The 56,064-nt window shown below is 64.6% G+C and carries 51 protein-coding genes and 1 pseudogene (1 of these 52 cut by a window edge); 30 read left to right on the plus strand and 22 right to left on the minus strand.

Annotated elements, in window-relative coordinates:
- The 9 genes from NLM15_RS19010 to NLM15_RS19050 form a co-directional block, all read left to right on the plus strand.
- Positions 1-673: the 3' portion of a sugar kinase gene (locus NLM15_RS19010; protein WP_254118587.1), read on the plus strand. The gene continues 314 nt to the left of window position 1, outside the view; 673 of the gene's 987 nt are visible here — the last part of the coding sequence; the start codon falls outside the window, past its left edge; its stop codon occupies positions 671-673.
- Between the two features lie 13 nt (positions 674-686).
- Positions 687-1,337, plus strand: coding sequence for a bifunctional 4-hydroxy-2-oxoglutarate aldolase/2-dehydro-3-deoxy-phosphogluconate aldolase (gene eda / locus NLM15_RS19015; RefSeq protein WP_254118588.1), 651 nt, complete (start codon positions 687-689; stop codon positions 1,335-1,337).
- 60 nt (positions 1,338-1,397) lie between these two features.
- A complete protein-coding gene (locus tag NLM15_RS19020; RefSeq protein ID WP_254118589.1) occupies positions 1,398-2,567 on the plus strand; it encodes an acetyl-CoA acetyltransferase in 1,170 nt (389 codons plus the stop codon).
- Positions 2,568-2,691: 124 nt separating this feature from the next.
- Positions 2,692-2,898: a hypothetical protein gene (locus NLM15_RS19025; protein WP_254118590.1), complete on the plus strand. Its 207-nt coding sequence runs from the start codon at positions 2,692-2,694 to the stop codon at positions 2,896-2,898.
- Positions 2,899-3,017: 119 nt separating this feature from the next.
- Positions 3,018-4,217 carry a CaiB/BaiF CoA-transferase family protein gene (locus tag NLM15_RS19030; RefSeq protein ID WP_254118591.1) on the plus strand — a complete coding sequence of 400 codons (1,200 nt, stop codon included), beginning with the start codon at positions 3,018-3,020 and terminating at the stop codon, positions 4,215-4,217.
- Between the two features lie 9 nt (positions 4,218-4,226).
- The gene (locus NLM15_RS19035; protein ID WP_254118592.1) at positions 4,227-5,363 is read left to right on the plus strand and encodes a thiolase family protein; all 1,137 of its coding nucleotides are present in this window, start codon (positions 4,227-4,229) and stop codon (positions 5,361-5,363) included.
- The gene (locus tag NLM15_RS19040; RefSeq protein WP_254118593.1) at positions 5,360-5,719 is read left to right on the plus strand and encodes a Zn-ribbon domain-containing OB-fold protein; all 360 of its coding nucleotides are present in this window, start codon (positions 5,360-5,362) and stop codon (positions 5,717-5,719) included. The genes NLM15_RS19035 and NLM15_RS19040 overlap by 4 nt, the downstream gene beginning before the upstream one ends.
- Before the next feature lie 487 nt (positions 5,720-6,206).
- Positions 6,207-6,734, plus strand: coding sequence for a carboxymuconolactone decarboxylase family protein (locus NLM15_RS19045; protein WP_254118594.1), 528 nt, complete (start codon positions 6,207-6,209; stop codon positions 6,732-6,734).
- A gap of 26 nt (positions 6,735-6,760) precedes the next feature.
- Positions 6,761-7,063 (plus strand): nucleoside triphosphate pyrophosphohydrolase family protein, encoded by a 303-nt coding sequence (locus NLM15_RS19050; RefSeq protein ID WP_014495972.1) that lies wholly within the window; start codon positions 6,761-6,763, stop codon positions 7,061-7,063.
- 5 nt (positions 7,064-7,068) lie between these two features.
- Here the strand turns inward: NLM15_RS19050 and glsA are convergent, their stop codons facing one another.
- From glsA to NLM15_RS19070, 4 genes are all read right to left on the minus strand, one after another.
- Entirely contained in the window at positions 7,069-8,916 is a 1,848-nt protein-coding gene (gene glsA, locus NLM15_RS19055; RefSeq protein ID WP_254118595.1) for a glutaminase A, read from the minus strand.
- A gap of 22 nt (positions 8,917-8,938) precedes the next feature.
- On the minus strand, positions 8,939-11,014 hold the full coding sequence (locus NLM15_RS19060) for a TRAP transporter permease (protein ID WP_254118596.1): 2,076 nt from the start codon (positions 11,012-11,014) through the stop codon (positions 8,939-8,941).
- 188 nt (positions 11,015-11,202) lie between these two features.
- Complete coding sequence (locus NLM15_RS19065; protein WP_254118597.1) at positions 11,203-12,369, minus strand: TAXI family TRAP transporter solute-binding subunit; 1,167 nt, start codon at positions 12,367-12,369, stop codon at positions 11,203-11,205.
- Positions 12,370-12,535: 166 nt separating this feature from the next.
- Positions 12,536-12,757 carry an acetyl-CoA carboxylase biotin carboxyl carrier protein subunit gene (locus NLM15_RS19070; RefSeq protein WP_254118598.1) on the minus strand — a complete coding sequence of 74 codons (222 nt, stop codon included), beginning with the start codon at positions 12,755-12,757 and terminating at the stop codon, positions 12,536-12,538.
- 94 nt (positions 12,758-12,851) lie between these two features.
- Here NLM15_RS19070 and NLM15_RS19075 point away from each other — a divergent pair, with 94 nt between their 5' ends.
- Together NLM15_RS19075 and NLM15_RS19080 are read left to right on the plus strand one after the other, a co-directional pair.
- Entirely contained in the window at positions 12,852-13,826 is a 975-nt protein-coding gene (locus NLM15_RS19075; RefSeq protein ID WP_254118599.1) for an IclR family transcriptional regulator, read from the plus strand.
- Positions 13,756-15,315, plus strand: coding sequence for an acyl-CoA carboxylase subunit beta (locus NLM15_RS19080; protein ID WP_254118600.1), 1,560 nt, complete (start codon positions 13,756-13,758; stop codon positions 15,313-15,315). The genes NLM15_RS19075 and NLM15_RS19080 overlap by 71 nt, the downstream gene beginning before the upstream one ends.
- 15 nt (positions 15,316-15,330) lie before the next feature.
- Here the strand turns inward: NLM15_RS19080 and NLM15_RS19085 are convergent, their stop codons facing one another.
- The 6 genes from NLM15_RS19085 to NLM15_RS19110 all read right to left on the minus strand — a co-directional run bounded on the left by NLM15_RS19085 (position 15,331) and on the right by NLM15_RS19110 (position 21,400).
- Positions 15,331-16,806: an FAD-binding oxidoreductase gene (locus NLM15_RS19085; protein ID WP_254118601.1), complete on the minus strand. Its 1,476-nt coding sequence runs from the start codon at positions 16,804-16,806 to the stop codon at positions 15,331-15,333.
- A 147-nt stretch (positions 16,807-16,953) separates the two neighbouring features.
- Positions 16,954-17,721, minus strand: a complete 768-nt coding sequence (locus tag NLM15_RS19090; protein WP_256565463.1) for an amino acid ABC transporter ATP-binding protein — start codon at positions 17,719-17,721, stop codon at positions 16,954-16,956.
- A 52-nt stretch (positions 17,722-17,773) separates the two neighbouring features.
- Positions 17,774-18,466, minus strand: coding sequence for an amino acid ABC transporter permease (locus NLM15_RS19095; RefSeq protein ID WP_254118602.1), 693 nt, complete (start codon positions 18,464-18,466; stop codon positions 17,774-17,776).
- Positions 18,463-19,254 (minus strand): amino acid ABC transporter permease, encoded by a 792-nt coding sequence (locus NLM15_RS19100; RefSeq protein ID WP_254118603.1) that lies wholly within the window; start codon positions 19,252-19,254, stop codon positions 18,463-18,465. Before NLM15_RS19100 ends, NLM15_RS19095 begins: the two co-directional genes overlap by 4 nt.
- 59 nt (positions 19,255-19,313) lie before the next feature.
- Positions 19,314-20,210, minus strand: coding sequence for an amino acid ABC transporter substrate-binding protein (locus NLM15_RS19105; RefSeq protein ID WP_254118604.1), 897 nt, complete (start codon positions 20,208-20,210; stop codon positions 19,314-19,316).
- 29 nt (positions 20,211-20,239) lie between these two features.
- Positions 20,240-21,400: an aminotransferase class V-fold PLP-dependent enzyme gene (locus tag NLM15_RS19110; protein WP_254118605.1), complete on the minus strand. Its 1,161-nt coding sequence runs from the start codon at positions 21,398-21,400 to the stop codon at positions 20,240-20,242.
- Between the two features lie 238 nt (positions 21,401-21,638).
- On the opposite strand from NLM15_RS19110, the gene NLM15_RS19115 reads away from it, so the two are divergent.
- Entirely contained in the window at positions 21,639-22,433 is a 795-nt protein-coding gene (locus NLM15_RS19115) for an IclR family transcriptional regulator (RefSeq protein WP_254118606.1), read from the plus strand.
- 75 nt (positions 22,434-22,508) lie between these two features.
- Here NLM15_RS19115 and NLM15_RS19120 read toward each other — a convergent pair whose 3' ends face one another.
- Together NLM15_RS19120 and NLM15_RS19125 are read right to left on the minus strand one after the other, a co-directional pair.
- Positions 22,509-22,784 carry a DUF3303 domain-containing protein gene (locus NLM15_RS19120; protein ID WP_018319867.1) on the minus strand — a complete coding sequence of 92 codons (276 nt, stop codon included), beginning with the start codon at positions 22,782-22,784 and terminating at the stop codon, positions 22,509-22,511.
- Positions 22,785-22,940: 156 nt separating this feature from the next.
- A complete protein-coding gene (locus tag NLM15_RS19125; protein ID WP_254118607.1) occupies positions 22,941-23,618 on the minus strand; it encodes a DUF4440 domain-containing protein in 678 nt (225 codons plus the stop codon).
- Positions 23,619-23,957: 339 nt separating this feature from the next.
- On the opposite strand from NLM15_RS19125, the gene NLM15_RS19130 reads away from it, so the two are divergent.
- The 3 genes from NLM15_RS19130 to NLM15_RS19140 are packed head-to-tail and all read left to right on the plus strand — an operon-like array spanning position 23,958 to position 26,608.
- Entirely contained in the window at positions 23,958-25,388 is a 1,431-nt protein-coding gene (locus NLM15_RS19130) for a TadE/TadG family type IV pilus assembly protein (RefSeq protein WP_254118608.1), read from the plus strand.
- 9 nt (positions 25,389-25,397) lie between these two features.
- On the plus strand, positions 25,398-25,955 hold the full coding sequence (locus NLM15_RS19135; protein WP_254118609.1) for a TadE/TadG family type IV pilus assembly protein: 558 nt from the start codon (positions 25,398-25,400) through the stop codon (positions 25,953-25,955).
- The gene (locus NLM15_RS19140) at positions 25,955-26,608 is read left to right on the plus strand and encodes a TadE/TadG family type IV pilus assembly protein (protein ID WP_254118610.1); all 654 of its coding nucleotides are present in this window, start codon (positions 25,955-25,957) and stop codon (positions 26,606-26,608) included. Before NLM15_RS19135 ends, NLM15_RS19140 begins: the two co-directional genes overlap by 1 nt.
- Before the next feature lie 96 nt (positions 26,609-26,704).
- Here the strand turns inward: NLM15_RS19140 and NLM15_RS19145 are convergent, their stop codons facing one another.
- Both NLM15_RS19145 and NLM15_RS19150 read right to left on the minus strand, forming a co-directional pair.
- Complete coding sequence (locus tag NLM15_RS19145) at positions 26,705-27,208, minus strand: isoprenylcysteine carboxylmethyltransferase family protein (RefSeq protein WP_254118611.1); 504 nt, start codon at positions 27,206-27,208, stop codon at positions 26,705-26,707.
- 184 nt (positions 27,209-27,392) lie between these two features.
- On the minus strand, positions 27,393-28,568 hold the full coding sequence (locus NLM15_RS19150) for a patatin-like phospholipase family protein (RefSeq protein WP_254118612.1): 1,176 nt from the start codon (positions 28,566-28,568) through the stop codon (positions 27,393-27,395).
- A gap of 221 nt (positions 28,569-28,789) precedes the next feature.
- Between NLM15_RS19150 and NLM15_RS19155 the strand changes: the two genes are divergently transcribed.
- From NLM15_RS19155 to NLM15_RS19165, 3 genes are all read left to right on the plus strand, one after another.
- Positions 28,790-29,572 (plus strand): acetoacetate decarboxylase, encoded by a 783-nt coding sequence (locus tag NLM15_RS19155; RefSeq protein WP_254118613.1) that lies wholly within the window; start codon positions 28,790-28,792, stop codon positions 29,570-29,572.
- 108 nt (positions 29,573-29,680) lie between these two features.
- Positions 29,681-30,697 carry a transporter gene (locus tag NLM15_RS19160; protein WP_254118614.1) on the plus strand — a complete coding sequence of 339 codons (1,017 nt, stop codon included), beginning with the start codon at positions 29,681-29,683 and terminating at the stop codon, positions 30,695-30,697.
- A gap of 12 nt (positions 30,698-30,709) precedes the next feature.
- Entirely contained in the window at positions 30,710-32,104 is a 1,395-nt protein-coding gene (locus tag NLM15_RS19165; RefSeq protein ID WP_254118615.1) for a carbohydrate porin, read from the plus strand.
- Here the strand turns inward: NLM15_RS19165 and NLM15_RS19170 are convergent.
- The 3 genes from NLM15_RS19170 to NLM15_RS19180 form a co-directional block, all read right to left on the minus strand.
- Positions 32,101-33,396, minus strand: coding sequence for an MFS transporter (locus tag NLM15_RS19170; RefSeq protein ID WP_254118616.1), 1,296 nt, complete (start codon positions 33,394-33,396; stop codon positions 32,101-32,103). The two genes, NLM15_RS19165 and NLM15_RS19170, sit on opposite strands and share 4 nt — an antisense overlap.
- 111 nt (positions 33,397-33,507) lie before the next feature.
- A complete protein-coding gene (locus NLM15_RS19175) occupies positions 33,508-34,704 on the minus strand; it encodes an acetyl-CoA C-acyltransferase (protein WP_254118617.1) in 1,197 nt (398 codons plus the stop codon).
- A gap of 291 nt (positions 34,705-34,995) precedes the next feature.
- Entirely contained in the window at positions 34,996-35,766 is a 771-nt protein-coding gene (locus NLM15_RS19180) for an enoyl-CoA hydratase (protein WP_254118618.1), read from the minus strand.
- Between the two features lie 156 nt (positions 35,767-35,922).
- Here NLM15_RS19180 and NLM15_RS19185 point away from each other — a divergent pair, with 156 nt between their 5' ends.
- Positions 35,923-36,456: a PaaI family thioesterase gene (locus tag NLM15_RS19185; RefSeq protein ID WP_254118619.1), complete on the plus strand. Its 534-nt coding sequence runs from the start codon at positions 35,923-35,925 to the stop codon at positions 36,454-36,456.
- A gap of 64 nt (positions 36,457-36,520) precedes the next feature.
- The gene (locus NLM15_RS19190; protein ID WP_254118620.1) at positions 36,521-37,141 is read left to right on the plus strand and encodes a TetR/AcrR family transcriptional regulator; all 621 of its coding nucleotides are present in this window, start codon (positions 36,521-36,523) and stop codon (positions 37,139-37,141) included.
- A gap of 104 nt (positions 37,142-37,245) precedes the next feature.
- Here the strand turns inward: NLM15_RS19190 and NLM15_RS19195 are convergent, their stop codons facing one another.
- A complete protein-coding gene (locus tag NLM15_RS19195; RefSeq protein ID WP_254118621.1) occupies positions 37,246-38,160 on the minus strand; it encodes a LysR family transcriptional regulator in 915 nt (304 codons plus the stop codon).
- Between the two features lie 102 nt (positions 38,161-38,262).
- Here NLM15_RS19195 and NLM15_RS19200 point away from each other — a divergent pair, with 102 nt between their 5' ends.
- From NLM15_RS19200 to NLM15_RS19235, 8 genes and pseudogenes are all read left to right on the plus strand, one after another.
- Positions 38,263-39,759 carry a CoA-acylating methylmalonate-semialdehyde dehydrogenase gene (locus tag NLM15_RS19200; protein WP_254118622.1) on the plus strand — a complete coding sequence of 499 codons (1,497 nt, stop codon included), beginning with the start codon at positions 38,263-38,265 and terminating at the stop codon, positions 39,757-39,759.
- A 122-nt stretch (positions 39,760-39,881) separates the two neighbouring features.
- Complete coding sequence (locus NLM15_RS19205) at positions 39,882-41,027, plus strand: isobutyryl-CoA dehydrogenase (RefSeq protein WP_254118623.1); 1,146 nt, start codon at positions 39,882-39,884, stop codon at positions 41,025-41,027.
- Positions 41,024-42,091 carry an enoyl-CoA hydratase/isomerase family protein gene (locus tag NLM15_RS19210; RefSeq protein ID WP_254118624.1) on the plus strand — a complete coding sequence of 356 codons (1,068 nt, stop codon included), beginning with the start codon at positions 41,024-41,026 and terminating at the stop codon, positions 42,089-42,091. The genes NLM15_RS19205 and NLM15_RS19210 overlap by 4 nt, the downstream gene beginning before the upstream one ends.
- Before the next feature lie 21 nt (positions 42,092-42,112).
- Positions 42,113-43,003 (plus strand): annotated as a pseudogene (gene mmsB / locus NLM15_RS19215) (3-hydroxyisobutyrate dehydrogenase); the annotation flags it as partial.
- 127 nt (positions 43,004-43,130) lie between these two features.
- On the plus strand, positions 43,131-44,846 hold the full coding sequence (locus NLM15_RS19220; protein WP_254118626.1) for an AMP-binding protein: 1,716 nt from the start codon (positions 43,131-43,133) through the stop codon (positions 44,844-44,846).
- Positions 44,847-45,326 carry a MaoC family dehydratase gene (locus NLM15_RS19225; protein ID WP_254118627.1) on the plus strand — a complete coding sequence of 160 codons (480 nt, stop codon included), beginning with the start codon at positions 44,847-44,849 and terminating at the stop codon, positions 45,324-45,326.
- A gap of 234 nt (positions 45,327-45,560) precedes the next feature.
- Positions 45,561-46,478, plus strand: a complete 918-nt coding sequence (locus NLM15_RS19230) for an SDR family NAD(P)-dependent oxidoreductase (RefSeq protein ID WP_254118628.1) — start codon at positions 45,561-45,563, stop codon at positions 46,476-46,478.
- Positions 46,475-47,704 carry a TIGR03862 family flavoprotein gene (locus NLM15_RS19235; protein WP_256565744.1) on the plus strand — a complete coding sequence of 410 codons (1,230 nt, stop codon included), beginning with the start codon at positions 46,475-46,477 and terminating at the stop codon, positions 47,702-47,704. The genes NLM15_RS19230 and NLM15_RS19235 overlap by 4 nt, the downstream gene beginning before the upstream one ends.
- A 101-nt stretch (positions 47,705-47,805) precedes the next feature.
- Here the strand turns inward: NLM15_RS19235 and NLM15_RS19240 are convergent, their stop codons facing one another.
- From NLM15_RS19240 to NLM15_RS19250, 3 genes are read right to left on the minus strand one after another with little or no spacing between them, the layout of a single operon-like run.
- The gene (locus tag NLM15_RS19240) at positions 47,806-48,885 is read right to left on the minus strand and encodes a D-TA family PLP-dependent enzyme (RefSeq protein WP_254118630.1); all 1,080 of its coding nucleotides are present in this window, start codon (positions 48,883-48,885) and stop codon (positions 47,806-47,808) included.
- 3 nt (positions 48,886-48,888) lie between these two features.
- The gene (locus NLM15_RS19245) at positions 48,889-50,703 is read right to left on the minus strand and encodes an ABC-F family ATP-binding cassette domain-containing protein (RefSeq protein WP_254118631.1); all 1,815 of its coding nucleotides are present in this window, start codon (positions 50,701-50,703) and stop codon (positions 48,889-48,891) included.
- 2 nt (positions 50,704-50,705) lie between these two features.
- Positions 50,706-51,197 (minus strand): YaiI/YqxD family protein, encoded by a 492-nt coding sequence (locus tag NLM15_RS19250; protein ID WP_254118632.1) that lies wholly within the window; start codon positions 51,195-51,197, stop codon positions 50,706-50,708.
- A 106-nt stretch (positions 51,198-51,303) separates the two neighbouring features.
- Here NLM15_RS19250 and NLM15_RS19255 point away from each other — a divergent pair, with 106 nt between their 5' ends.
- On the plus strand, positions 51,304-52,104 hold the full coding sequence (locus NLM15_RS19255; RefSeq protein ID WP_254118633.1) for a hypothetical protein: 801 nt from the start codon (positions 51,304-51,306) through the stop codon (positions 52,102-52,104).
- 96 nt (positions 52,105-52,200) lie between these two features.
- Positions 52,201-53,547: a DUF5107 domain-containing protein gene (locus NLM15_RS19260; RefSeq protein WP_254118634.1), complete on the plus strand. Its 1,347-nt coding sequence runs from the start codon at positions 52,201-52,203 to the stop codon at positions 53,545-53,547.
- Positions 53,548-53,567: 20 nt separating this feature from the next.
- On the opposite strand, the gene NLM15_RS19265 is transcribed toward NLM15_RS19260, so the two are convergent.
- Positions 53,568-55,940: a xanthine dehydrogenase family protein molybdopterin-binding subunit gene (locus tag NLM15_RS19265; RefSeq protein WP_254118635.1), complete on the minus strand. Its 2,373-nt coding sequence runs from the start codon at positions 55,938-55,940 to the stop codon at positions 53,568-53,570.
- Positions 55,941-56,064: the final 124 nt, after the last annotated feature.

Raw genomic sequence — 56,064 nt, forward strand, 5'->3', positions numbered from 1 at the left:
AGGCGAGCGCCAGTTCTTCCACTGGCGCGACAGCGCGGCGGCGCGCCAGCTCATGAGCCTGCCGGAGACGGACGAGCTGCTCAACTCGCTGATGAGCTACGATATCGTCTATCTCTCCGCGATCACGCTCTCGATCTACGATGCGCCCGGGCGCGAGCGTCTGTTCGCGGCGATCAAGCGCGCGCGCCTGCTCGGCACGCGCTTCGTGTTCGACACCAATTTTCGCGCGCGGGGATGGCCGGACCGCGATGTCGCACGCGAGGTGTTTGCCGCGGCCTTCGCCGCTGCCGACATCGTGCTGACGTCGACCGAGGATCTGCTCGCGCTCCATCCCGGCGAGAGCCACGACCAGCTGATGGCGCGTATCCCAACGCCCGAGCTGGTGTTCCGGCTGGCAGAGCCCGTCAGCCTGCTGCGCTTCCCCGGCGGGACCAGCGAGGTCCGGGCCGAGCCCATGACCAGGCCGGTCGTCGACACCACGGCGGCCGGCGACAGCTTTGCCGCGGCCTATATCGCGGCCCGGCTCGGCGGCTCAGATCCGATCGAGGCGGCCCAGGCCGGGCATCGCCTCGCCAGCCTCGTGATCTGCTATCCCGGCGCCATCATTCCGGGCTATGCCATGCCACCGAAGAAGCGGCACCGGCCGGCGGCCTCTCGCCAGGCGACCAAGTGAAACGAAAGCCAAGATGACCACGACCGCCCAACAGAACCACCTCGCCGCGCTGTTCAAGGCCGCGACCGTCATTCCCGTGCTCACCATCGAGCGTATCCAGGATGCCGTGCCGCTGGCGCGTGCGCTGGTCGCTGGCGGCGTCCGCACGCTGGAGGTGACCATGCGCACCCCCGTTGCGATCGAGGCGGCGAGGGCGATGATGGCCGAAGTCCCCGAGGCGGTGGTCGGCATTGGCACGATTCTCAATCCGGCCGACTTCACCCGCGTCGAGAAGCTCGGCGTCGCGTTCGGCATCAGCCCGGGCCTGACCCCGGATCTCCTGAAGGCCGCGGCCCACAGCTCCTTGCCGTTCGCGCCGGGCATTGCCACGGCGTCCGAGCTGATGATGGCGCTGTCCTACGGCCTCGACGTCGCAAAATTCTTCCCGGCCGAGCAGGCGGGCGGCATCAAGGGCCTGCGCGCCCTTGGCGGGCCGTTTCCGAGCGTGCGGTTCTGCCCGACCGGCGGCATTGGCGAGGCCAATGCGGGGACCTGGCTCGCCGAGCCCAATGTCGTCGCGGTCGGCGGTTCCTGGCTGTGCCCGACGGCGGAGATCAAGGCCGGGAACTGGGCCGGCATAACTGCCATCTGCCAGCGCACCCTTCAGGCCCTTAAACCTGCGTGAAGTCTTGCCATCCCTGGGCTAAGACTTAGCTCAGTACGAGATACCCAGGGAGAAGAGACCATGACCGCCAGCATCGTCGGATGGGCGCATACGCCGTTCGGCAAGTTCGACACCGAAACCGTCGAAAGCCTCGTCACCCGCGTTGCCAACGAGGCGCTGGCGGATGCCGGCATCTCGGCTGGCGACGTCGACGAGATCGTGCTCGGCCATTTCAACGCCGGCTTCTCGCCGCAGGATTTTACCGCCTCGCTGGTGCTCCAGGCCGACCCGAAGCTGCGCTTCAAGCCGGCCACCCGGGTCGAGAACGCCTGCGCGACCGGCTCGGCGGCCGTACACCAGGGCCTGCGCGCGATCGCCGCAGGCGCGGCCAAGATCGTGCTGGTCGTCGCCGTCGAGCAGATGACGCGCACGCCGGGGCCGGAGATCGGCAAGAACCTGCTCAAGGCGTCCTATCTGCCGGAGGACGGTGACACCGTCGGCGGCTTCGCCGGCGTGTTCGGCAAGATCGCCAGCTCCTACTTCCAGAAATATGGCGACCAGTCCGATGCGCTGGCGCTGATTGCCGCCAAGAACCACAAGAACGGCGTGGCCAACCCCTTCGCCCAGATGCGCAAGGACTTTGGCTTCGACTTCTGCCGCGCCGAGAGCGAGAAGAACCCTTACGTCGCCGGTCCCCTGAAGCGCACCGACTGCTCGCTCGTCTCCGACGGCGCGGCGGCGCTGGTGCTGGCCGATGCCGAGACCGCCAAGGGCATGAGCAAGTCGATCGGCTTCCGCGCCACCGCGCATGCCCAGGACTTCCTGCCGATGTCCAAGCGCGACATCCTCCAGTTCGAGGGCTGCACGATCGCCTGGCAGCGCGCGCTGGAGCAGGCGGGCGTGGCGCTCAGCGATCTCTCCTTCGTCGAGACCCATGACTGCTTCACGGTCGCCGAGCTGATCGAATACGAAGCGATGGGCCTGACGCCGAGGGGGCAGGGCGCCCGCGCCATCAAGGAAGGCTGGACGCTCAAGGACGGCAAGCTGCCGGTCAATCCGTCCGGCGGCCTGAAGGCCAAGGGCCACCCGATCGGCGCCACCGGCGTCTCCATGCACGTGATGACCGCGATGCAGCTCGCCGGGCAGGCGCCCGAGGGCATGCAGCTCAAGAACGCGAAGCTCGGCGGCATCTTCAACATGGGCGGCGCCGCCGTTGCCAACTACGTTTCCGTGCTGGAGCCGCTGAAGTAATCTCTCGTAGGGGTGGGCAAAGGCGCGTTTGCGCCGTGCCCACCTTTTTCCTTGCGCTAGATCAAGGTGTGCACGCCTCGCTTTGCTCACCTTGACGCTCCTGATTGATTTGCGGAAAAGCATCATGAGCAATGACTACGAAGACTCGCTGTCGATGGAAGCCCTCAACGATCGTATCGCGATCCTCGAGGACAATATCCGCCAGCTCATCGAGCAGGCCGCGGCTGCTTCCGGCGAGCAGAACGAGTCGCGGATCGCCGACCGCATCAACCAGCAGAACGACGAGCTCGACCGTCTCATCAAGATCCGCGAATCCCGCCAGAAGAAATAGCGGCCGTATCGCCGCGCATGCGGCCATACGCCGGCCGCCCTTGCGCGCGCGGCATGACTGCCCTTAGCTGGACCGAAATCGCAGGGCGTACTTGAGCCCGCGCAATCGGGAGCGAACGAATGGGGCCGCTGAAGGGCATCAAGGTCGTCGACATGACCACCGTGCTGATGGGGCCCTATGCGACCCAGATGCTCGGCGACTACGGTGCCGACGTCATCAAGGTGGAATCGCTCGACGGCGACGTCACCCGCCTGATCGGCCCGATGCGCCACGCCGGGATGGGCCCGGTGTTCCTCAACACCAACCGCAGCAAGCGCTCGATCTGTCTCGACCTCAAAAAGCCCGCGGGCCGCGAGGCCGTGCTGCGGCTTTTGAAGGACGCCGACGTGCTCGTCTACAACGTCCGCCCGCAGGCGATGGCGCGGCTTCAGCTCGGCTATGACGTCGTCTCCGCAATCAACCCGCGCCTCGTCTATGCCGGCGTGTTCGGCTTCGGCCAGGACGGGCCTTATGCCGCCAAGCCCGCCTATGACGATTTGATCCAGGGCGCCACCGCGCTCCCCGCCTTGATGGCGCAGACCGGTGACGGCGTGCCGCGCTACGTGCCGAACGCGCTGGTTGACCGCATCGTCGGTCTCACCGCCGTCGGCGCGATCTGCGCCAGCCTCGTGCATCGGGATCGCACTGGCCGCGGCCAGCGCGTCGACATCCCGATGTTCGAGACCATGGCGGGCTTCGTCATGGGCGATCACATGGGCGGGCTCACCTATGAGCCGCCGCTCGACAAGGGCGGCTACGCCCGCCACCTCTCGCGCGACCGCAGGCCCTACAAGACCTCGGACGGCTATCTCAGCGTCATCGTCTACAACGACAAGCAGTGGGAGAATTTCTTCAAGGCAACGAGCCGCGACGATCTGCGCGCCGATCCCAAATTCGCGACCTTCGCCGGCCGCGCCGCCAACATCGACGTCGTCTATGCCGAGCTCGCCCGCATTTTCGAAACGCGAACGACTGCCGAGTGGATCGACCTGCTGACCAGGGCCGACGTGCCCGTCATGCCGATGCACGACCTCGCATCGATCCTGCACGACGAGCATCTGGAGGCGACGAATTTCTTCCCGGTCGTGAACCATCCGACGGAAGGGCCGATCCGCAGCATGAAGGTGACGGCGAGCTGGTCCGAGACCGAGGCCGAGACTGTCAGGCTGGCGCCGCGGCTCAACGAGCATGGCGCGGAGATTCTTCACGGGATCGGCTATTCCCAGGACGAGATCGCCGCCATGGTCCGCGACGGCGTCACGCGTTCGCCGCCGGAGTAGGGAGGGCATATGAGCTTCATCACCGGCGTCGGCCTCACGCCTTTCGGCAAGCACGAAGGCTCGTCCTCGCTCGACCTGATGAGCAAGGCCGCACAAGCCGCGCTCGACGATGCCGGGCTGAAGCGCGCCGAGATCGACGGAATCCTCTGCGGCTATTCGACAGTCTCGCCGCACATCATGCTGGCCACCGTCTTCGCCGAGCATTTTGGCATCCGCCCGTCTTACGCCCATGCCGTGCAGGTCGGCGGCGCCACCGGGCTCGCGATGACGATGCTGGCGCATCATCTCGTCGAGGCAAATGTTGCGCGCAACGTGCTCGTCGTCGCCGGTGAAAATCGCCTCACCGGGCAGAGCCGCGATGCCTCGATCCAGGCGCTGGCGCAGGTCGGCCATCCCGACTACGAGGTGCCGCTGGGTCCGACCATTCCTGCCTATTACGGCCTGGTCGCCACCCGCTACATGCACGAATACGGCGTGACCGAAGAGGACCTCGCCGAATTCGCCGTGCTGATGCGCGCCCACGCCTGCACCCACCCCGGCGCGCAATTCCACGACCCCATCACGGTCGCCGACGTCATGGCCTCGAAGCCGGTGGCGATGCCGCTCAAATTGCTCGACTGCTGCCCGGTCTCCGACGGCGGCGCCGCCTTCGTCGTCAGCCGCGAGCGGACCGGCGAGGTCGGCGTGCGCATCCGCGGCTGCGCGCAGGCGCATACCCATCAGCATGTCACCGCCGCGCCTGCGCTCAGCGAACTCGGGGCCGAAATCTCCATCGCTCGCGCCAGGGAGGCCACGGGCCTTGCGATCTCGGACGTAAGCTACGCCGCGATCTACGACAGCTTTACGATCACGCTCGCGATGCTGCTGGAAGACCTCGGCCTCGCCGGCCGCGGCGAGGCCGCAGCCCGCGTGAGATCAGGCCATTTCGGCCGCGACGGCGCGATGCCGCTCAACACCCATGGCGGCCTGCTCAGCTACGGTCATTGCGGCGTCGGCGGCGCCATGGCGCATCTGGTCGAGGCGCATTTGCAGATGACGGAGCGGGCTGCGAATCGGCAGGTGCGCGATGCCTCGATTGCGCTGCTGCACGGCGACGGCGGCGTGCTGTCGTCCCACGTCAGCATGTTTCTGGAGCGGGTGCGATGAGCGATCATCTGGCGGACTGGACCAAAGGCGAACAGGCTATCACCTACCAGAGCTGCGCCGCCTGTAGCCATGTGCAATATTTTCACCGCGCCTTCTGCGCGGCGTGCGGTGCGCCCGATCCGCGTGATGCGCGCGCCAGCGGCAAGGGCAGGGTGTATGCGACGTCGCTGGTGTGCCGCGCCGCCACGCCCGAGACCCGCGCGCACGTGCCCTACAACATCCTGCTGGTCGATTGCGCCGAGGGCTTTCGCATGATGGCGCACGGCGAGACGAATCTAGCTATCGGCGATGAGGTCACCGCGAGCTTCCCGACGTTCGCCGGCAAGCTCGTGCCGTTTTTCAGCAAAAGGAAATAGTAGGATCCGTCATTCGGGGGCGGTCCAAGGGACCGAACCTGGAACGGGATTTCTGGGCTTGGCGTTGTGCGAGGCGCCACCCCGGAATGACGAAAACACTCTACGCAACTCTTCCTAACGCCCGTAGAACAATATGCTGGCGATGACGAGCATCGCCATCACCGCCAGCATATGCGCGAGCGCTTCCGAGGCCGCCCCCTTGGTGGCTTCCTTCATGCCTTTTTCTCCCTAGACTTGGGCGTGACTCATCGTTGCGCGCGCTGCGCACCCGGCGGTCAATTATTTTACTCGGAACACCCCACTTCGAGTACTCACTGCGATTTGTCCCCACGCGGCGAATATCGACTGTGCCAAGGTCGATCAGCAATGCGGCGGCAATTTGACTCGATGATGTTGCTCCTGCGGTCGCGTAAGAATAGAGTTTCGTGGAACTTTCGCCCTAACGACAAAAAGCATCAAAGGCTCAGGGAAATTCTTCAGGTAAATCATGGCCCGCATCACCTACAGCGACCCGTCCAGGGCATCCGACCGCACCCGCGAAATTCTCGACAAGAACCGCAACGCGAACATCTTCCGCATGATGGCGCACTCGCCCAGCTACTTTGAGCAGTACTGCCGGCTCGGCGGAGCCATCCGGCATAAGGGCGAGCTCGATCCCGTCGTGCGGGAGCTGGCGATCACCCGTACCGGCATTTTGTGCGAGGCGCCGTACGAGATCGTCGCGCACAAGCGCATCGGAAAGAATGTCGGGGTCACCGACGAGCAGAACGAAGCGCTCGAGAATTGGCAGGCCGCGACCTGCTTCAATGAGGTGCAGCGCGCCGCGCTCGCGTTCACCGACGAGATCGTGAAGCTGAAGAAGCCGACGGATGCGACGTTCAAGGCGATCGCATCGAAGCTGACGCCGGCCGCGCTGGTCGAGCTGCAACTTTCGGTCGGCTTCTACATCATGACGTCAAAGTTTCTGGAGACCTTCGAGATCGACCTCCAGCCCGTAACCGAAGTGGTGGGCTGATCCGAAAACCACGGCGAGGGATGTCCATGACGATCGATGAATATGCGGTCTGGGCCGCGAGCATTGCGAAAGTCGATGAGCATCCGTCCAACGAGCGGCTGTCCTATCTCGGGCTCGGCCTCGCCGGCGAATCCGGCGAGGTCGCCGACCACATCAAGAAGCTGCTGCGCGATGACTGGCTCGACAAGGCGGGTCTGGTCGATGAGCTCGGCGACGTCATCTACTACTGGGCCTGCCTGTGTGCAGCGACCGGCCAGCAGCCGTCCGAATTGCTCAAGGCGAGCGCTGCCAAGATCAAGCGGCGGCTCAGCGAGGCCGCGAGTCGCTAGGCCACCTACGTCGACGTCAGGATATCCACCTTCGCGTTGGCGACGATCAGGCGGTCGGCGAGCAGCTGCGCCAGATTGCGCATGACACGCTCGCTCGCGCGCGGGTGCTGCCTGCGGAAGCGCTCGAAATCCTTCAGCGGCACTTCATACGCCGTCGCCGCCATGTCCGAGTACACGTCGGCCGAGCGGGTCGGCTCCAGCAGCGCCATCTCGCCGAAGGCCATGCCGGCGGTCAGCGTCGCCAGCCGCACCCCGTCAGGCAGGGTGACATGCACGGCGCCGCTGCGCAGGAAGAACAAGGAATCGGCGGGATCGCCTGCGGTCAGAATTTTCGCGCCGGATTGAAAGGTCCGGATCGTGCAGATCGAGGCGAGGTCGGTCAGCTCTTCCTCGCTCATGCCTGACAGCAGCGGCTGTTCGGCAAGCTCGGTGGTCTCGTGGAAATCGATCGAGCCGCCATAGCGATAGACGATCTGGTCTTCCGCCCATTCGATCGCGGTGTCGAGCAGATAGAAGTCGCGGACGTTCTTCAGCTCCGCCGTCCATTCTCGCAGGCTGTCCCATTCCTTCGAGGCACGCCTGACGCCTGACAGCACGACGGTCACGTTCAGCGCCGCGAGCTCTTCGAACGCTTCGGCCACAAGCCGCGCTCCGGCGCGGGTGGTGGAGGTGACGCGGTGGAGGTCGAAGATCACGATCTGCGGCCGCGGCTGTCCGGCGAGCCGACGCGAGACGTAGTCGACCGCCGACAGCGACAGCGTGCCGACCAGCTCGATGACCCGCACCTCCTGCTCATGCCCGGCCAGGATCTCGCGCTCCTGCGGGCGGCGGACGCGGCGGGACGGGCTCTTGCCGATGTCGTAGTCGGCGATGACGGCGTTGCGCGCATCGTCGCTGCGATTGAGCATGTGCAGGTCGTAATGCGAGGACAGCGCCTCGCAGACCTTGATGCCGCGCACGCTGTTGCCGTGCTTGTCGAGCTTCGGCGAATAGCTGCCGAGCCCGAGGCGGGCAGGCAGGGCGGCGAGGATGCCGCCGCCGACGCCGCTCTTGGCGGGGATTCCGATCCGGTAGATCCATTCGCCGGCATAATCGTACATGCCTGACGACGTCATCACCGACAGCGTGCGCGAGATTGCGTAGGGCGTCACCACCTGCTCGCCCGTCACCGGATTGACGCCTCGGTTGGCCAGCGTTGCCGCCATCACGGCGATGTCGCGCGCGGTGACCAGCACCGCGCATTGCCGGAAATAGACGTCGAGCACGCCGGCGACATTGTCCGAGATCACGGCGTTCGTCTTGAGGAGATAGCCGATGGCACGGTTGCGGTCGCCGGTCTGGCTTTCCGAGGCGTAGACGGCTTCGTCCACGGCGAGGTCACGTCCGGCAAAACGGCTGAGCGCGAGCCGGATCTGCTCGAAGGCCTCCGGGCCCTTGCTGTCGTAGATCAGCCCGGTGCAGGCGATCGCGCCGGCATTGACCATCGGGTTGAACGGATGATTCTCGGAATTGAGCCGGATCGAGTTGAAGGGATCGCCGGAGGGCTCGACGCCGATCGCGCTCTCGACCTTGCTCGCACCCAGCAGGTCCAGCGCCAGCGCGAAGACGAACGGCTTTGACATCGACTGGATGGTGAAGGGCACCCTGGAGTCGCCGACCTCATAGACGTGGCCGTCGAGCGTTGCGAGGCTGATGCCAAAATGGGCAGGGTCGGCCTTGCTCAGCTCGGGAATGTAGTCGGCGACGGCGCCGGAGGTCGCGGCCGAGAATTCATTGAGGCAATTGCCAAGAAACCGCAGCAAGGGCGGTTTCGAGCGGGTCCAGGCGGAGGCGAGAGGCGAAAGCGGTGTCATCGCCTCTCTTTGTGCAACGCAATCAGGGTGCGCGCAACCCGTCCGGCACGATCGTCCGCCGACGGACCAGAAGCAGGGCGATCAAAGCCGTCGGCACCAGGATGGCGAGCCCTAGCAGCGTCACCTGCATCTGCGACAGCGGCATGATCCCGCCGCCGGGCGTGGCCACCACGAAGCCGCCGATCACCAGCAGCACGCGGATCGGCCATTCCAGCGCGCCGGTGCCGCGCAGATCCCCGACGAAGGGCTGGTAGCCCTGGATGCCGCCGCAGATGAAAAGCGTGCCGAACGCCGCGAGCCCCATCAGGCCGAGACCGGCGAGATAGGGGCTCGGCCCCTGCAGCACCAGTGCCGGATTGAGCACGAAGAAGAACGGGATGAAGTAGATGATACTGCCGACCCACATCGATTCCCATCCCGTCTTCATCGCCGGGGAGCCGGCGATGCCGGCCGCCGCGAAGGACGCGATCGCAACCGGTGGGGTGATCGACGACAGCATGCCCCAGTAGAAGATGAACATGTGCACGGCCATCTTGTTGAGCCCGAGCTTCTCGAGCGCGGGCGCGACCAGGATGGCGAGGAAGATGTAGCAGGCCGTCGTCGTCAGCCCGAGGCCGAGGATCAGGCTGGTCAGGGCGCACATGCCGAGCAGCAGGAAGGGATTGTCGCCGGCAATATGCAGCAAATCGTTGGCGAGGCTCGACACCACGCCTGTCATCGAGAAGGCGCCGATCAGAAGGCCGCAGCCGGCGAGGATGCCGACGAGCTCGACGAAGGTGCGTCCGTTGACCTCCAGGAATTTGCCGATCGTGCCCAGCGTCCAGCGCGTGTCCTTGGAAAAGAGCTGGTTGAGCACCAGCAGCAGCGCGGTGGCGTAGAACGGCGCGTGGCTCTCGCGCTTGAAATAGAGCAGCATCACGATCAGGAGCGCGATGACGAAGACGTAGTACCAGCCGTCCTTGATCGTATCCATGATCCGCGGCAGCTCGGCGCGCGGAATGCCTTTCAGCCCGTGGCGCGCGGCATAGGAGTCGACCTGCATGAACAGGCCGATGTAATAGAGCGCGGCGGGAATGATCGCGGCGATCGCGACGTCGGCGTAGCTGACATTGAGGAACTGCGCGATCACGAAGGCGGTTGCGCCCATCACCGGCGGCGCCAGCACGGCGCCGGTCGAGGCGCAGGCCTCGATCGCGCCGGCATAGGATGCGCGGAAGCCGCTCTTCTTCATGACAGGAATGGTCATGGTGCCGGCGGTCAGCACGTTGGAGATGATCGAGCCCGACATCATGCCGAGCAGCCCGCTGGCAAAGATGCAGACCTTGGCCGCGCCTCCGCGAAACGTGCCGCACAGCGCGAAGGCGAGGTTGATGAAGAATTTTCCGGCGCCGGTCATCATCAGCGCGGTGCCGAACACCAGGAAGCCGATGACGGTGTCGGCAAACGCCTGGATGGGGATGCCGAGCAAGCTCTCGCCCGACAGCACGTGATAGGCGGTGGCCTGTTCCAGCGTCGACTGCGTGCCGCGGAATGGTCCGAGCCAGCTGGATTCCGCAAACAGCGGATAGACGGTGAAGGGGAGCACGCTCAGCAGCAGGCTCCAGCCGCCGGTGCGGCGCAGCGCCTCCATCAGCATGACCCACATCACGAGGCCCGCGGCGATCACGGTGTTCGGTGCGCCGCCGAACTCCCAGCCGGCCTCGGCCGCCTTGCGCACGTTCGACATCAACAGCAGTGCGGCGGCGAAGGTGACGACGAAGCAGGCGAGGTCGTACCAGGGAATGCGGTCGAGCGGTGCGCGCTCGGTCCCCGGGAAGATCAGGAAGGTGAACGGCAGCATCAGCGCGATCAGGAGGTAAAAATACTCCGTGTTGAGCTGGGTGTAGCCGACGAAGAAGCGCAGCGAGAATTGCTGGTTGATGCAGAGCAGGATGGTCGCCGCGGTCGCGACGACGAGCGTCCAGCGCCAGGCGCCGCGCAGCGTGCGGACGCGCGTGACTTCCGCTTCCTGCATGTTGCCGGCGGCGCCGTGCGGATCGTCGAACACGACCCGCTTGGCCTCGTCCTGCGAGGCGGTGGAGACTGAAGCAGACGACATGATCGACCCCGCGCGTGGGCTAATAATTGCTGACTAGAGCAAAGTGGTTGTTGAGTGAACCGATCGGGCCGCGGGCGCGCTTAACCTCTCCCGCTTGCGGGAGAGGTCGGCGCGCAGGGCCGGGTGAGGGTCGCAAGCGGAAAAGGGGGTGCACCGCAGTCCGGGCAACCATCAACTCCATCGCAAGACTATTCCTCAAACCCGTTCGGCATGTCGGCCTTTGCGAGCGCTGCCGCGCGGGCCTTCATCCAGCCGTCGAGGAATGCCTTGTCATCCGCCGGCGGGTTGGACTTGCCGTAATCGGCCCAGGCTGCGCCAAGCACCTCCTGCCGCTTGATCAGCTTGTTGTTGTGCGCGTCCTGCGCATCGGACCATTGGCCGGCCTCCTTCAGCGCCTTCACGGCGCCGGGATGCACGGGCACCACCCAGTTCTTGGTCTGGCGGTCGGCGGCGAGCCCGCCGGCGCCAGGCGCAGAGTCCTTGTAGGCGTCGTAATTGACGATCATCGCCTTGGTCATCGCATAGACCTGATCGGGCGCTTGCGAGGCGTAGGCGACGAAGATCGGGTAGGGGTAATTGCCGAGTTCGATCGGCTTCTCCGGCGTGATGCCGGCGCCGCAGGTGGCAGTCTGCGGGAAGAAGAACGAGCCGACCTTCTGCATCCGCGCCCAGCCTTCCTTGTCCTTGGCAGGCAGCGGCGGCCAGACCAGGCCGCGCGGCGAAGTCTCGGCTTCCTTGGCGGGGCCGGTGATGGTGGTGCCGAAGGCCGCATCAGTGTCGTTGTTGATCAGCCCCTTCCACATCGCGCCGTAGCTCGCGAACTCGACGACCTTGACGTCCTTCTGCGAGAGTCCTGCGAAGGCGAGCACGGCGAGCGAGTTCTGGTTCAGCGCGGGCGAGCCGACGACGAAGCCGACGCGCTTGCCTTTGAGGTCCTTCAATTCCTTCACGCCGGCATCGGCGGCGACGCCGAGCGTCCCGCAATTGCAGTCGACGGACGAGAGCATGATCTGAAGCGGCTGCGGACCCCATTCCTTGGAGCCGAATTCGAACACGCCCTCCTGCGCGAAATAGGTCCCCGATCCCATTGCCGCGGACGCTGCACGCTTGGCACGCAGTGGTGCAAGTCGCGCGACGTCGTTACCGGCCGGCAGCACGCGCACGTCGGTGCCGTATTTGTCCTTCATCATCTTGCCGACGCCGACCGCGATATTGAAGCCGGCGGTTCCGGTGTCATAGGCGGTGAACGTCAATGTCGCCGGCAGCTTGATGTCTTCGGCGATTGCATAGCGTGTAGACGCAAAAGAAATGCCCGCAACCAAGGCAGGCGCGAGCACGATCAGCCCACGAAGCATGTTTTCCTCCTGATATCCCCGCGTTCGCCGCGAAGATTTTCGTTCTTTGTTTGAAACAGATTTTTGTTTGAACGGATCATGTCATCGCGATCAAGCGATGGCAATGTCGTACCGCGGACGCGGGAACGAAGCAGACAGATTGTCGCGGAAGCTGCGGATAATGCAGTCAGTTCGCGACGATCGCGATCGCCTGTCCTTCGGCAACGACGTCGTCGAGCTTGACCAGAAGCGATGTGATCGTGCCGCTCGCGGGCGAGGGCACGGGGATCTCCATCTTCATCGCTTCGACGACCACAACGTCGTCGCCATCCGCAACGGTTCCTCCAACTTGCACGGGAGTGGCGCAGATGCGTCCCGCGACCTCGGTGACGATTTTTATATCTGGCATGCCATCGCCTTTTTGTTGTCGTCGCAAAATGCCTGAGGTAGCGTCGTCTGCAAGTGGAATTTAATTCCGCAGAGCGGAACAACTGGTAGGGAACATGGGACGACGTTCAGAGCGGTTGAGTAGGCAAGGCGCGCTCGCTGGCGATGCTGGCGAAGGTGATGTCATCCAGGTGGTCTCGCGCGCGTTCGACGTGTTGCGATGCTTCGAGGGCCACGATAGCAGGCTCGGCAATCTCGAGATTTCAAATCGCTGCGGCCTGCCGCGCTCGACGGTGTCGCGGCTCACGCACACGCTGACGCGCATGGGGCAGCTGGTCTATCTGCCGCGCGATCAGAAATATCGCATCGGCCCGAGCGCTGTGGCGATGAGCGCCTCGATGATGAAGGGCGCGCAGCTGCGCAGCATGATCCGGCAGCGGCTCCAGGAAGTCGCCGACCAGCTTCCGGGCACGGTCGGCTTCGTCGTCCCCGATCGCTTCCATCTGGTCTATCTCCAGTTTGCGCGCTCGGCTTCGGCGCTCGGCCTGCACGAGGGCACCGGCAGCCGCATCTCGATGGCCTCGACCGCCGCGGGCGCGGCCTACACGGCGGCACTCGCGCCCGAAATGGGCGATGCCTTCATCAACGACATGGAACGGGAAGCCCCCGAGGCTGCAAAGATCCTGAGGCCCCGCATCGAGGCCAACCGGCAGTCGCTGCGTGAGCGCGGCTATGTCACGGCGTGCGGAATCTGGAGCCCGCACATCAACGGGCTCGCGGTGCCGATCTGGTCGCCGCAGTACCAGACCTTCGTCGTCATCACGATCGGCCTGCTGTCGTCGATGTATGATGAGCAGCGTCTGCATGCCGAGGTCGCGCCGCTGATGCTCGCGCTCGGCCGCTCGCTCGGCAGCCTGATGGAGGGCGCGGAAGGCGACGTCTTCAACAACCGCATCCCGCGCAAACCGGTCGCAATGGCCGTGCATAATAATAACAAGCCGATCAACTCGGGGGGCGTGAATGAACTGGAAGCCGGAACTCGACGAGCTAGCCCGGCGCGAAGCCTTCGCGCAGGAGATGGGCGGCGTTGACAAGGTCAAGCGTCAGCATGACCAGGGCCGACTGACTGTTCGGGAGCGTATCGACAGACTGACCGACAAGGGCAGCTTTCACGAGATCGGTGCCGTCTCCGGCATCGGCGAGTACGATTCCAGCGGCGAGCTGCAGAAATTGACGCCGGCGAACTGCGTGTTCGGCCGTGCGCGCGTCGACGGCCGCACGGTCGTCGTGGTCGGCGACGATTTTACGGTACGCGGTGGTTCGGCTGATGCTTCCATTTCAGCAAAACCGCTGATGGCGGAGGAGATGGCGCACGATTTCCGTCTGCCCATCGTCCGCATCATCGAGGGCTCCGGCGGCGGCGGCTCGGTCAAGACCATCGAGACCAAGGGCGCGGCTAATCTGCCCGGCGGCATCGGCGGCACGCGCTGGTATCGCTTCACGACGGAGAACCTGTCGCGCGTGCCGGTGGTCGCGCTCGGCCTCGGTTCGGTCGCAGGGCTCGGTGCCGCGCGTCTTGCCGCCAGTCACTATTCCATTATGACCCGGAAGTCCGCGATGTTCGTCGCGGGGCCGCCGGTCGTGAAGGCGCTCGGGCAGGACCTCACCAAGGAGGAGCTCGGCGGCGCCGATATCCAGACCCGTGCCGGCGCGGTCGATCATGCCGTCGACACCGAGGAGGAGGCCTTTGCCTGCGCGCGGCGCTTCCTCTCTTATCTGCCGTCATCGGTCTACGAGCTACCGCCGACCTTGCCCTGCACCGACAATCCGGAGCGCGGCGAGGAAGCGCTGATGAACGCGGTGCCGCGCAACCGCAAGCAGGTCTACAAGATGCGCCCCATTGTCGAGTCGGTCGTCGACAAGGGCTCGTTCTTCGAGGTCGCCAAGAACTTCGGCAAGCCGATCATCGTCGGCCTGGCGCGGCTCGAGGGCAGGGCGGTGCTGGTGCTTGCCAGCGACAGCTTCCACTACGGCGGCTCCTGGACCGCGGATGCCTGCCAGAAGGTGGTGCGCTGGGTGGATTTCGCCGAGACCTTCCACCTGCCGGTCGTCTATCTCATGGACTGCCCGGGCTTCATGATCGGCCTCGACGCCGAGAAGGCGGCCACCATTCGCCACGGCGTTCGCGCCATGGCTGCGGTGAATCAAACGACTGTACCCTGGTGTACCGTGATCCTGCGCAACGCCTTCGGCGTTGCCGGCGTGGTGCATCAGCCCGCCGACCGGTTCTCGATCCGCTACGCCTGGCCCTCGGCCTATTGGGGCTCGCTCCCGCTCGAGGGCGGCATCGAAGCCGCCTACCGCGCCGACATCGATGCGGCCGAGGACAAGGCGGGCAAGCTGAGGGAGATCGAGGAGCGTCTCAACAAGCTGCGCTCGCCGTTCCGCTCGGCCGAAAAATTCTGGGTCGAGGAGATCATCGATCCCCGCAAGACGCGGTCGCTGCTGTGCGAGTTCGCAAGGCTCGCCGAGCCGCTGCGAAAACCGGGGCCGCCGGAGAACATGACGATCAGGCCGTAAGGCGCGGCGGCGTCATCACAGCCGCAGCACCTTGCCCGGATTCATGATGTTCTGCGGATCGAGCGCGCGCTTGATCGTTCGCATGATGTCGAGCTCGGTCCTCGACCGGTAGTGGCTGAGCTCATCGAGCTTGTCCACGCCGATGCCGTGCTCCGCCGAGATCGAGCCGCCCATGGAGGTGATGAGATCGTTCACGGCCCGCGTGATGGCCCCCGAATATTGGGTCAGCGTCTGCTGATCCATACCTTTGGGCCCCATGAACGAAAAATGCAGATTGCCGTCGCCGATGTGCCCCAAAGGATAGGGGCGAATGGTCGGGAGAATGTCGAGCACCGCCTTGAGCCCCTTGTCGATGAACTCCGGAATCCTGGAGATCGCCACCGACACGTCGTAGCTCAGTCCCGGCCCCTCGGCGCGGGAGGCCCCGGCGACGCTTTCGCGGATGTGCCACATGTTGCGCGATTGATGTCCGGTTTGCGCGATCACCGCATCGAGCACGCGGCCGGCCTCGAGCTGATCGGCGAGAAACTGCTCCATCTTCTCGGACATGCCCTCGGTACCGTCCTGGCGTGCCCGCGAGGACGACCATTCAAGCAAGAGGTACCATGGCGTGTCCGCCCTGAGCGGATCCTGGGTGCCGGGAACGTGACGCAACACCATGTCGATGGCGCTGCGGCTCATCAGCTCGCAGGAGCCGACATTGTCCCCTGACGCGGCATGCGCCTCGGACAGGATCTCCAGGGCTGCGCGTGGATCCCGGACAGCGAGCCACGCCGTGCACAAATCCTTCGGCGCCGGCCATAGCTTGAGGACGGCCTTGGTGATGATGCCGAGGGTGCCTTCCGCCCCCATGAAGAGGTGCTTGAGGTCGTAGCCCGTGTTGTCCTTCTTGAGCGCGCGCAATCCGTCCCAGACATCGCCATTGGCCAGGACGACCTCGAGCCCCAAGACGAGATTGCGGGCATTGCCATAGCGGAGCACCTGCACGCCGCCGGCATTCGTCGACAGATTGCCGCCGATCATGCAGGAGCCCTGGGCGCCAAGGCTGAGCGGCAAGAACCTGTCGTGCTGGCTGGCGGTCTCCTGAAGCGTCTGCAGAACGCAGCCGGCCTCGACCGTCATCGCGTATCCGACGGCATCGACGTCCAGCACGCGGTTCATGCGCCCGAGCGACAGCACGATGCCGGTGTGTGCGGGCCAGGGCGTCGCCCCGCCCATCAGGCCGGTGTTGCCCCCCTGCGGCACGATCGCGACGCCGTGCTCATGGCAAAGCCGGACCACTTTCGCGACTTCCTCGGTACTCCCAGGACGAACGACGGCACCCGCACCGCCAACCAGCAATCCGCGCCAGTCCGTCACGAACGGCTGCTTGCCGTGGTCGTCCTCGATGAGACCTTTTTCGCCCACGATCGTGCGCAACGCATCGCGCATCTGCGTGGTCAAGGGAGCGGTCGGGATGGTGGGCAAGGACGACGGAAAGGCAGCCGGCATTTTGTTTCCCCTGGGTACATCTTGGTGTGTACTGCGCACGCGACGTGCTCAGGGGTATTGTCCACGTTTGCGCCGTGGAGTCTAACGGCAATATGTCTCGAACCTGGGGACAGGGGACGAGCCCGTCCCGCCATTGCCGACGCGGCCCTAGTGGATGATTTGGTTCAGAAAACCTTTCGCCCGGTCGGTGCGAGGAGCCCGGAAGAACGTTTCCGGATCTGCTTCCTCCACGATGCTTCCGCGATCCATGAAGACGACCCGATCGGCGACCTCGCGGGCGAATCCCATCTCGTGCGTCACGCAGACCATCGTCATTCCATCTCGCGCCAGCTCGACCATGGTGTCCAGCACCTCCTTGACCATCTCGGGATCGAGCGCGGATGTCGGTTCGTCGAACAGCATGATCTTGGGCTGCATGCACAGCGCCCGCGCGATGGCGACGCGTTGCTGCTGACCGCCCGACAATTGTGCGGGATATTTGTCCGCCTGATCCTGAATGCGGACCTTCCGCAGCAAGCCGAGCGCGCGATCGCGCGCCTCGGCCTGCGAAATACCGCGAACCTTCATCGGAGCCAGCATGCAGTTCTCGGCGACCGTGAGGTGCGGAAACAGGTTGAAACTCTGAAACACCATTCCGACCTCACAACGCACGCTGTTGATGTCGGCGATGCGGTTGCTCAGCTCGACGCCGTCGACGACGATCCGGCCTCCGTCGTGTTTCTCGATATGGTTGATGCACCGGATCAGCGTCGACTTGCCGGAGCCCGAAGGTCCGCACAAGACGATTTTCTCGCCCTTGGCGACCTCGAGATTGACGTCGTTCAGTGCAGTGAACGCGCCGAACCGCTTCACCACGTTCTCGACGATGACGATTGCGCCGGGCTGCGTGGCGTGGCCGACAGTCTCTTGAGGCATGTTCGTCTCCAAATACGAGGCTGCAAATACGAGGCTGCATGTATCGCGACGGTCATCGTGCCGTGGCTAGGGCGTATCGTTTGCGAAGGGTGGTGACGCACTGCGAGGCCGCAGAGCTGATGACCAGATAGACCACGGCTATGGCGAGGTACATTTCGACGAGGCGGCCGTTGAGCTGCGCAAGCTTGGAAGCCGCGCCCAGCAGATCCGTCAGCGAAAGGACGTAGACGAGAGAGGTGTCCTGAAACAGGATGATCGTCTGGCTCAGGATGATCGGGCTGGCCACGCGCAAGACCTGCGGCAGGACGATATGGCGGTAGGTATGGTAGGTGGACAGCGCGAGCGCTTGGCAGGCCTCGAACTGGCCCTTGTTCACGGCCCGCAGCCCGACACGGATGATTTCGGAGTAGTAGGCGGCCTCGAACAGGCCGAAGGTGATGAAGGCCGTATAGGTGGCGCCGATCGGAATCGGGCGACCGTTGCCGCTGAGGTGCCCGAGCACGATCGGCACCAGGAAGAAGAACCAGAACAGAACGAGGATCAACGGGATCGACCGGATGATCGCGACGTAGCCGCGGATGATCTGGGCGAGCACCGGAATCTCGAAGTGCTGTACCAGCGCAAGGCAGGTTCCGAGGACCATGCCGATGGCGAATGCGGCCGCGGTGAGCGAGAGCGAGAACAGCAGGCCCGACCAGAGATAAGGCCATGATTGCGCGAGAATCGAGAAATCGAGGGTGTTCATTTCACGGCCTCCATGGCGCCGGGCAGGGCGCCGCCTTGCTGCACCTCAGTGGCCAGATCCTCGTCCGTGAGCTTGACGGGAGCGCTCCCGGGAATGCGGACTGCCTTGTCGATGAGCGTCATGGCCTGGTACGCAACCAGCGCCAGGCACAGGTAGATGATCGTCGCCGCGCCAAACGCCGAGAATGTCTGAAACGTGGCCTCGCTGATCTGGCGCGCCTGGGCGGTCAGCTCCATCAAGCCGATCGTGAGTGCGACGGAGGTGTTCTTGTAGATGCCCATCACCTCGCTGGTGAGGCTCGGCACGATGAGGCGCAAAGCCTGCGGCACGATGACGTAGCGATAGGTGAGGTAGCCGCTGAGGCCGAGAGCGCCGGCGGCCTCGATCTGCCCCCGTGGAAGCGCTTCGATCCCCGCCCGAACCTGCTCGGCTATGCGGGAGGCCGTGTAGAGCCCCAGGCAAAGGAGTGCCGGAAAGAACGAGGCCCAGGGCGGCGGGATCTGCTTGATGGCATCCCCGAGCGCGCTCGGCACCACCTCCGGGAAAACAAAATACCAGAGGAACATCTGCACCAGGACGGGGATGTTCCGGAATATCTCGACATAGAGCCGGGCCGGGATCGAATAGAAACGATTCTGGACTGTGCGCCCGACGCCAACGATGACGCCGATGCCGAAGGCTATCCACCAGCCGAAGAAGGCCAGAGCCAGGGTCCAACCGAGACCCGACAGAAGCCAGTCGATATAGCGCTGGCCGTCTGCCGCCTGTTCAAAAAGCACTCCGAACATCGCGAGCCTCCGGGTTGCAGGTGCGGACGAGGATGACCTTGCGAGACGATCAGCTCCCCTCAGTCGACGGCATCGCTGGGATGTGCGATCCGCGCCATCAGCTCGTCGGTGAGCGGGAATGCGAGGTTCTCACCCTTGGGCGGGATCGGCTTGGTGAACCATTTCGCGTAGGTCTTCTCGAACTGGCCGGATGCCATTTGCTTGGAGAGAACGTCGTCCACGAGCGCCTTTAAGCCGGCATCGCCCTTCGTGAACATCAGCCCATAAAAGATCTTCGCGTAACTTTCGGGAAGGAACAGGAGCGCGTCCGGATTCGGCGCCGCGGCTTTGAGCCCGGCAAGCAGGATATCGTCCTCCATGAAGGCGACGGCACGACCGGTGTTCAACATCAGGAAGGATTCCGCATGGTCCTTGGCCTGGACGATGTTGAGGCCGAGCTGCTCCTTGGCGTTGACGCTCTGGGCGAAACCGACCGCGTTGGAGCCTTGCGTGACGACAACCGTCTTGCCTTTCAGCTCGCCGGCGGTCTTCACGCCGCTGGTGGCCTTGACCAGCCAGCGCGGCTGGCTGACGAACGTCGCGACCGAAAACGAGACCTGTTCCTGCCGCTTCTTGTCATTTGCGGTGCCGCCGCATTCGATGTCGACGGTCCCGCTCTGGATCAGCGGAATCCGGTTCGAGGAGTTCACCGGGGTGTAGTTGACCTTGAGATTGGGCAACTTCAGCTCCTCCTTGATGCGATCGACGATCGCCGCGCAGAGATCGAGCGAGAAGCCGACGGGCTTCTGATCGGGCCCGAGATACGAGAACGGTATCGAGGCCTCGCGATGGCCGATCGTGATCGCGCCGCTGGATTTGATCTTGTCCAGCGTCGGGCTGTCGGCTGCCACGGACGGGCGTGCGCCGACCGCCACGAGCACGGGGAGAATCGCCAGGACCTGCGCTAACTGCTTCATGGTTCTTACCTTCCCATCGTTTGCCGGATTCAAGCTGCGACCGAGGGGCGTCCGAGCCCTCGCTTGCGAACGACGTCGATCAGGCGATCAATGTCGGTGGCGGTGTTGAACATGCCGAGTGAGACGCGAATGCCATCCCGTTCTGGCGACACGCGCACGCCGTTTGCCTCGAAATGGCCGAGCCAGTCTGCCGCGGGCAGGGCGATGACGTAGATGTGCGGCGCGCGGTGCTTGCGCTCGCGCGGCCCAACGAGGCGGACGCCCAGCTCGTCCAGGCGCGCGATCAGGTGATCGCCGAGATCGAAGCAGTGGTTCTGGATGTTCTGCACCCCGATCTGCTCGATCATGTCGAGCGAAGCGCCGAGCGCATGGACCGCGGGCAGATTGAAGTTGCCCAGCTCAAATCGCCTGGCGGCCGGCGAGGGCGCCATCCTGTCGGCCCGCGCGATGAGGTCATCCGGGATCTCGGCGAGGCTCGCCGCGGCCAGATACGTCGGCTCGAGCTCCGTGAGGGATTTGTCCCAGGTGAGCAGGCCGAGCCCTTGCGGAACCAGCAATCCCTTGTGGCTGCCGGAGCCGATGAAGCTTGCGCCAATCGCCTTGGCGTCAACGGGCACGACGCCGATCGCCTGCATCACGTCCACCACGAAGTAGAGCTTCCTGCTGGCGCACATCGCGCCGACGCTCTCGATGTCGAAGCGGTGACCGGCGTGGAAGGTCACGTGCGACATCGAGATCGCGCGCGTCTTGTCGTCGATGAAGGGAGCGAAGCTGTCGGCATCGACGACTTCGGTCATCGGGATGAAGCGGACCTCGACGCCTTTGCGTTGCAGATTGAGGAATGCGTAGGCGTTGTTCGGATGATCGCCGTGGATCATCAGGACATTGTCGCCGGCCCGGAGCGGCAGTGCGTTTGCCGCAATGTTCATGCTTTCCGACGTGTTCTTCGTGAAGGCAATTTCATCCGCGCCCACACCGAGAAAGCGAGCGATCTTGGCACGGGTCTGCTCGACGCGATCGAGCCAGACGCTCTTCGGACCGGCCGTCTCGAAACCCTCGCGAAGGAAGAGCTCGATCGCGGCCTTCACGGGACGCGCGAGAGGCGTTTGAAACCCGGAGTCCAGGTAGACCATCCGTTCGACGACGGGGAATTCCTTCCTCACAGCGTCCACGTCGTAGTGACGAGACATGCACATCTCCTGTTGGGCGCGCCGCCAGAGACTCGGCTCCCGGCCAAGCGGCAGAGCGGGATTTTTGAAACGGCGAGACTGCGCTGCATAATTTCTGGTCAGTCACCGGCAACGCCAAGAATATGAGCTTTCCGGATTTCGACAAACGAAATTGTCGAATTTCAATAGATTTAATTCCGAAAAATGATAATATGTGACGTTGATGTTGATTTTGCTTCCAGTTTTCGCCGGTTGAGACATGACAAAACCAGTTGAGAAGGATGGGCCGCTGGACCGGGCCTTCGCGATCGTTCGGCATGTTGCCGACCAGCGCAAAGCCGTCTCGGCGGCGGAGATCGCAAAGGCCCTCTCGCTGCCTCTTCCAACAGCCCACAGACTGATCGGAAATCTCGAAGACCGCGGACTGCTTCAGAAGGCATTGGGGACCAAGCGGTACGTCGTGGGAAACCAGCTCGTCACACTGTCCGCCTCGGTCATCGGAGCGGCATTTCGCACGGCGCGGCGGCACGCGGTGCTGCGGGCGGTCGCGGCAGAGATCGGCGAACAGTGCGAGATCGGCGTCGTGCGCGATAATTTCGTGGCCTATGTCGACAGCGTGCGCGTTTCGGAGCCGCAAGGTCTTCAGTTCAATCCGGGGGAAGCGGCGCCGCTGCACTGCACGTCGACCGGCAAGATCTATATGAGCAGGCTGCCCGAGCGGATCCGGGCGAAGCTGTGCCGCGCGCTACCCCTGACCAAATTCACGGAAACGACGATCGCCGATGTCCACGCGCTGATGAAGGTGCTCGAGGATACGCGGCAACGCGGCTGGGCCAAGACAAACGAAGAGTACGTGAAGGGAGTGGTCGGGTGCGCCGTCCCCATTCTGTCACCGGATCGAGAACTGATTGCCTGCCTGGGTGTCTCCGTGCCGGTGGCGCGCGTGAGCTTCGCCGAGCTGGACCGGTTCATCGCGCCGCTTCAAAAGGCTGCCGCCCTGCTGTCGGAGACCATTCTGCAAGTCGAAGGCGACGATGACGCGGATGCCAAATGATGGCCACCACGGGCGAGTATGTCACTGCCGCCGGTTTCTGCGGCGGCAGTGACGTTGATGCTCAACGCTTGATGCTCAACGCTTGGGGAGCGACGCCATCACCTCGCCCGCGTCTCCGTCCTCGAGGCAAGGCGTGACGGTCAACGGGAGCAGGTCAGACCATTGCGCGAGCCAGCGATACATGGCTTTTGGATCGCTCGATTCAGAGATCGCAAATCCCTGTCCGTTCATGCCATGCCAGCGACCCAACATCTTGACGCCCTCGGGCGGAGCGCCGCCGGTCTCGAGAAAGCGGGCGACGGCTGCATTGAAAGTGCCTTGAGGTACGCTCCAGGTGGTTATGAATTTCATGCGATCCTCCTATGACTAGAATTATCGGATGAATGTCGCGGCTGCGCCGCACGCACACGATAGCGCCTGCGTATCGAATAACAACGGCGAATGAACACGCGCGTCGGTTTGATCCCTGCTGCTTCCGGCGCAAGCGCTGCTATGGACGTAAGACGATTACTTGCCGTCGTTCCAGATGTCGGTGGCGAGCTTCCAGTCGTCTCCGACCTTCTCCCAGACGACGACATACTTTCCGGTCACGTCCTGCGGTGCCGGTCCCTTGGTCTTCAGGACGAACGTGCCGATCTCGCGGGCCGCGGAAGAGCCGAGCGGCTTGACATCCACCGTCGTGAGCTTCGGATCGGTCACTTGTTCAGCCATGCTTTTCCACATCACCTCGATGGCTGGTCGGCCCTTCACCATCGCGGAGCCGGGCGGGAGCGCGATCGCATCGGCGCTGTAGAGGGACGCAATCCCGGAAAAATCTCCCTTGTTGAACATCTCGATCCATTTCGCATTGGTTGCTTCAATCTCGGCCTTCTGAGCCAAGGCCGGCGCGCTCAACGCGATCACGATTGCAATCGCCGATGCCATGTTGCGCATGATCATCTCCAGACCCGAAGTACGATGTGGATGCAGGGGCAGTCGTCGTCTTGTCTCGAAGTGGATGCGTTGAATGGCCCATCCCAGACCCCGGCACGCGCAACAGCAATTCCGGGGAATTACCGTCAGCACCATTGACGAAGGTCGCTGCGGAAAAGGCTGCCGCTCGGCGTCTGTGCCATAGCCGCGGTTAACCGGATGACCGTGCCTGCTGCACGGTGATGCCGCGCAGCCCGCCAGCCGCGCCGACATCGACGCGGCCTGGGGTGCTAACGGCCACCTCCGGACGCGACGGAGGCGGCGCCGGCTAGCGCCGGCGTAAAGGTCGTATCGACCCGTCCGAAGGCTCCTTACCCCCCAATCTCTGCGATCGCGTTTAAGCGACGTTAATGATGTCTTCTCGATATGGAACATCTCACTCTGTTGCAGTCCGTGTTTGGTGATTGCCCGTAAGTGTTGATTAAGAAGGCCATATCCATATTCCAGCCTGCGATTGGCGGGCGACCGGCAGCGGTCATCCCACCGGTTGCCCCGATCAAAAGACTTTAGGAATTGCTCTCTGCCGCCACGACGGCATTCAGGATGAAGGTCATGCTCCGCCGGGTAGTGCTCCGTTTCGCAAGAGACCGGAAGGCCAACATCGCCGTCATCTTCGCCCTGATGACGGTCCCGATCGTCTTTCTCCTGGGCATGACGCTCGACTACACGCAGGCCGTCCGCAAGCGGGAGCAACTGAATGCGGCTGCCGACGCGGCCGCGATCGCAGCCGTGAGGCCGGCGATGCTGACCCAGACCGACAAGACGGTCGTCCAGGCGACCGCCGCAGCCGTCTTTGCAGCGAAGGCGAATCTTCCCGGTCTGGCGACGGTGCCGACGCCGACGATCACAGTCACGGATTCCGGACTCGCGCGAAGCATCACGGTTTCCTACACCGCGCAGTCCGTCAATAATTTCCCCAGTGTTCTCGGCAGGCAGAACTGGGATGTCGCGGGTTCTGCAACGGCGAAGGCTTCGAGCGCGCCCAACATGAACTTCTATCTGCTGCTGGACGATTCGCCGTCGATGGCGATCGCGGCGACCCAGACCAACATCGACAACATGATCGCCGCCACGAAGAATCAGCCCAGCTACGCGAAGGGTTGCGCGTTTGCCTGTCACGAAACGCGTCCGAACAACGCAGCTGCAAGCTCGACGAACAAGGACAATCTCACCATCGCGCGCGCGAACAACATCGTGCTGCGCATCGATCTCGTGACGAACGCCGTTACGCAATTGCTGAAGGGACCCTGGACGTCGTGCCCGCAGTCGGGTGTGACGGGCGGCGTCATGCAGTGCATGTCGGCGCTCAACAACACCACCTACAAGGCCGCCATCTACACCTTCGACTATGCCCTCAACACGATCCAGACGCTGACCACCCCGGACACCGCCGCCACGAAGATCGCCAACATTCAGCTCCTGACGGTCGACCACCAGAACTGCCCCATTGTCGACAGCAAGGGCAACTGTACCTACACCACCGACTACGGAACGGATATCTCGAAGGGGCTGACGGGCGTCAACGCCGTGATGCCTCTGCCGGGCACTGGCACCAATCAGGCGGGCGATACTCCGCAGGAAGTGGTCTTCCTCGTCACCGACGGCGTCGAGGACAAGCTCATCCCGAAGTCGGGCGGCACCTGCGACGCCAATGCCACCTATGCGCTTCCGACGGCCAACTCGACGACCTTGCGATGCCAGCAGCCGCTCGACACGGCGATCTGCACGACTATCAAGAACCGCGGCATTCGCATCGCGGTCCTCTACACCGAGTATCTGCCGCTGCCGACCGAAAGCTGGTACAACACCCGCATCGCGCAATTCAACAGCCCGTCCTCGTCGACCGGCACGATCGCGACGCGGCTGCAATCCTGCGCGTCGCCCGGCCTTTATGCGAGCGTGCAGACAGGTGGCGACATTTCCGCGGCGCTGACCAACCTCTTCATCAAGGTTGCGTCCAGCACGGCCAGCCTCGTGCAGTAAGGAAGGGCCATGCTCGGATCCGCCGCAACAACGAAAAGACGCCGCAACCGCTGCGCCGCGTTCGCCGGCAATGACAGCGGAGCCACCGCCGTCGAATTCGCGCTCGTCGCTGCGCCGTTCCTCGCCCTCATCATCGCGCTCATTCAGACGTTTCTGGTTTTCTTTGCCCAGCAGATGCTCGAATCCGTGGTGCGCCAGTCGGCGCGCCTCGTCTTGACGGGGCAGGTTCAGTCGGCGCAGATGAATCAGGCTACCTTCAAGCAGAAGGTCTGCGATCAGATCGTGATCCTGTTCAATTGCAACGGCCTGATGATCGACATGCAGGTCGCGACGTCCTGGTCTTCCACGAACACGGCGACGCCGACGCTGACCTTCGACAGCAAGGGCAATGTGACCAATACCTGGCAGTACAATCCGGGCGACGCCGGCGATATTGTCGTTCTCCGCGTCATGTACGTCTGGCCGGTCGTGCTCGGGCCGCTCGGCTTCAATCTCTCGAACCTTACCAATGGCAACCGGCTGCTGATGTCGTCCGCCGCGTTCCAGAACGAGCCAGGAGCTACCTGATGATCTCCGCCCTGTCGTCTCGCGCTCGGCAGATGTTGACCGATGTACGCGCTGTTGCAGCGACGGAGTTCGCCATCGTGACGCCGTTCATGCTGGTGCTCTATGTCGGCGGCGTCGAACTCGGGAACGGGCTGGCGATGAACGTCAAGGTCAGTGCGACCGCGCACAGCGTTGCCGACATGATCTCGCAGAACACGGCCGTCACGTCGACCCAGATGGACGGCATTCTCGCTGCGGCGACCGCCATCATGGCTCCGTATCCCATCATGAACGGCACCACCTCCTTGATGACGATCACAGTCTCGGAGGTCTCGACCGACAGCAGTGGCAACGCGACGGTGCAATGGAGCAAGTCGACGAAGACGTCGGGGGAGAGAACCGTCGGTGAGCAGATGACCCTGTCGTCCTTTACCGCGCCGGGCGGTACCAGCAATGCCAATATCTCGCTCATCCTGAGCGAGGTGTCCTACGACTACGCGCCCAACCTCGGCTTCACGATCGCCGGCAAGGTGAAGCTGTCCGACAGCTATTACCTGTTTCCACGCTGCTCGACGAACGGCCCGACCACGTTGTCTCCTCCCTATTACGACGTAAAATATCCGGCGGCGAAGACCTGCACCTGTGTGCAGCACTTGCAGCAGAAGACCTGTTAGCTCCGCGGAACGCGGTTGATCAAACCGGATGCTGCTAGGTTGCCGCGTCCGGCATTTGGAGAGAAATTCGCTTCAGCGAAGCTTGCAGGGATTCCTTTATGCGGCTCGCCATGGCGTCAACCGCGGAATCCAGCGCGGCACATTGGTCCGAAAGCTCTCGTACTCCGTGCCGAATGTTTGCTCGAGGGTCGGTTCTTCGTACATCACCACAAAGAGATGAAAAAAGAGCCAGAGTAGCGCGCCGTACCAGAGGAGACGCCAGTCACCAAACAAAATGGCCTGACCAAAAATGACCGCGACGACCGCGATGTAGATCGGATTTCGCACGTAGCGATAAAGGCCAGTCACTACGAGCTTTTGTGTCGGCGCGATCGGGGCGGGCGTCCCCAGCCCCTGCAGCGCAAACCGGGCAAATGAATCGACAAGCCCGGGCACTCCGACGATGATCAATATGCCGCCGAGGATGCGGGTTAGATCGACGCCGAAAAAAGCTGGCCGAAATTCCCACTCCGTGACCCACCAGGGGATGAAGCCCGCCAGCACCAACGGTGCAATGACGAAGAACAGAGCGGAGCCCAGGACAGCAATTGCTTTCGACATTGCGTGCTCCCACGACCCGACAAGAATAGCCTAGCAGATCACTTTCTGCTACGAGCATTGAACGCGGCTCCACGATTGCCGCGTTAAGAGCCCGCGTCCTAAGTCATTGATCGGCCAAGCCCCGTCTACTGTGCATGGGGTTGTTTTCGCGGCTTTTGTCTTGAGCACCCTCTCGCGGCGCGCCTTACGCGCTCTCCGTCTCGCGGTGCACGTCGTGCACCACGAGCCCCATGCCTTCGTCGGGCATCTTGATCCAGTCGCGGCGCTTCAGGGTGCGCTTGGTGTCCTCGTAGCCGCTTGTCCAGTGCTCGCGCATCGAGGTGCCCGAGAATTCGTGGTCCTTGGCGTCGCCCTCATAGGCCTTCTGCTGGTAGATCAGATGCAGGATCGCGATCTCCGGCATGCGGCGCAGGCTCGCCTTCAGCTTGCGGTCTTCCTCGGAGAGCTGCTCGTCCGGCAGCTTCGCCAGGGCCTTGTAGAGCAGGACCTTGAGGTTGTGCGTGCGGCGGTAGACGTCGGTGTTGTGGCGCGTGCGTGAGGAATACATGATGTCCTTGTGGCGGGCCATCACGTCCTGGATCGAGCGCGGCAGCACGCCGCGCGCGCTGAACAGGTCGACCTGGAACACCAGCGAATTGAGTGCGTCCTCCTGGTCGAGCAGATGCTGGAGCGGCGTGTTGGAGACGATGCCGCCGTCCCAGAAATGATCGGTGCCGATCCGCACCATCGGCAGCGCCGGGGGCAGGGCGCCGGAGGCCATGATGTGCTCCGGCTCGATCTCGTCGTGGGCGTTGTCGAAATAGATGAAGTTGCCGGAGAGCACGTTCACGGCGCCGACCGCGAAGCGGACCTTCTTCTCGTTGATGAGGTCGAAGTCGACGAGCTCCAGCAGGCTCTCCTTCAGCGGCATCGTGTCGTAATAGCTGGTCGCGGTCCGCGCGCCGACCGGGCTGAACCAGGGATTGACCTGGTGCGGCGTGAAGAAGCCCGGCTGGCCCATCGCCGACGTCATCCAGGAGCTATAGAGATTGCGCCACTGGCGGAAGACGTCACCGTCCGGCGTGTAGTGCCAGATCTTGCGGTTGGTGATGCGCTCCCAGAAGATGCGCAGCGCATCCAGCCGCTTCTCCGGCTTGTTGCCGGCGATGATGGCGGAGTTGATGGCGCCGATCGAGACGCCGCAGACCCAGTCGGGCTCGATGCCGGCCTCGTGCAGCGCCTGGTAGACGCCGGCCTGGTAGGCGCCGAGCGCGCCGCCGCCTTGCAGCACCAGCGCAACGCGGTCGCAGCGCTCGGGCCGCCAGCCCCGAATGGGCGGCTGATGGGTCTGGTAAGTCGGTTGCGACGTGCGGGCGTCCATGGCGATGCCTCCTGCCTATCCCCAAACGATTGCGTCGCGTGGTGACGGCGTGATGACAAGGTTGGCGCCGATCCATCGTCTGCATGCAGGTCAACCGCCGCGGGAATGGCGGCGGGTTCGCTGGCCTGACGGAAATCCTTCACATCGCAGTCAATGACGGCGGCTAGCAATTTGCATCAGGCCTGAAGCGAGCGTCACAGACATCACACAGGAGACCAGCGATGCGCAGGGAAGATTTGCTGAGACTTCCGTCCATGCCGGCGGCGGGGCCGAGCTATCCGGCCGGGCCCTATCGCTTCGTCAACCGCGAATTCCTCGTCATCACCTACGAGACCGATCCGGAGCTGATCCGCGCCGGCCTGCCTGAGCCGCTGGAGCCGATCGACCAGCCGATCGTGCACTACGAGTGGATCAAGATGCCGGATTCCTCCGGCTTCGGCAGCTACACCGAGTCCGGCCTCGTCATCCCCGCGCGCCTCAACGGCGAGGAGGTCAATTTCGTCTCGCAGATGTATCTGGACGATGATCCGCCGATCGCGGCGGGCCGCGAGATCTGGGGCTTCCCCAAGAAATACGCTCATCCCAAGCTCGAGATCGTCAAGGACACGCTGACGGGCACGCTGGAATATGCCGGCCAGCTCGTCGCCATGGGCACGATGGGCTACAAGCACGAGAGCATGGCCGGCAACGGCGATCTCACCCGCGCCACGCTGTCGAAGACGCAGATCAATCTGAAGATGATCCCCGGCGTCGATGGCCGGCTCGAGATCTGCCAGCTCGTCGCCATCAACCTCGTCGACATCGTGCCGAAGGGCTCCTGGATGGGTCCCGGCCGGCTGCATCTGGTGCCGCATGTGAACGCACCGGTCGCGGATTTCCCGGTTCGCCGTTGCCTCGGCGCGCATCACTATATCGCCGATCTGACGCTGCCGTTCGGCCGTGTCGTGCACGACTACGTCAAGGAGGCCGAGGCGGCGGCTTTGACCGGGCTGGCGGCGGAGTAGGCGCCATCATCAAACTGTAACAAAGCCGTAATTGAGTACCTGAGAGGTCCGGAAGGTGCCGTCAGCCGTCTTCCGGAGCGGGGCATCTGTTGACGGTTGGGGTTGGCCATGGCTGAGCCGGCGAAGCTCGTCAGCGCGATATCGGATTCCGTGCCTGCCGTTCCCGGCCTCGTCTGGGCGTTCCGCCTGCACAGTGACGGCAGCGCCGAGCCGCTGCCGATCGACCGGCCGGTCGAGTTCAGCCATGACGGCCGGCTCTGGCTGCATTTCAACCTGACCGATGCGCGCGTGCGGCCGTGGATCGCGGAATCGAGCCTGCCACCGCTTGCGCGCGACCTCCTGTTGTCGAACGACACGTTCCAGCAGCTTCACGTCATCGACCACTGCGTCTACGGCGTCTTCTCCGATCTCGTGCGCGATATCGACAGCGCAACGGAGGAGACCGCGTTCCTGCGCTTCGCCATGACCGAGCATCTTCTCGTCAGCGGCCGCCATCAGGCGCTGTGCTCGGCGGATGCGACGCGCCGGGTGCTCGAAGGCGGCTATCGCGTCGACAACGTCGCCCATCTCCTGGAAAAGATCGTCGACGAGGTCGCCGACACGCTGGACCGGATGGCGGACAGGCTCGGCCAGGAGATCGACGACATCGAGGAACGGATTTTGGCCGACGACGCCAAGCCGGAGATGCGTCGCAATCTCGGCCGGCTGCGCCGGACCTGCGTCAGGCTGCATCGCCAGCTCACCGGCCTGCGCGTGCTGTTCCACCGCCTCGATCAGAAGAACACCGATCATCTCTCGCCGGCCTTGCGCATCCACGCCGGCAAGCTGGCGCAGCGGCTGGACGGGCTCGATCACGACATCGTCGAGCTCCGCGAACGCAGCCGCCTGCTCGAGGATGAGCTGCGCTTCAAGAACGAGGAGGAGAGCAACCGTCACCTCCACACGCTCTCCATCGTGACCTCGCTGTTGCTGCCGCCGACCCTGATCACCGGCATCTTCGGCATGAACACCAAGGGCTTGCCGCTGACCGATGTCGAGAGCGGATTTCTCTGGGCGGCGCTCTTGATGGCCTCGTCGGTCGCCGCGGCCTATCTGTTCATGCGGCGCACGGGCATCTTCAAATAGCATGCGTCGATCGTGAGTTGGAGTATCCATAAATCTCTGGCGATCGCGATTGCGCTCGCCTCGGCAACGACGAGCACGCGTGCGCTCGCCGGCGCCAAGGACGAGAGCGCGGCCGAATGGCTGTTTCCGAAATGGTTCAACGAGTGGCATGACGGCCTCGCCAACAAGGGCCTGAACTTCGGCGCGACCTATATCGCGGACAACATCGCCAACGTCTCCGGCGGCGTGAAGCGCGGCGCCATCCATTTCGGCCGGCTCGATCTGTCGGTCGATGCCGATCTCGACAAGCTGGTCGGCTGGACCGGCGGCCGCTTCTACGCCAATGCGTTCGTGATCTACGGCCAGGGGCTGTCCCGCAACTACGTGATGAATCTCGCGACCATCAGCGAGATCGAGGCACTGCCGGACCAGCGGCTCTACAACGCCTATTTCGAGCAGAGCTTCTTCAATGATCGCTTGAACATCCGGGCCGGCCAGCAGGCCGCCGATGTCGAGTTCTTCGACAGCCAGACCGACGACCTCTTCATCAACGGCACGTTCGGCTGGCCCGCCATCAAGGCGAGCAATCTTCCGGCCGGCGGTCCGGCGCCGCCGATCGCAGTGCCCGGCATCCGCATCAGGGCCGCGCTGACCGACAACATCACCGCGTTCGGCGCGGTTTTCAACGGCGATCCGTCGGGGCCGGGCGATCAGGACCCGCAGCTGCGCGACCATCATGGCCTTGCCTTCCGCGTCAACGATCCGCCGTGGCTGATCGGGCAGGTCCGCTTCAACTACGACATCGATTTCTGGGGACGTCCGCTCGCCGGCAATTTCACGCCGGGCGCCTGGAAGCACTATGGCTCGTTCGACAGCCAGCGTTTCACGGCCGAGGGCATGTCGATCGCCGATCCCGGCGGAAGCGGCATTCCCGCCAAGCTGCGCGGCAATTACGGCATCTTCGCCGTGATCGAGCAGGTGCTGTATCGCCCGCCGGAGGTCAAGGACAACTCGACCTCGGCCTCACTCCCTGGCGTCACCGCCTTCGGCCGCATCGCCTACAGCCCGCCGGATCGCAACCTGATCGACCTCTATCTCGACGGCGGTATCGGCTTCGTCGGCTTCACGCCGGGGAGGCCGCTCGACCGCTTCGGCGTGGCGATGGCCTATATGCGGATATCGAACACCGCGCGCGATCTCGACGTCGACACGCAGGCCTTCACCGGCATCCAGAGCCCGGTGCGCAGCAACGAGACGCTGATCGAGATGATCTACGAGGCGCACATCAAGCCGGGCTGGCTGATCGCGCCTTACTTCCAGTACGTGTTCAGGCCTTCGGGCGGCATCCCGAATCCGAACGATCCGGCCGGCGTGTCGCGGATCGGTGACGCCGCGGTGTTCGGCGTCACCACCACGATCAGGTACTAGGCCATCGCAGGTTTCGGTTGCGGCTTCGGCTGCCGCGACAGCGCCAGCACGATCAGCGAGGCGAACACGCAGAGCGCGCCGGCGATGAAGAACGCGGGCAGATAGCTCTGATAGACCGTCCGCGAGAAACCGGCGCCGAACGCGGCGGTACCGGCGCCGAGCTGGTGGCCGGCAAAGATCCAGCCGAACACCAGATTGGCGCGTTCGGGCCCGAACTTCTGCGCGGTCAGGCGCACCGTCGGCGGCACCGTGGCGATCCAGTCGAGCCCGTAGAACATCGCGAAGATTGACAGGCCGTAGAACGAGAAATCGCTGAAGGGCAGGAAGATCAGCGAGAGCCCACGCAGGCCGTAGTACCAGAACAGGAGGTAGCGGTTGTCGTAGCGATCCGACAGCCAGCCCGACATGATGGTGCCGAAGAAATCGAAGATGCCCATCGCGGCGAGCAGGCTCGCGGCCTGCACCTGCGGGATGCCGAAATCGAGGCACATCGGGATCAGGTGAACCTGGACAAGCCCGTTGGTGGAGGCGCCGCAGACGAAGAAGGTCGCGAACAGGATCCAGAACGCGCGCGACTTCGAGGCGTCGCGCAGCGTGCCGAGCGCAACGCCGGTGATCGAGCCGTGACTGACCGGAGGGGCGGGCAAGGGGGCGGTGCCTTCGTCGCCGAACGGGCGCAACCCGACATCGCTCGGCCGGTCACGCATCGCGAGCAGCACGGCGAGTGCGGAAACACACAGCGCGATGCAGACGAAGCCGAGCGCGAGCCGCCAGCCGTAACGTTCGGTGAGGCTTGCGAGCAGCGGCAGGAACACGAGCTGGCCGGTGGCGACGCTCGCCGTCATGATGCCGACGACGAGGCCGCGCCGCGCCGCGAACCAGCGCGTCGCAATGGTCGCGCCCAGCACCAGCGCCGTCATGCCGGTCCCGATGCCGATCACCACGCCCCACAGCGCGACGAGCTGCCAGACCTGCGTCATGCCGAGCGAGGCGACCAGCGCCGAGACGACGATGAGCTGCGCAGTAAGCGTCACGTTGCGCAGGCCGTAGCGGTTCAGGAGCGCAGCCGCGAACGGCGCCATCAGCCCGAACAGGATGAAGCGGATCGACAGCGCGGAGGAGATCTCCGCCGTGCTCCAGCCGAACTCCTGCTGGAGCGGAACGATGAACACGCCGGGGGCGCCGACCGTGCCGGCGCTGATCAGCGCGGTGAGGAAGGTCACGCCGACCATCACCCAGCCGTAGTGGATATTGCGGCGGGAGAGCGCTGCCGCGAGCCAGTTCGAGATCATTGGGCCTCAATCTTAGATAGGCAGATCGCAAGAGACCTGCGCGAGTTTGCACAATGGCACGGGACGTGTCTGTCGGAAATGACAGAGTTCCCTCATTTCCGGACTTTCGTGTCAGCGCGCGATGCGCTCCACCGCGATCGCCGTGGCTTCGCCGCCGCCGATGCAGAGCGCCGCGACGCCGCGCTTGAGGTTGTTGGCTTCGAGCGCATGCAGCAGCGTCACGATCAGCCGCGCGCCGGTGGCGCCGATGGGGTGGCCGAGCGCACAGGCGCCGCCGTTGATGTTGAGTTTTTCGCGGGGAATGCCGAGGTCACGCTGCGCCGCCATGGCGACGACCGCAAACGCTTCGTTGATCTCGAACAGGTCGACATCGCTCGCGCTCCAGCCGACTTTGTCGAGCAGCTTGCGGATGGCCGGGATCGGCGCCGTGGTGAACCATTGCGGCTCCTGGCTGTGGGTGGCGTGGCCCTTGATCTCGGCGATCGCGGGTAGCCCATTGCGATCGGCGAGCGAACGCTTGGTCAGCACCAGCGCGGCGGCGCCGTCGGCGTTCGCGGAGGACGCGGCCGGCGTGATGGTGCCGTTGGCGCGGAATGCCGGCTTCAGCCCGGGGATTTTTGCGGGATCGACCTTCAGCGGATGCTCGTCATTGGCGATGATGCGCGGGCCCGCTTTCTCGGTCAGCGTGATCGGCGCGATTTCGGCCTTGAACGCGCCGCCCTCGACGGCCTTGCGCGCACGGCTCAGCGTCTCCATCGCATAGGCGTCCTGATCCTTGCGGGTGAACTGATAGGCTTCCGCGGTGGCTTCGCCGAAATCGCCCATGGAGCGGCCGGTCTCGTAGGCGTCCTCGAGGCCGTCCATCATCATGTGGTCGATGATGCGGTCATGGCCGGCGCGATAGCCGCCGCGCGCCTTCGCGAGCAGATAGGGCGCGTTGCTCATGCTCTCCATGCCGCCGGAGACGACGATCTCGGCCGAGCCGGCGCGAATGATGTCGTGCGCCAGCATGGTTGCCTTCATGCCGGAGCCGCAGACCTTGTTGACGGTGGTCGCACCGGTAGCATCGGGCAGACCCGCCGCGCGCGCGGCCTGCCGCGCCGGCGCCTGGCCCTGTCCGGCCGGCAGCACGCAGCCCATGAACACCTCGTCCACCTTTTCGGGCGCGATCTTGGCGCGCTCCAGCGCCGCGCCGATCACGTGGGATCCGAGCTTGTGCGCGGGGAGCGGCGACAACTCGCCCATGAAGCGGCCGAGCGGGGTGCGGGCGGCGGAGACGATGACGACGGGATCGGCGGCTTCGGCCATGACAAGAACTCCCTGCGATGATCTGTAAGATTATGATCATCATATGATGCGGCGCAAAAAATGCAACCGCGCCCGGCATGAGAAAATGTCGTGGTTCGGATGAGATTTGCTCGTTCGATCGGAGGCGGGTGTGAACTGAGGCTGTGACCGCGATGGTCGCCCCGCGCGAAGCTGTCATCGCCCGACTTGATCGGGCGATCCAGTATTCCAGAGGCGGTTGTTGGGTACGGAGAGGCCGCGGCGTACTGGATACCCCGGTCAAGCCGGGGCATGACACTGTCTTTGGAGCGCCTACCGCTTCCTGTTCACAAACGCGCCCATCAGCCGCGTCGGCTCGTCGGTCAAAAACGACTCGCCGAACACCTTGACGCTGAGGTTGACCGACTCCGTCAACGGCAGTTCCTCCCACTGCCGCAGCAGCGCCTTCTGCGACCGCAGCGCCTCGGGACCGCATTCGAGCAGGGCGTTCACGAGATGCTCGACCGCCGCATCCAGTCCGCCGTCCGGCGCGACCTTGTCGACCAGTCCCCAGGCCAACGCCGTCGGCGCGTCGATGTTCTCGGCCGTCATCACCAGCCAGCGCGCGCGGGCCCAGCCGATCAGGCGCGGCAGCAGCGCGGCATGGATCACCGAGGGGATGCCGACGCGAACCTCGGGCATGCCGAAATGCGCGTCATGCGCGGCGACGCGGAAATCGCAGGCGGCCGCCACTTCGAGCCCGCCGCCGAGGCACCAGCCCGGCATGCGCGCGATCACGGGGGCGGGGAACTGGCGCACGGCCTCGCAGAGATCGCGCAGGCGACTGATGAAGGCCTCCGCTGACTTCTGGTCGAGCTTCGCCATCTCCTTGATGTCGGCGCCGCCGATCATGCTCTTTTCGCTCTGGCCGCGCAGCACCACGATGCGGATGCTGCGGTCGGAGGCGAGCTGCTGCAGTCCCTCGCGCACCGCATCGGTCACGGGCGAGCCCAGAATGTTCAGCGAGCCGGCATTGCAGATCGCGACATGAACGACGCCGCGCGCATCGCGCTCCACGCCGCAGTGATTGTTGAGCATTTCCATCGTGGCATCTCGAAGGTTTCGTGGACAGGCGCGAGGCGCGCCGGTCGGCATCACTTCCGGGCCGAAACGCATTGCTTGTCAAGCGGGCGAGGGAGGCAGAGTTGCCAGCACGAAGTCCGCAGCATAGTATGACGTACATCATTCAAAGGGGCGGCCATGACCGACAACGATCAACTCGACCTGTTTTCGCCGGCGCAACGCCGCGAGCGCGTGGTGGACTGGCAAGTACCTGCGCCGGTTGCGAAAGTGGCGATGGGACTTTCAGGCATGGACGCGATGCTGGGCATCCGCGATGGTCGGTTGCCGCCGCCACCATTTGCAAAGCTGATCGGCTTCACCATGGCGGTGGTCGAGCCGGGCCGGATCGTCATGGAACTGGAGCCGCGCGAGGATCTCGAAAATACCATCGGGCTCCTGCACGGGGCGACCGCCGCGGCGTTGATCGATACCGCCATGGGCTGCGCGATTTCGACGCGGCTGGAGGCGGGGCAATCGTCCGTGACGCTCGACCTGAAAATGACGTTCCTGCGGCCGCTGTCGATTCGTTCCGGCCTGATTTCAGCGGAGGGCAAGATCATCAAGCTGGGACGGCAGACCAGCTACACCGAGGGGTTCGTGCGCGACGGCAAGGGCGCGCTCGCAGTCCATGCAACTGCAACCTTTTCAATGATCGGCAATAACTTAGCGTGAATTAATACACCGTCCGGTCCATTTCTGTGTTATGAGATGATCTCCGACATTCAATGGGACCCGTATGCGCTATTCCCGGGAACACAAGCAGGAAACCCACGACCGCATCGTGAAGAAAGCCTCGGTGCGACTGCGCGAAAAGGGGGCCCACGGCATCGGCGTTGCCGACCTCATGAAGGAGGCGGGCCTGACCCATGGCGGCTTCTATGCCCATTTCGACTCGCGCGAGGCGCTGGTGATCGAGGCCTTTGCCTACGCCATGGACCGCTCGATGGAGCATTGGCGCAAGCAATCGGATCAGGTCGCGCCCGAGAAGCAGCTTGGCCAGATCGTCGAGACCTATCTCTCGGCGCTGCACCGGGACAATCCCGGCCATGGCTGCTCGATTCCCGCGCTGGGCGCCGAGATCGCCCGCGAGAGCCCGAAGACGCGCAAGGCGTTCGCCGGCAAGCTCGACGAGATGGTCGAGATGATGGCGGACTTTATCCCAGACGTGCCGCGCAAGGCCGCGCGCAAGCAGGCGATTGCGACGTTGGCCACGATGGCCGGCACCATGCTGCTGGCCCGCATCGCCGGCTCGAGCGAGCTGTCGGACGAGGTGCTGAAGGCGGGCAAGGACAGCGCGCTCGACGGCACCAAACGTGAGCCGAAGGTGACGGCGGCGAAGAAGGCGAAGCAGAGCTAGGCCGAGATGCCGTTGAATGCGTAGGGTGGATTAGCGAAGCGTAATCCACCTCGCTGGTTTCCGTGCAAGCAGAAGCGGTGGGTTACGCCTTCGGCTAACCCACCCTACGAAGTCCGCCCCGCAAACAACGCCCGCTCGCGCTCGACAATCTCCGAGATGTAATCCGCGACAGCCCTGATCCGCGCGAGGTCCTTGCTGTCCGCGTGCATCAGCATCCAGAACGTCCGCGTGATCGAGATTTCCTCGGGCAGCACCGCCACGAGCTGCGGATAATCGCTCGCCATGAAATGCGGCAGCACGGCGATGCCGAAGCCCGCGAGCGTGGCGTTGAGCTGCGCGATCAGATTGGCGCTGCGCAGGCGCGCCGAGATCCGCGGCGACACCTGGGGCAGATAGTCGAGCTCCGGGGTGAACAGCAGCTCCTCGATATAGCCGACGAAGCGATGCTGCGGCAGCACCTCGCGCGACGTGATCTCGGGGAAACGTTCGAGATAGGCCGGCGCCGCATAGAGCCCGAGCCGATAGTCGAGCAGCTTGCGCCCGACGATGCGGCCTTCCTTCGGCATGGTCAGGCTGATGGCGATATCGGCCTCGCGCTTGGAGAGGCTGAACAGCCGCGCGGTGGCCACAAGTTGCAGGTCGAGGTCGGGATAGCGGTCGGCGAACGGCGCCAGCCGCGGCGCCAGGAAGGCGGTGCCGAACCCGTCGGGCGCACCGATCCGGACCGTTCCGGTCAGCCGTGCCACAGAGCCGCCGACCTGCTCCTGGTTGGCGACGATGGTCGATTCCATCGCTTCGGCGCTGTCGGCAACGCGCTGGCCGGCCTCCGTGAGGAGGTAGCCGGTCTTGCGCCGGTCAAACAGCTTGGCCGAAAGGTGCTTCTCCAGCCGGTCCACGCGGCGGATCACCGTGGCATGGTCGACCCCGAGCTGTTTTGCCGCAGCCGACACCGAGCCGCCCCGAACGATGGCCAGCACGAAGCGGAAGTCGTCCCAATCGATGTGACCTTGATCCAGCATTTTCGCACATCTATGGTGCATTATCTCAGACTTGAATCCCAATAAATGCAGGTCGATAGGATTTGTCAAAGCGTTCAAGCTCGGCCTCAAGGAGATCATTCCATGCGTTCAGTCGGACATTTCATCGGTGGCAAGGAAGTGAAGGGCACGTCGGGCCGGACGGCGGACGTCTTCGAGCCGATGACCGGTGACGTCCAGGCCAAGGTCGCACTGGCGTCCAAGGCCGAGGTCCGGGCCGCCGTCGAGAACGCCCGTGCCGCCCAGCCGGAATGGGCCGCGACCAACCCGCAGCGCCGCGCCCGCGTGATGATGAAGTTCGTCGAGCTGGTGCAGCGTGACTACGACAAGCTCGCCGAGCTGCTCGCCCGCGAGCACGGCAAGACCGTGCCCGACGCCAAGGGCGACATTCAGCGCGGCCTCGAAGTCGCGGAGTTCGCCTGCGGCATCCCGCATCTGATGAAGGGCGAGTACACCGAAGGCGCCGGCCCCGGCATCGACATCTATTCCATGCGCCAGGCGCTCGGCGTCGTCGCCGGCATCACGCCGTTCAACTTCCCGGCGATGATCCCGATGTGGAAGTTCGCCCCCGCCATCGCCTGCGGCAATGCCTTCATTCTGAAGCCGTCCGAGCGCGACCCCGGCGTGCCGATGCTGCTCGCCGAACTCATGATCGAGGCGGGTCTGCCGGCCGGTATCCTCAACGTCGTCAACGGCGACAAGGAAGCGGTCGACGCCATCCTCGACGATCCCGATATCAAGGCCGTGGGCTTCGTCGGCTCCACGCCGATCGCGCAGTACATCTATGAGCGCGCGGCACAGACCGGCAAGCGCTGCCAGTGTTTCGGCGGCGCCAAGAACCACGCCATCATCATGCCCGACGCGGACATGGACCAGGCCGTCGACGCGCTGATCGGTGCCGGCTACGGCTCGGCCGGCGAGCGCTGCATGGCCGTCTCCGTCGCCGTCCCCGTCGGCAAGTCCACCGCCGACCGGCTGATGGAAAAGCTGATCCCGCGCGTCGAGAGCCTCAAGATCGGCACCTCGATCGATCCGTCGGCCGATTACGGTCCGCTGGTCACGCGCGAGGCGGTCGAGAAGGTCAAGAGCTACATCGACATCGGCATCAAGGAAGGCGCGACGCTCGCCGTCGACGGCCGCGGCTTCAAGATGCAGGGTTACGAGAACGGCTTCTATCTCGGCGGTTCGCTGTTCGACAACGTCACCAAGGACATGCGGATCTACAAGGAAGAGATCTTTGGCCCGGTGCTCTCGGTCGTGCGTGCGCACGACTACAAGGAGGCGCTGGCGCTGCCGTCCGACCATGACTACGGCAACGGCGTTGCCATCTTCACCCGCGACGGCGACGCCGCGCGCGACTTCGCGGCCAAGGTCAATGTCGGCATGGTCGGCGTCAACGTGCCGATCCCGGTGCCGATCGCCTATTACACCTTCGGCGGCTGGAAGAAGTCGGGCTTCGGCGATCTCAACCAGCACGGCCCGGACTCGGTCCGCTTCTACACCAAGACCAAGACGGTGACCTCGCGCTGGCCGTCCGGCGTCAAGGAAGGTGCGGAGTTCTCGATCCCGCTGATGAAGTAATCCTCTCGGTCGTCATTGCGAGGAGCTCTTGCGACGAAGCAATCCAGACTATCTCCGCGGAGGGATGCTGGATTGCTTCGCTGCGCTCGCAATGACGATGGAGTGAAAGGGTAGGCGGCAGCATGCAGTTCGCTCTGAACGAGGATCAGGTCGCGGTTCGCGACATGGCGTTGGCGTTTGCGGCGGAAAAGATCGCGCCGCACGCGTTGCGCTGGGACGAGGAAAAGCATTTCCCCGTCGACGTGATGCGCGAAGCCGCGAAGCTCGGCATGGGCGGCATCTACATCCGCGAGGATGTCGGCGGCTCCGCCATGACGCGGTTCGACGCGGCGCTGATCTTCGAAGCGCTGGCGACGGGCTGCCCGACGACTTCGGCCTTCATCTCCATCCACAACATGGCGAGCTGGATGATCGATGCCTATGGCAGCGACACCCAGCGCCACACATGGCTGCCAAAGCTCTGCACCATGGAGCTGATCGCGAGCTACTGCCTGACCGAGCCGGGTGCCGGCTCCGACGCGGCGGCCCTGCGCACCCGCGCCGTGCGCGACGGCGATCATTACGTGCTCAACGGCCAGAAGCAGTTCATCTCGGGCGCCGGCGGCACTGACCTTCTTGTCGCGATGGTGCGCACCGGTGGCGATGGCCCGGGCGGCATCTCGACCCTCGTCATCGACGGCAAGACGCCGGGCGTCTCGTTCGGTGCCAATGAACGCAAGATGGGCTGGAACGCGCAGCCGACCCGGGCCGTGATCTTCGAGAACGCCCGCGTGCCGGTCGCCAACCGCCTCGGCGAGGAGGGCGTCGGCTTCAAGATCGCGATGGCCGGCCTCGACGGCGGCCGTCTCAACATCACGGCGTGCTCGCTCGGCGGCGCACAGACCGCGCTCGACAAGGCGCGTTCCTACATGAAGGAACGCAAGGCGTTTGGAAAACGTCTCGACGAATTCCAGGCGCTGCAATTCCGCCTTGCCGACATGGCGATCGAGCTGGAGGCCGCGCGCACCTTCCTGTGGCGTGCCGCCGCCGCGCTGGACCGCAAGGATCCTGACGCCACGATGCTGTGCGCGATGGCAAAACGCTTCGGCACCGATGTCGGTTTCGAGGTCGCCAACCATGCGCTGCAGCTCCATGGCGGCTACGGCTACCTCAGCGAATACGGCATCGAGAAGATCGTGCGCGATTTGCGCGTGCACCAGATCCTCGAAGGCACCAATGAAATCATGCGGCTCATCGTGGCGCGCAAATTGATCGAGGGCGCGCGATGAGTTCAGTGGAAGAGGGCGATCTCATCGTCCGCCGCGAGGGCGCGGCGGGCGTGATCCGCCTCAACCGTCCCAAGGCGATCAATGCCATGACGCTGGAGATGTCCATCGGCATAGACGCGGCGCTCGATAAGTTCGAGAGCGATCCGGAAGTGGCCGTCATCATCCTGGAAGGCTCCGGCGAACGCGGGCTTTGCGCTGGCGGCGATATCCGCGGCCTCTGGGAGAGCTCGCGCGAAGGCGGTGATCTCGGCGCGCGGTTCTGGCGCCAGGAGTACATCATGAATGCGCGGATCGCGAAGTACCCGAAGCCGTACGTCGCATTCATGGATGGTCTCGTGATGGGGGGCGGCGTGGGGCTATCAGGCCATGCAAGCCATCGTGTCGTGACGGATCGCACCAAGCTGGCGATGCCCGAGGTCGGGCTGGGTTTTTTCCCTGATGTTGGCGGCACCTGGCTGCTGTCGCGCTCGCCCGGCGAGATCGGCACTTACTTTGGCCTGACCGGCCAGACCATGAACGGCCCCGATGCGATCTACGCGAAATTCGCGGACGCCGTGGTACCGGCGGCCAAATGGCCCGAGCTGCGCGAGGCGCTGACCAAGGTTCGTCCGGACGTGACTGCGGCCGAGGTCAGCAAGCTCATCAACGGTTTTGCGACTGGCGAGACCGCGGGGCCGGTCGCCGCAAAAGAGCCGGTTATCGACGCGCTGTTCGGCTTCGAGCGCATGGAAGACATTTTTGCCGCGCTCAAGCGCGACGGCTCCGAGTTCGCGCTGGCGACGTTGAAGACGCTCAACGAGAAATCGCCGCGCGGCATGGTGGTGACGCTGAAGCTGCTGCGGCTGGCGCGCACGGCTTCGAGCCTGGAAGAGTGTCTGGTGCGCGAATATCGCGCCGCGCTGGAAGTCTTCCGCAGCGACGATTTCCGCGAGGGCGTGCGTGCGGCCGTGATCGACAAGGACCGCAATCCGACCTGGTCGCCGCCACGCATCGAGGATGTCACGCCGGAGATGCTTGCGCCGTATCTCGCCGGGATCGGTACTGATGAGCTGAAGTTCAACTAACAACGCCAAGCGGAGGAAACGAAGATGGCCACGATCGCATTCATCGGTCTCGGCAACATGGGCGGCCCGATGGCCGCCAACCTGGTCAGGGCCGGCCACAAGGTCGTCGCCTTCGACCTCGTCGAAGCCTCGCGCGCGCAAGCCAAGGCGGACGGCGCCGGCATTGCCGACAGCGCGCCCGCCGCGGTGAAGGGCGCCGATGTCGTCGTCACGATGCTCCCCGCAGGCAAGCATGTGCTGGGCGTCTGGAGCGAGGTCGTGCCCGCCATGGCCAAGGGCGCGCTGATCATCGACTCCTCCACCATCGACGTCGAGAGCGCGCGGCAGGCCCACGCGCTCGCAGCCAAGAACGGCATTCTCTCGGTTGACGCGCCGGTCTCCGGTGGCACCGGCGGCGCCAAGGGTGCGACGCTCACCTTCATGTGCGGCGGCGAGGAGAACGCGTTCGCGGCGGCCAAGCCCGTGCTGGAGAAGATGGGCAAGAAGATCGTCCATTGCGGCGGCGCCGGCGCAGGGCAGGCGGCCAAGATCTGCAACAACATGATCCTCGGCATTTCCATGATCGCGGTGAGCGAGGCGTTTGCGCTTGGCGAGAAGCTTGGCCTCTCGCACCAGGCGCTGTTCGACGTCGCCTCGACCTCATCGGGCCAGTGCTGGTCTCTGACGACCTATTGCCCGGTTCCGGGCCCGGTTCCGACCTCGCCGGCCAACAACGAGTACAAGCCGGGTTTTGCCTCGGCGCTGATGGTGAAGGATCTGACCCTGGCGCAGGACGCTGCCAAGGCCGCTGGCGCGGCGACGCCGCTCGGCAAGCATGCGCAGGAGATCTATCAGTCTTTCGACGCAGCCGGGCAGGGCGGGGTGGATTTTTCCGGAATTATCAAGCACGTTCGCGGCCTCGCTGGAAAATAGCGAGGCTTCGTAGCCCGGATGGAGCGAAGCGAAATCCGGGACAGCTTCGTCGAAGGGCGTAGCCGGCCCGGATTGTGCTTCGCTCCATCCGGGCTACGCTCGAAGGTCAATTCGACGGGCTCTGACCATGACGACATTTCAGGACGCGCGCGCGTTTCTGCTTCATCACCGCACGGACTACGAAGCCGCGGTCAAAGGTTTCCGCTGGCCCGATCCGGTTCCCTTCAACTGGGCGCTCGACTGGTTCGACGAGCTCGCGAAGGATGCCGAAGCCAAGGACCGGCCGGCGCTCTGGATCGTCGATGCCGCGCAGGACCGGCAGACCAGGCTTTCGTTCGGCGCGCTGTCGCGCCGCTCCAACCAGGTCGCGAACTTCCTCCGCGCTCAGGGCCTGAAGCGCGGCGACCATCTCCTGTTGCTGCTTGGCAATGTGGTTCCGCTGTGGGAGACGATGCTGGCTGCGATGAAGCTCGGCGTCGTCGTGATTCCCGCGACCACGCTGCTCACGGCCGAGGAATTGCGCGACCGGCTCGATCGCGGCAAGGCGAAGGCGGTGGTGGCCGCCGAGGACCAGGTCGCGAAATTCGCAACCCTCCGGGCCGGAAATATCGTCCGCATCGTCGTCGGCGCAGCCTCCGATGGCTGGCTTGCCTATGACGAGGCGGCGAAGGCGCCTGAGAGTTTTGCGGCCGACGGCCCGACCAACGCCGACGACCCGATGCTGCTCTATTTCACCTCGGGCACGACGGCTAAACCAAAACTGGTGCGGCACAGCCAGCGCAGCTATCCCGTCGGCCACCTCTCGACCATGTACTGGATCGGGCTGAAGCCCGGCGACGTCCATCTCAACATCTCTTCGCCCGGCTGGGCCAAGCACGCCTGGAGCTGCTTCTTCGCGCCGTGGAATGCCGGCGCGACCGTGTTCGTCGTCAACCAGCCGCGCTTCGATGCCAAGGGCCTGCTTGCCACCATCGGCCGCTGCGGCGTCACCACGCTGTGCGCGCCGCCGACGGTGTGGCGGCTGTTCATTCAGGAGAACCTTGCGTCGTTCAAGGTGGCCTTGCGCGAGGTCTGCGGCGCTGGCGAGCCGCTCAATCCTGAAGTGATCGACCAGGTGCAGGCCGCCTGGGGCCTCACTATCCGCGACGGCTACGGCCAGACCGAAACCACCGCGCTCGCCGGCAACTCGCCGGGACAAAAGATCAAGGTCGGCTCGATGGGCCGCCCGCTGCCGGGCTATCGCGTGCAGGTCAGCGATGCCGACGGCCAACCGGCGAAGGAAGGCGAGGTGGCGCTGGTGCTGGGCACGGAGCGTCCCGCCGGCCTGATGCAGGGCTATCAGGGCGACGACGGCAAGCTGTCGGGCGCGGAAGGCGAGCTCTATCGCAGCGGCGACGTCGTGTTCGAGGACGAGGACGGCTATCTCACCTTCGTCGGCCGCTCCGACGACGTCTTCAAGTCCTCCGACTATCGCATCAGCCCGTTCGAGCTGGAGAGCGTGCTGCTGGAGCACGAGCTCGTCGCCGAGGCCGCCGTGGTGCCGAGCCCCGATCCGATCCGGCTCGCGATCCCCAAGGCCTTCGTGCTGCTGACTTCGGGCGCGGAGCGCTCGCCGGCGACGGCGCTGTCGATTTTCCAGCATCTGCACACGCGCCTTGCGCCGTTCAAGCGCATCCGCCGCCTTGAAATCGTCACCGAACTGCCGAAGACGATCTCTGGAAAAATCCGCCGGGTGCAGCTACGCAGGCTCGAACGCGACGATGATCGCAACGATCCGCTGCGCGGCCGGGAATTCCGTGAGGAGGATTTTCCGGAGCTGCCGAAAACACGGAGTGAGACCTAAGTGAACGAAGTCTGGAAGAAGCCGCCGATTTCCCTGGAAGCCTATCAGGCCATGGTCGGCAAGGAGATCGGCGTGTCGTCGTGGCACCTGGTCGATCAGCCCCGCATCGACACCTATGCCGACGTGATCGAGGATCACCAGTTCATCCACGTCGATCCCGAGCGCGCCAAGAAAGAGACCGCGTTCGGCACCACCATCGCGCACGGTTTTCTCACGATGTCGCTGCTGTCGATCATGTCCTACGAGGTGATGCCGGTGATCGCGGGTACCACGATGGGCGTCAATTACGGTTTCGACAAGCTGCGCTTCATCTCGCCGGTCCGCTCGGGCAAGCGCGTCCGGGGCCGTTTCGTGCTGGCGGAAGCCAAGCTGCGCAAGCCCAACGAATTGCAGTCCCGCACCAACGTCACCGTGGAGATCGAAGGCGAGGACAAGCCCGCGCTGGTCGCGGAGTGGCTGGGCCTGATCTATTTCGCCTGAACAGGGCCGTCATGGCCGGGCTTGACCCGGCCGTTCAGCACTGCTCAAAAGCTGTCCAAATCTCGCGCGGAGCCTTCTCACCCTCTCCCCCTGTGGGAGAGGGTGGCTTCGCGGAGCGAAGCCGGGTGAGGGGTCTCTCTCCGCGGACTCGCTCGCAGAGACAACCCCTCATCCGGCGCTTCGCGCCACCTTCTCCCACAATGGGAGCAGGAAGAAGAAGCAGGAATTTCACTCATGGCAATCAGGTTCGACGGACGCGTCGCCATCGTCACCGGCGCGGGTAATGGCCTCGGACGCGCGCACGCGCTGGGGCTGGCCAGCCGCGGCGCAAAGGTCGTCGTCAACGATTTCGGTGGCGCGCGTGACGGCAGCGGCGGCTCGCTGTCGCCAGCCGAAGCCGTGGTCGAGGAGATCCGCAAGGCGGGCGGCACCGCGATGGCCGACGGCGCCGACGTTTCGAATTTCGAGCAGGTCACCGCCATGGTCGAGCGCGCCACCAAGGAATGGGGCAGCGTCGATCTGATGTGTGCCAATGCCGGCATTTTGCGCGACAAGTCGTTCGGCAAGATGGAGGCCGCCGATTTCCAGAAGGTGCTCGACGTGCATCTCGTCGGCACCTTCTATTGCTGCAAGGCGGCCTGGGCCGGCATGCGCGATCGCAATTACGGTCGCATCGTGCTGACCACGTCGTCCTCCGGCCTCTACGGCAATTTCGGCCAGGCCAATTACGGCGCGGCGAAATCCGGCATGGTCGGTCTGATGAACGTGCTGGCCGAGGAGGGCCGCAAGAACAACATCCGCGTCAACATCATCTCGCCGACGGCGGCGACCCGCATGACCGAAGAGCTGCTGCCGCCGCAGGCGCTGCAGCTGATGAAGCCGAACGCGATCACGCCCGCGGTCGAGTACATGCTGAGCGAGGACGCGCCGACCCGCACCATCATGGGCGCCGGTGCAGGATCGTTTGCCGTGATCAAGATCCTGGAGAGCGAAGGCATCAACCTGCCGGAAGCTGAGTGGACGCCGGACGCGGTTGCTGCACATTTCGAAGAGATCAGCGACATGTCGAAGGCCAAGGCGCTGCAAGGCGCGTTCGAGCAGACGCAGAAATACGTGGCCCAGGCCGCGGCACGGGCGGGGATCAAGCTCTGACAGCCGTCGCCGTCATCGGCGCCGGTCCCGCCGGGCTGATGGCGGCGGAGGTGCTGGCGCAGGGCGGTGCCCGCGTCACCGTGTATGACGCCATGCCGTCCGCGGGCCGAAAGTTCCTGATGGCCGGCCGCGGCGGTCTCAACCTCACCCACAGCGAGCCGCTGCCGCAATTCATGGCGCGCTATCGCGAGGCGGCACCGAAGCTGCAGGCGGCGATCGAGGCCTTTTCGCCGGACGGCTTGCGGGCCTGGAGCGAGGCCCTTGGCGAGCCGACCTTCGTCGGCACCAGCGGGCGGGTGTTTCCAAAGGCATTCAAGGCCTCGCCCTTGTTGCGCGCCTGGCTGCGCCGGCTCGATGCCGCCGGGGTGCGCTTTGCCTTCCGTCATCGCTGGACCGGCTGGGACGGCGAGGGGCGGCTTCAGTTTCAAACGCCAGATGGCGCGCGGGCCATCGCGGCCGGCGCGACGGTGCTCGCACTTGGCGGCGCAAGCTGGCCGCGGCTCGGCTCGGATGGCGCGTGGGTCGATTATCTCGCCGCAAGGGGCGTTGCCATCTCAAAGCTCCGGCCGGCCAATTCCGGCTTCACGGTCGCATGGTCCGATGTGTTCCGCGATCGGTTCGAGGGCCAGCCGCTCAAGGGCGTGGCGCTGACGGTCGGCGCGCACACGGTGCGCGGCGAGGCGATGATTACCCGAAGCGGCATCGAAGGCGGCGCGATCTATGCGCTGTCGGCGGAGCTGCGCGAGGCGGTGCTGGGGATCGGGCAGGCGCGACTTTCGATCGCGTTGCGGCCCGACCTCGATGCCGCCGCGCTGACCACGCGCCTGTCGGGCACGCGCGGCAAGCAATCGCTGGCGAATTTTCTGCGCAAGGCGGCGCAATTGTCGCCGGTCGGCATCGGCCTGATGCAGGAAGCGGCCATTGCATCCGGCCGCACACTGGCGGCGCTTTCGCCGGCAGAGCTCGCCCAGCTGGTGAACGCCATTCCGGTTCAGCTCACCGGCGTCGCCCCGATCGATCGCGCCATCTCGACCGCCGGCGGGATTGCCTTCGACGAGCTCGACGCCGACTTCATGATCCGCAAATTGCCCGGCGTGTTCGCCGCCGGCGAGATGCTGGACTGGGAGGCGCCGACCGGCGGCTACCTGCTGCAGGCGTCGTTTGCGACGGGGGCTGCCGCGGGGCGGGGTGTATTGGCGTGGCTCGCCCAATCGCTGAAATCGTAGGGTGGGCAAAGGCGCGAAGCGCCGTGCCCACGATCTTTCGGAATTACGACGAGAAGTCGTGGGCACGCTTCGCTTTGCCCACCCTACGGCAGTGAGCTCGCCTACCTCAACTTCCCGCGTGCCGCGACCGGCAGCGTGCCGATGATCTCCTCGCCGCGCACCATCACCACCTCGTCCATCATGTTGACGACGACGCAGACGTGGTTGGGCACGATCCGCACCACGTCGCCGACGTTGGGCCGCGTGTTGCTGCGGGAGAGGTCGAGAAAACCGTGTTCCTCGGCGAATTTGGCGATCTTGGCTTCGGGATGTTCCAGGATCAGGCCGTGGCCGTCGAGCCCGCCGGTGTCGGTCGTCAGCGTCTTCGAGCCTGCATCGAGGATGCCGCGCTCGGGCGCGGCGCGGCTCACCACCGTCGAATAGATGTGGAGCGCGCAGTCGTCCCAGGTGGCGGAGCCGGCCGCGACCTGCATGCGGTCGTTGTAGATATAGGTGCCGAAGCGATGCTCGGTGCCGCCCTTGAGCTTGCCGAGATTCTTCAGGTTCGGCGTGCCGCCGGTCGAGACGATCTTTGCATCGAGCCCGTGCGCGCGTACGCCGGCCAGCGCTTCATCGTAGAATTTTTGTGCATCCGCCCAGCCGGTTTCGGTCGGGTACATCATGAAGCCCGCGAATTCGAGCCCCTTGGATCCGGCGATCTCACGCGCCAGCGCAATCGCTTCGGCCGGCGTCTCGACGCCCGCGCGCTTGCGCCCGGTGTCGCATTCGACGACGACCGAGAGCGGACGGCCGGACGCCGCGGCGGCCTTGGGCAGACCGGCGACGACGGTGGAATTGTCGGCGGCCACCGTCATGTTGGCCTTCGCCTGGAGCGCGCCGAGACGCGCCATCTTCTCTTCGCCCAGGAGATTGTAGCTGATGAGGATGTCGTCGATGCCGGCATTGGCCATGATCTCGGCTTCGCCGAGCTTCTGGCAGGTGATGCCCTTGGCGCCCGCCGCGACCTGCATCTTGGCGATGGTCGGGTTCTTGTGCGTCTTGATGTGCGGACGGTTGGCGACGCCGGCATCGTCGCAGGCCTGCTGTATGCGCGCGATGTTGCGTTCGACCTTGTCCATGTCGATGACGGCGCAGGGCGTGCCGTACTCACGGGCGATCTTTGCGGCGAGGGTGGTTGTCATGGGTTATGCCTGTTCAATTTCTTCGCGGAGCATTTCAAGTTCGAGCCAGCGCTCTTCGGACGCGGACAGTTCCTCGTGCGCCTTGGCGATGGCAGCGGACGTGTCGTCGAATGTCTTGCGGTCCTTGGCGTAGAGGTTGGGATCGTCGAGCACGCGTTGCAGCTTGGCGATATCGGCATGCAACGTTTCCATCTTCTTCGGCAGCGTTTCTAGCGCGTGCTTCTCGTTGAAGCTCAGCTTTCGCTTGGAAGCGGACGCGGGCGCCGCGGCGCGCTCCTCTTTCTTCTCCGCCGGGGCGGCTTGCGTCTTCGCCGTCTCACGCTTCAGGTCGGCACCGCGCTGGGTCAGCATGTCGCTGTAGCCGCCGGCATATTCGGTCCATTTGCCGTTGCCCTCGGGCGCGATCACCGAGGTGACGATACGATCGAGGAAGTCGCGGTCATGGCTGATCAGGATGACCGTACCCTCGTAATCGCCGAGCATGTCCTCGAGCACGTCGAGCGTTTCGAGGTCGAGATCGTTGGTCGGCTCGTCCAGCACGAGGAGGTTCGAGGGCTTTGCCAGCGCGCGCGCCAGCATCAGCCGGCCGCGCTCGCCGCCCGAGAGCACTTCCACCGGCGTGCCGCGCTGCTCCTGCGCGAATAGGAAGTCCTTCATGTAGCCGACGACATGCTTCGGCTTGCCGCCGACCATGATCTGGTCGCCGCGACCGCCGGTTAGCGCTTCGGCCAACGTTGATTTGGGATCGAGGCTTTCGCGGTGCTGATCGAGGGTCGCTATCTCCAGATTGGCCCCCAGCCGCACAATGCCGGAATCGGGCTGTGCGCCGCCGGTGAGCAGATTGACCAGTGTGGTCTTGCCGGCGCCGTTCGGGCCGACGATGCCGAGCCGGTCGCCGCGCTGGATGCGGGTGGAGAAACTGTCGACGATCATCCGCTCGCCAAAGGCCTTGGTGACGCCCTTGGCCTCGATCACCAGCTTGCCGGATTGCTCCGCTTCGGCGGCGGCGAGACTGGCGGTCCCGGCCGTGCCGCGATAATTGCGCCGCTGGTCGCGCAGTGCATGCAGATTGCCGAGCCGCTTGACGTTGCGCTTGCGGCGGCCGGAGACGCCGTGGCGCAGCCAGTGCTCCTCGTCGACGATCTTGCGGTCGAGCTTGTGCTGGTCGCGCTCTTCTTCCGCGAGCACTTCGTCGCGCCAGGTCTCGAACGAGGCAAAACCGCGGTCGATCTGCTTGATCTTGCCGCGGTCGAGCCATGCGGTCGAGCGCGAGAGATTGGTCAGGAAGCGGCGGTCGTGGCTGATGATCACCAGCGCGCTGCGCCTGGAGTCGAGCTCCTTTTCCAGCCATTCAATGGTGGAGAGATCGAGATGGTTGGTCGGCTCGTCCAGCAGCAAAATGTCGGGCGAGGGCGCCAGCACCCGTGCCAGCGCGGCACGGCGGGCCTCGCCGCCGGAGACGTTGGCCGGGTTTTCGCTGCCGGTGAGCCCGAGCTGCTCCACCAGATAGCGCGCCTGGTAAGGATCGTCGCCCGGCGCCAGTCCAGCTTCGACGTAGGCGAGCGTGGTCTTGTGGTCGCCGAAATCCGGCTCCTGCGGCAGATAGCGGACGGTCGCGCCGGGCTGCACGAAGCGCGTGCCGCCGTCGGGCTCGACGAGGCCGGCCGCGATCTTCAGCAGCGTCGACTTGCCGGAGCCGTTGCGGCCGATCAGGCAGACGCGCTCGGATGGCGCAACGTTGAGCTCGACGCCTGACAGCAGCGGCGTGCCGCCAAAGGTCAGCTTGATGTCTTTCAGTTGGATCAGCGGCGGCGCCATGGTCAGCCTTGGTTTGTTGCGGGCTGATCTGCGCGGCGGCGCTGGATCCGGCGCAGCGTCTGGTCGAGCGCCGAGAGGAAGGCCGAGCGGTCGCGCGGGGCGAACGATCGCGGGCCGCCGGTGACCTCGCCGGCCGAGCGCAGATCCGTCATCAGGTTGCGCACCGCCAGCGTCATCCCGATCGACTCCTCGGTGAACGGCTTGCCGTTCGGCGCGATCACGTCGGCGCCGGCTTTGACGCAGCGGCTCGCCAGCGGAATGTCGGAGGTCACGACCACGTCGCCGGGCCGGGCGCGCTCGGCGATCCAGTCGTCGGCGGCGTCCATGCCGCTGCCTGCGGCGATGCGCTCGATCATCGGGTCCTGCGGCACGCGGATGAAATTGCCGGCGACCACGCTCACGGGCACGCCGTGCCGGAGCGCGACGCGGTAGATCTCGTCCTTCACCGGACAGGCGTCGGCGTCGACATAGATGCGGGTGGGGGTGTCAGTCATTCGCCGCGTGGTACCCCATTCGGGCCGCAAAGGCGAGGGGATTGACCCTGGTTCCTCAGGGCCTACGATCGACCCGAAACAACAAGAATTTGGGGAAAGCCAAGCCATGCCGAACCGGCTCGAAACCTGGCGCGTCGAGGCCTACAACACCGCAAAACAATCCGAAAACAAGATGCATGACGACACGGTGGCGCGCCGCTTCGGCTTCTCCGGCGGGCTGGTCCCGGGCGTCGACGTCTTCGCCTACATGATGCACGTGCCGGTGGCGCGCTGGGGCCGCGATTTCCTGTCGCGCGGGCTGGTCGAGGCCCGCTTCATCAAGCCGGTCTATGACGGCGAGACGGCCGATATCGACGCGACCGAGCACAACGGCCTGCTGACGATCGAGGTGTTCAGCCGGACCGAGCTCTGCGCCACCGGGACGGCTGTGCTGCCGACGGCCACGCCGGCGGTGTCATTGAGCGACTATGTCGAGGTGCCTGCGGTCGCCGAGCGCAAGCCGGTCAGCCCCGCGACGTTCGAAATGGGCAAATGGCTCGGCACCACGCCCCGCCGCTGGGCCGGCCAGGACGCCACCGACTATCTCGCCGATGTCAGGGAGACCGATCCGATCTTCGCGCGCGAAGGGCTCGGCCATCCCGGCCTGATCCAGCGCGTCATGAACCGCGTGCTGGTGGACAACACGATTTTGGGCCCGTGGATTCACGTCGGCAGCCGCATGCAGCTGCTCTCCGCCGCGCGCGTCGGCGACGAGATCACCGCGCGGGCGAAGGTCACCGCGAATTACGAGAAGAAGGGCCACCGCTTCGTCGAGCTCGACGCACTGGTCGTCGCCAACGGCACGACGCCATTGGCGCATTGCCAGCACACCGCAATCTACCAGCCGCGCGAGCAGGCGGCGGCCTGAATGCCAGTTCAGGCTTCCTTGCGCGCCCTCGTTTGCTTCGGAATAGCCGTCCTTTTGTCGCTCCATGCGCCTTGCGTCGTGCATGCCGCTTCGCCAGTGCCCGACAGCGTGTCGCTCAGCGAGCAGACGACGACATGGAGCACCGTCAAGTTCATCACCGATGCGGAGAATGGCCTTGTCAGCGGATCGCTCGACAAGAGCACGATCGTCGAGCGCCGTTTCAGGTCCTACGTACTCGAGAACCGATACCTGAAAGTGACGCTCGTGCCCGAATTCGGGGGGCGCATCCTCTCCATGATCTACAAGCCGACCGGCCACGAGCAGCTTTATCGAACGGAGGTCGGGGTGCCCTACGGGATGAAGGCCGGAAATTTCTACTACGACTGGCTGATGGTGTACGGCGGAATCTTCCCAACGTTCCCGGATGCCGAGCACGGCAAGACGTGGCTGAAGCCGTGGGCTTTCCGGGTGGTGAAGCAGGTCGCCGACGAAGTCACGGTCGTGATGTCGTTCCGGGATGACTTCGACTATTCCGCGCGACCCGGCAAGTTCAGGGCCGCGACCGGCATCGAGGCGAGCTACTACGTCACGCTGAAGGCCGATCGTGCCGCACTCGATACCCGCGTGGTGCTGAAGAATCCGAACGACAAGGCCGTTCCATACGAGTACTGGACCTGCACGACGCTCGCTCCGGGATCGGAGCCGAACCATCCGAGGGCAACCGGCGGCGCCGAGATCATCGCGCCGATCCGGACCTACACCACGCCTGCCTGGTCGGCCAATCTGGCAGACGGTGACGAGAGCGCGGGGATGGGCAGGCGGCGCTTCGAAAACCTGCGCTACTTCAAGAACTGGCCAACGATGGGCATCGCCTATGCCGCACCGGATATGCAGGGCGGGAATTTCTGGGGCGTCATCAACCATGACAACGCAGAAGGAATCATCCGTGTCGCGGACAATAGCCTCACGCGGGGCTTGAAAATGTGGACGTGGGGGTTTGCCTCGTTCACCGCCGAAACTGACGCCCGGAAGGATCCGAACGAGTGGCGTCCGTATGTCGAATTGTGGGCGGGCGTGTCAGACCAGTTTTTCCACGATGCAGACTTTCCCGCACGCGGTGAGGTGTCGATTCCGGAAACCTACAGCCCGACCGTCGGCATGAGCAACGTGACGCATGCGAATGAGAAGATCCTGGTCAATCTCTCGGCCGAGGCGCCTCGCGCCATGCTCGAATTCTTCAGCACTGAGCCGGCCATCCCGTTGCTTGTCACGTTGAAACAGGGCGACACGGCCCTGTTCAGCGGGGTCGTGAGCGCTGATCCGAACCACGGAAATCGCATTTCGACGGCGCTTGCCGACGGCGGCGGCGGAGACAAGATACGGCTGACGATCACGACCACGGATGGACAAGAGCTGATCGCCGCGGAGACGGCGATCAGGTAATCTCGTTCGAAACGGTACTCCTACGCCGCCTTGCCCTTTGCGTCCTGGATCGCGCGCCAGACCTTTTCCGGGGTCAGCGGCATGTCGATGTGCTTGATGCCGTAGTCGGAGAGGGCGTCGACCACCGCGTTCACCACCGTCGACAGGCTGCCGGCGCAGCCGGCTTCGCCGCAGCCCTTGCTGCCGAGCGGATTGGTCGTGGCGGGCACCGGGTGATCGCCGACCGTCATGTTCGGCACGTCCTCCGCGCGCGGCAGCGCGTAGTCCATCAGCGAGCCCGTGATCGGCTGGCCGCTCTCGTCGTAGCGGATGTGCTCCATCAGCGCCTGACCGATGCCCTGGACGACGCCGCCATGGAGCTGACCCGCGACCAGCAGCGGGTTGATCACCGTGCCGAAATCGTTGACGGCGCTGTAGCGCACGATCTGCACCACGCCGGTATCAGGATCGATCTCGACCTCGGCGACGTGGCAGCCGTTCGGGAACGCCGAGGGCACCGGCTCGCTGGTATGGTCGACGTCGAGGCTGTCAGGCACGCCGTCCGGCACCTTGCCGTCATGCAGGCGCTTGGCGAGCTCCATGATGTCGATGCTGCGGTCGGTGCCGGCGATCGTAAAGCTGCCGTCGGCGAACTCGATGTCGGCCTCGGAGGCCTCCAGCATGTGCGCGGCGGCGCGCTTGCCTTTCTCGATGACGAGCTTGGCGGCGCCCACGATCGCCATGCCGCTCGCGGTGATCGAGCGCGAACCGCCGGTGCCGTTGCCGGTGTGGACGATGTCGCTATCACCCTGCACCAGCTTGACGCTCTCGAAGGGGACGCCGAGCTGCTCGCACAGCACCTGCGCGAACGGCGTGGCATGGCCCTGGCCGTAATCGAGCGTGCCGGTGATGAGCTGCACGGAGCCGTCAGCGTCGAACACGATCTTGCCGAGCTCGGGGCTCGGCGGCGCGGTGACCTCGAGATACGAGCCGACGGCGATGCCGCGCAGCTTGCCGGCCTTCTTGCTCTCCTTCTTGCGCTTGGCGAAGTTCTCGTGGTCGGAGATGTCGAGCGCCTTGTTGAAGACAGCCTGGAAGTCGCCGCTGTCATAGGTGACGCCGGATGAGGCGGCGAACGGCATCTGGTTCTGCTTGATGAAGTTGCGCTTGCGCATCGTCAGCCGGTTGATGCCCATCTCGTCGGCGGCGCGGTCGATCAGGCGTTCCATGTAGTAATTCGCCTCGGGCCGGCCGGCGCCGCGATAGGCACCCATGAGCGTGGTGTTGGTGAGCACCGTCTTGATGTCGACCGCCATCAGCGGCGTGCGGTAGACGCTTGAAAAATTCTTGCCGGTGTTGAGCGACAGCGGCCCCGGCGCAACGCCGGTGATGTAGGCGCCGAGATTGCCGTAGCCGGACAGCTTCGCCGCGAGGAAGTGCCCTTCGGCATCGAGCGCCAGCTCGGCATGGATTTTCTGCGCACGGCCGTGGCTGTCGGAGAGGAAGGCGGTCGAGCGCTCGTCGAGCCACTTCACCGGGCGCCCCAGTTCCCTGGCCGCGTACAGGATGCACATGTATTCGGGATAGTTGACGTTCTTCATGCCGAAGGAGCCGCCGACATTGGCGGTGAGGATACGCACCTTCTCGTTCGGCACTTTCAGGTTCTTGGCGAGGTTGGCGCGGTTGCCCGCAACGCCCTGCGTCGGCATCTGGATCGTGTAGCGCTCGGTCTTCTTGTCGTAGGAGGCGAGCCCGACGCGCGGCTCCATCGAGACCACGGCGACGCGGGTATTCTCTATGTCGACCTTGGTCACATGGGCGGCGCTGGCGAAGGCCGCGTTCACCTTGTCCATGTCGCCATAATGGTAGTCGAGCGCGACGTTGTTCGGGATGTGGTCGTAAAGCTGCGGCGCGCCGGGCTTGGTGGCGTCCTCGGGATCGGTCACCGCCGGCAGCGGTTCGATGTCGAGCTCCACCGCTTCGGCCGCATCGCGCGCCTGTGCCAGCGTCTCCGCGACCACGAAGGCCACGGGATCGCCGACGAAGCGGACCTTGTCGGTTGCGAGCGGCTGGCGGTTGGTCTGGAGCAGGGGCGAGCCGTCGCGGTTCTTCAGCGGCAGGCCGCAGGTGAAGGGGCCGTAGCCGGCGGCATCGAGGTCCTTGCCCGTCCACACCCCCAGCACGCCCGGCATCGCCCTGGCGGCATCGGTGCCGACGCCGCGGATGATGCCATGGGCATGGGTGGAGCGGACGACCACGGCGTGGGCCTGGCCCGGCAGGTTGAAATCATCGGTGTAGCGGCCCTTGCCGCGTACCAGCGTGTCGTCTTCCTTGCGGCGGACCGGTTGCCCGACGCCATATTTTTGCAGTGCAATAGCGTTTTCGAGCGTGGAGGATTTGGTGTGTTCTTGCATGGAAATGACCTGAAAAGCCGGCATTTGCGCATTTTCGCGGCAGCGGGGGACCGGACCCCATTGAGATAACCCACCACCCCGTTCACGACAACGCACGAATGGGCATGGTCCCATGTGATGCGTT

This window comes from Bradyrhizobium sp. CCGB20, from assembly GCF_024199855.1.
Taxonomy (GTDB): domain Bacteria; phylum Pseudomonadota; class Alphaproteobacteria; order Rhizobiales; family Xanthobacteraceae; genus Bradyrhizobium.

What these genes read in the sequence shown, in the direction of transcription:
- NLM15_RS19150 (WP_254118612.1), bottom strand. Translation starts at nt 28,568, where the DNA reads ATGGACGCCCGCACGTCGCAACCGACTTACCAGACCCATCAGCCGCCC.
- NLM15_RS19155 (WP_254118613.1), top strand. Translation starts at nt 28,790, where the DNA reads ATGCGCAGGGAAGATTTGCTGAGACTTCCGTCCATGCCGGCGGCGGGG.
- NLM15_RS19210 (WP_254118624.1), top strand. Translation starts at nt 41,024, where the DNA reads ATGAGTTCAGTGGAAGAGGGCGATCTCATCGTCCGCCGCGAGGGCGCG.
- NLM15_RS19030 (WP_254118591.1), top strand. Translation starts at nt 3,018, where the DNA reads ATGGGGCCGCTGAAGGGCATCAAGGTCGTCGACATGACCACCGTGCTG.
- NLM15_RS19080 (WP_254118600.1), top strand. Translation starts at nt 13,756, where the DNA reads ATGAACTGGAAGCCGGAACTCGACGAGCTAGCCCGGCGCGAAGCCTTC.
- NLM15_RS19075 (WP_254118599.1), top strand. Translation starts at nt 12,852, where the DNA reads ATGGGACGACGTTCAGAGCGGTTGAGTAGGCAAGGCGCGCTCGCTGGC.
- NLM15_RS19170 (WP_254118616.1), bottom strand. Translation starts at nt 33,396, where the DNA reads ATGATCTCGAACTGGCTCGCGGCAGCGCTCTCCCGCCGCAATATCCAC.
- NLM15_RS19250 (WP_254118632.1), bottom strand. Translation starts at nt 51,197, where the DNA reads ATGACTGACACCCCCACCCGCATCTATGTCGACGCCGACGCCTGTCCG.
- NLM15_RS19265 (WP_254118635.1), bottom strand. Translation starts at nt 55,940, where the DNA reads ATGCAAGAACACACCAAATCCTCCACGCTCGAAAACGCTATTGCACTG.
- NLM15_RS19205 (WP_254118623.1), top strand. Translation starts at nt 39,882, where the DNA reads ATGCAGTTCGCTCTGAACGAGGATCAGGTCGCGGTTCGCGACATGGCG.
- NLM15_RS19200 (WP_254118622.1), top strand. Translation starts at nt 38,263, where the DNA reads ATGCGTTCAGTCGGACATTTCATCGGTGGCAAGGAAGTGAAGGGCACG.
- NLM15_RS19120 (WP_018319867.1), bottom strand. Translation starts at nt 22,784, where the DNA reads ATGAAATTCATAACCACCTGGAGCGTACCTCAAGGCACTTTCAATGCA.
- NLM15_RS19070 (WP_254118598.1), bottom strand. Translation starts at nt 12,757, where the DNA reads ATGCCAGATATAAAAATCGTCACCGAGGTCGCGGGACGCATCTGCGCC.
- NLM15_RS19100 (WP_254118603.1), bottom strand. Translation starts at nt 19,254, where the DNA reads ATGTTCGGAGTGCTTTTTGAACAGGCGGCAGACGGCCAGCGCTATATC.
- NLM15_RS19040 (WP_254118593.1), top strand. Translation starts at nt 5,360, where the DNA reads ATGAGCGATCATCTGGCGGACTGGACCAAAGGCGAACAGGCTATCACC.
- NLM15_RS19180 (WP_254118618.1), bottom strand. Translation starts at nt 35,766, where the DNA reads ATGGAAATGCTCAACAATCACTGCGGCGTGGAGCGCGATGCGCGCGGC.
- NLM15_RS19220 (WP_254118626.1), top strand. Translation starts at nt 43,131, where the DNA reads ATGACGACATTTCAGGACGCGCGCGCGTTTCTGCTTCATCACCGCACG.
- NLM15_RS19230 (WP_254118628.1), top strand. Translation starts at nt 45,561, where the DNA reads ATGGCAATCAGGTTCGACGGACGCGTCGCCATCGTCACCGGCGCGGGT.
- NLM15_RS19255 (WP_254118633.1), top strand. Translation starts at nt 51,304, where the DNA reads ATGCCGAACCGGCTCGAAACCTGGCGCGTCGAGGCCTACAACACCGCA.
- NLM15_RS19090 (WP_256565463.1), bottom strand. Translation starts at nt 17,721, where the DNA reads ATGCCTCAAGAGACTGTCGGCCACGCCACGCAGCCCGGCGCAATCGTC.
- NLM15_RS19045 (WP_254118594.1), top strand. Translation starts at nt 6,207, where the DNA reads ATGGCCCGCATCACCTACAGCGACCCGTCCAGGGCATCCGACCGCACC.
- NLM15_RS19085 (WP_254118601.1), bottom strand. Translation starts at nt 16,806, where the DNA reads ATGCCGGCTGCCTTTCCGTCGTCCTTGCCCACCATCCCGACCGCTCCC.
- NLM15_RS19160 (WP_254118614.1), top strand. Translation starts at nt 29,681, where the DNA reads ATGGCTGAGCCGGCGAAGCTCGTCAGCGCGATATCGGATTCCGTGCCT.
- NLM15_RS19115 (WP_254118606.1), top strand. Translation starts at nt 21,639, where the DNA reads ATGACAAAACCAGTTGAGAAGGATGGGCCGCTGGACCGGGCCTTCGCG.
- NLM15_RS19105 (WP_254118604.1), bottom strand. Translation starts at nt 20,210, where the DNA reads ATGAAGCAGTTAGCGCAGGTCCTGGCGATTCTCCCCGTGCTCGTGGCG.
- NLM15_RS19110 (WP_254118605.1), bottom strand. Translation starts at nt 21,400, where the DNA reads ATGTCTCGTCACTACGACGTGGACGCTGTGAGGAAGGAATTCCCCGTC.
- NLM15_RS19140 (WP_254118610.1), top strand. Translation starts at nt 25,955, where the DNA reads ATGATCTCCGCCCTGTCGTCTCGCGCTCGGCAGATGTTGACCGATGTA.
- NLM15_RS19245 (WP_254118631.1), bottom strand. Translation starts at nt 50,703, where the DNA reads ATGGCGCCGCCGCTGATCCAACTGAAAGACATCAAGCTGACCTTTGGC.
- NLM15_RS19145 (WP_254118611.1), bottom strand. Translation starts at nt 27,208, where the DNA reads ATGTCGAAAGCAATTGCTGTCCTGGGCTCCGCTCTGTTCTTCGTCATT.
- NLM15_RS19175 (WP_254118617.1), bottom strand. Translation starts at nt 34,704, where the DNA reads ATGGCCGAAGCCGCCGATCCCGTCGTCATCGTCTCCGCCGCCCGCACC.
- glsA (WP_254118595.1), bottom strand. Translation starts at nt 8,916, where the DNA reads ATGACACCGCTTTCGCCTCTCGCCTCCGCCTGGACCCGCTCGAAACCG.
- NLM15_RS19195 (WP_254118621.1), bottom strand. Translation starts at nt 38,160, where the DNA reads ATGCTGGATCAAGGTCACATCGATTGGGACGACTTCCGCTTCGTGCTG.
- NLM15_RS19185 (WP_254118619.1), top strand. Translation starts at nt 35,923, where the DNA reads ATGACCGACAACGATCAACTCGACCTGTTTTCGCCGGCGCAACGCCGC.
- eda (WP_254118588.1), top strand. Translation starts at nt 687, where the DNA reads ATGACCACGACCGCCCAACAGAACCACCTCGCCGCGCTGTTCAAGGCC.
- NLM15_RS19035 (WP_254118592.1), top strand. Translation starts at nt 4,227, where the DNA reads ATGAGCTTCATCACCGGCGTCGGCCTCACGCCTTTCGGCAAGCACGAA.
- NLM15_RS19240 (WP_254118630.1), bottom strand. Translation starts at nt 48,885, where the DNA reads ATGACAACCACCCTCGCCGCAAAGATCGCCCGTGAGTACGGCACGCCC.
- NLM15_RS19020 (WP_254118589.1), top strand. Translation starts at nt 1,398, where the DNA reads ATGACCGCCAGCATCGTCGGATGGGCGCATACGCCGTTCGGCAAGTTC.
- NLM15_RS19130 (WP_254118608.1), top strand. Translation starts at nt 23,958, where the DNA reads ATGCTCCGCCGGGTAGTGCTCCGTTTCGCAAGAGACCGGAAGGCCAAC.
- NLM15_RS19190 (WP_254118620.1), top strand. Translation starts at nt 36,521, where the DNA reads ATGCGCTATTCCCGGGAACACAAGCAGGAAACCCACGACCGCATCGTG.
- NLM15_RS19025 (WP_254118590.1), top strand. Translation starts at nt 2,692, where the DNA reads ATGAGCAATGACTACGAAGACTCGCTGTCGATGGAAGCCCTCAACGAT.
- NLM15_RS19125 (WP_254118607.1), bottom strand. Translation starts at nt 23,618, where the DNA reads ATGTCGGCGCGGCTGGCGGGCTGCGCGGCATCACCGTGCAGCAGGCAC.
- NLM15_RS19095 (WP_254118602.1), bottom strand. Translation starts at nt 18,466, where the DNA reads ATGAACACCCTCGATTTCTCGATTCTCGCGCAATCATGGCCTTATCTC.
- NLM15_RS19065 (WP_254118597.1), bottom strand. Translation starts at nt 12,369, where the DNA reads ATGCTTCGTGGGCTGATCGTGCTCGCGCCTGCCTTGGTTGCGGGCATT.
- NLM15_RS19050 (WP_014495972.1), top strand. Translation starts at nt 6,761, where the DNA reads ATGACGATCGATGAATATGCGGTCTGGGCCGCGAGCATTGCGAAAGTC.
- NLM15_RS19135 (WP_254118609.1), top strand. Translation starts at nt 25,398, where the DNA reads ATGCTCGGATCCGCCGCAACAACGAAAAGACGCCGCAACCGCTGCGCC.
- NLM15_RS19060 (WP_254118596.1), bottom strand. Translation starts at nt 11,014, where the DNA reads ATGTCGTCTGCTTCAGTCTCCACCGCCTCGCAGGACGAGGCCAAGCGG.